Raw genomic sequence first — 56,157 nt, forward strand, 5'->3', positions numbered from 1 at the left:
TTCGGCGGTCTGTTCAACCGGGGCGGTACGACGACCCGTACGCAGCCCCGGCGCGGCCAGGACGTCGAGACCGAGGTGACGCTGAAGTTCACCGAGGCGGTGGACGGTGCCACGGTCCCGCTGAAGATGACCAGCCAGGCCCCCTGCAAGGCCTGTTCGGGCACCGGCGACAAGAACGGCACGCCGCGGGTGTGCCCGACCTGCGTCGGCACCGGCCAGGTCTCACGCGGCGGCGGTGGCGGTTTCTCGCTCACCGACCCCTGCGTGGACTGCAAGGGCCGCGGCCTGATCGCGCAGGACCCCTGCGAGGTCTGCAACGGCAGCGGCCGGGCCCGCTCGGCGCGCACCATGCAGGTGCGCATCCCGGCCGGTGTCACCGACGGGCAGCGCATCCGGCTGCGCGGCAAGGGCGGCCCCGGCGAGCGCGGCGGCCCGGGCGGCGACCTGTACGTCACCGTGCACGTCGACGCCCACCCGGTCTTCGGCCGTAAGGGCGACAACCTCACCGTCGTGGTGCCGGTCTCCTTCACGGAGGCGGCTCTCGGCGGCGAGATCAAGGTCCCGACGCTCGGCGGTCCCCCGGTCACCCTGAAGTTGCCCCCGGGCACGCCCAACGGGCGTACGCTGCGGGCGCGTGGCAAGGGCGGCGTCCGCAAGGACGGTACGCACGGCGATCTGCTGGTCACCGTCGAGGTCGCTGTTCCGGCGGCCACCGAGGGCAAGGCGCTGGACGCCCTGGAGGCGTACCGCGAGGCGACCGCGGACACCGATCCGCGGGCAGAGCTGTTCCAGGCCGCGAAGGGAGTCTGAAACCGATGAGCATGGGCGGCGGCATGCGGGGCGGACGGGGCCGCAACCCGTACGAGCTGACGGACGAGTCCCCCGTCTATGTCATCTCGGTGGCGGCTCAGCTCTCCGGCCTGCACCCTCAGACCCTCCGGCAGTACGACCGGCTCGGCCTGGTCTCGCCCGACCGCACGGCCGGCCGGGGCCGCCGCTACTCGGCCCGTGACATCGAGCTGCTGCGCGAGGTCCAGCGTCTGTCACAGGACGAGGGCATCAACCTCGCGGGCATCAAGCGCATCATCGAACTGGAGAACCAGGTCGCTGCCCTCCAGTCGCGGGTGGCCGAGCTGGCCGCCGCGGTCGAGGGCGCCGCGGCTGCCATGCAGCAGCGCGAAGCGGCCGTCCACGCCTCCTACCGGCGGGACCTGGTGCCGTACCAGGACGTTCAGCAGACGTCGGCGCTGGTGGTGTGGCGGCCCGCCAGGCGGCCCGAGTAGACCCGGCGAAGCTCTCTACGCCAGCAGGTCGGCGGGCCCCTGCGACACGTGGTGCAGATGGCGGCCCGAGGCGATCATGGCGTGCAGCAGCCGGTGGCCCTCCGCCGCGGGCACGAGCCCCTCGGCGCATGCGTCCCGCATCAGGTCGAAGGTCTCCTTCGTGGTGATGCCGCGCCGGCGCGTGAAGTTGCGGGCGGAGCGGTCGTCGGTGATCCAGACGGAGCCGCGGAACTCCCGCCGCCGCGTGATCAGTACACAGGTCTCGGCCTCCCCGAGATGCCGGGTCGGCGCGTTCGCCGGGCCGCCGAAGACCGCGCGGCGCAGCCGGTCGACCTCCCGCAGCTCGTCCCTCTCGGTGATCTCCACGGGCTCGCCCAGCCAGCCGGCCTCGGCGAGCCCGGTCAGCCGGGGGAGGAACCGCGCGGAGCGGGCGGCCTCGTGGGCGACGGCCTGGGTCCAGCGGCCGCGGCCGTCCAGCACCTTCTCCAGCAGGAGCATCCGGTCCACGGCGGCGAAGTTGCACAGGACGGTGTTGTCCGGGAACCACCAGGCGGTCATGGCTGGAAGACCAGGTCCCCTTCTTCCGCGTCCTGTTGATCGTTGCCGCCTGCGGTGCCGTTGCCGTTCCCGTCGCCTGGCGCGGGTTCGGGGGCCAGCAGATCGTGCAGCCGCTCGACGTCCGTGTCCAGCAGCGCGGCCAGCGGGCGCAGGGTCGTCTCCCCCGCCAGATAGGCCTTGTACAACTCCGAGGCCAGGCGCGGCGGGAAGCGTTCCGCCGAGGCCCGCGCCGCCTGCCGCTGGTACTCGTCGCCGGCGCCCGCCAGCAGATGGCAGGACTCGGTGGTCAGGCCGCGCAGGTGCTTGCGGCGTGGGGCGTCGATCAGGCCGAGTTGGTGCAGCCGCGCGGCGAGCGCGCTCGGCGACACCCGGAAGCGGACGACCAGCCGCTCGAAGGCCGTGTCGGTCAGCTCCCCCTCCGCGGCGGCGGCCTCGGTCAACTCCCGTGCGGGCATCAGCAGATGCGAGGCGAAGACATTGGCCCGCACCTCGGCCAGGTCCTTCTGCCGTCCGGGGGCGACGTGGGACTCCACCACCACGCTGCGGGCGTCCTTGGCGAGGATGTGGCAGAGCTCGTGGGCCAGGGTGAAGCGCTGCCGCGTCCACAGGTCGGTGGACGCGACGAGGACGAGGCGGAAGGTGTCGGTCTGCCACGCGAGTCCGTCCACAGCCTGGGGAAGCCCGGTGATGGCCACGTCCACCCCGAAGTGCTCCTCGACCGCGGCGATCAGCTCGTCCGTCTCCAGCTCTGCGGCCGGCAGCCGGTCCCGTGCCTCCTCGGCCAGCCGCTCGCCCTGCGCGGCGTACCGCTCCAGCGCGGGATCCGCCTCCGGCACGGCGGGCAGCTCCGCTGCCCGCCCGAGCAGTTCCAGCACCTCGTAGGCGGCCGCGAACCGTGCCGTGACCTCCTGCGTCCCGGCCGGGTCGGGCGCGGTGTCGCCGCGCGTCCTGGCCGCGAGGGCGGGTCGCAGCGGCTCGTTGCCGGTGAGCAGCCAGTCGACGGTCGTGCCGCCGGCCTCGGCGATGAGCGCCAGGTCGAGCGAGGTGAAGCGGCGCACGCCGCTCAGCGACTTCGACAGCTTGTCCGGGGTCAGCCCGACCGTCCGGGCGAAGGCGGCCTTGGTCATCGCGGCGGCGTCCATCACGGTGCGTACGCGTTCGATGACATACGGGTCCATGGGGACAGCGTAGGCGGGCCTTGCGATTATCGCAAGGCCCGCCTGTCTATCGCGCTGCCGCGGTGTTACGGGGTCAGGATCGCGTAGTCCCCGCCCGGCGCGGACTCCGTTCCGTCCGCGTACACGGCGGTCACCCAGTAGAAGTAGGTGGAGCCGCGGGGAGCAGTGGCGTAGTACGTGGCCGTCCACTCACCGGTCTTGCAGGTGGTGGCGGCGTGGGCGGTGCCGGCGGGCAGTGCCGGGCCCGCGGCCGCCGTGGCGAGGACGGCCGTGGCGGTCGTCCGTATGCGCGTGATCAAACATTCCTCCCTGAGGAGGAAATCCTGACACTCTCGAACACCTGCGCCCAGGAGTCACGGGCGCTTGTGATCAGGCCGTGTCCTGCGGCCCTGGTTCCACCGAACGCGGCGAAGGGCAACCCGCCGGCCGGGAAACCGACGGGATGAATGCGGTGAACGGTGAACGGTGAACACTGCCTTCAATGCCGCCGCGCTCTCCTTGCCGGACCTGCTCGTCTCCGCCGACGGCGCCCGATGGCAGGCGGAGGACGTCCGCGGGACCGACCTCCCGCTGTTCGTCGCCGGACTCAGCGCCGCGGCCCGCTCGCGACGATGTCCGCGACCGTAATGGGCGAGCACGACCCCGCCGTGGGCGGCAACGGCTTCCCGCGCGTTGTGCGGGCCCGTCGGCCGAAGGGGTGGCGGGGGCGGCCGGGGGAGGCGTGTGGGGGACGGGGCGGGGAAGACGCGGGATATGTCACGTGGAGCGCTGTGGACAGGAGTGGTGGCGGGTCTGGCCGTCGGGATGCTGGCCGCGGCGGTGCCGCACGCGCTGGTGTGGCGCTCCGAGGGGCTGGACGTGGCCATGGCGACGGTGGCCTTGTGGGCCGCGCTGCGGCTCGCCTCGGACCGCGAGGGGCCGTGGTGGATGTCCGGCGTCCTGGCGCTCGTCCTGGTGAGCCTCGGGGTGGCGGCGTACGGGCTGGAGGAGGTGCCGCGGTACGCCGGCCTGGTGCCGGTCCCGGTGGTGGTGGCGCTGCTGGCGGTGGGCGGCGTCGGCTCCGTGTGGGCCCGCCGCCGTGAGGTGACCGTGGCGGGCGCGGCGCTCGGCGCCGGGGCGCTGCTGGCCGCCGCCTGGCTGCCGCTGTGGGCGGCGGTGGCGGTGTGGGCCGCGGCTCAGGCCGGTTCGACGTCGCGGACCTCGCTGCGTACGAGGTAGTGCTCCGGCTGGAGCGGCAACCGCTCGCGCCTCGGGGCTCGTCCCGTACCGGGCGTCGGCCGCGGCGAAGCCGTCCTCGCCCGCGCAGCCGATCAGCCGGACGGACTGGCCGCGCTCCCGGTCCACCCGGGCCTTGCCGATCTCGAAGCCGTGCGCGCGGCGCAGCGGCACGACATGCCGGACCCCCCGGGGGGCGTCAGGGGGCCGCGTGGACGCGGACCTGCTGGGGGCGGACGACGCGTTCGCCGACGCGGTAGCCGTGCCGGACCACCTCGGCGACGTCGCCCGCGAGTTCGGGCCGGGGCGCGGGGACGGTGCCGACGGCCTCCTGGTGGCCGGGGTCGAAGCGGCCGGCGGCGACCGGGATGCGGGTCATGCCGTACTTCTCCAGCACGGTGAGGAGTTCGGCGCCGACGGAGTCGGCGAAGCCGCCGTCGATGCCCGGATGGCGGTCGATGCGGTCCAGGAGGAGGACGAGGTCGTACAGCAGGGGCTGCATGAGGCGGCCCTCGGCGGCCTTGCGGGTGTGGTCCAGCTCGGTGCGCAATTCGTCCAGACCGCGCCGGCCCTCGCGGTCGTTGAGCATCCTGCGGCGGAACTGGTCTCCGAGAGCGGCCATTTCCTCCCGCAGCCCGTCCACGGCATCGGCGACGATCGCGAACGGGTCTGGGGAGGGCGCCGCTTGCGGTCCAGGCACCGGAGCGGGCACGGGCTCCGGCTCGGCCGCGACGGCCTCCGGTGGCATCGGGAGCGCGGGCGGCATGGGCGGCGCGGGCGGCGTGGACGGGACCGGCGGCACGGGCGGCGGAGTGCTCATACGTTGCTCCAGGGCTGATGCTGTCGCTGCGGGTCGCGGGCGTGCCGGGGAAGGGACTTGCGCGTGTGGAACCAGCGGGGCCGGTAGCCGAGCCGGCCGAGGAACGCGGCGACGGCGGCCATCACCAGCAGGCTGTAGAGGTTGACCCTGCCCTGGCCGGCGACGAACGCCAGCACCAGGCCGCCGAAGACGATCAGGACCATGCTGCCGCGCCAGTTCCAGGTCTTGCGCAGGGCGTCGCGCGCGAGCCCGCCGTAGAACTCCAGCCGCCCCACCAGTTCCGGGTCGCCGGGACCGACGGCGAGTCCCTGGTCGACGCAGTGCAGCACGCGGTTCGCGGTCTCCTCGGCGGCGACGACCAGCCGCCGGGTCAGCGGGTGCGTGACCATCGCACCCTCCGCGCGGAGTGACCAGATGCGGGCGATGTGGTTGCGCAGACCGGCGTGCCCGGTGCTGTGGCTCAGGGCCTTCTCGTACCAGCTCAGGGCCTCGTCGAAGCGCGAGGCGGCGTACAGCCCGTCGCCGATGGCGATCTCGGTGTCCAGATCGCCGGGGGCGAGGGTGGCGGCCTTGATGTACCAGCTCAGCGCGGTGCCGTGGTCGCCGAGAGCGGTGTGGACGACGCCGACCAGGTAGTGCGTGCCGGCGTCGGCGGGCTCCAGATCCAGGGCGCGCGCGTGCTCCTGGAGGGCGTCCCGGTACTCGCCGAGATCGCCGTGGACGGCGCCGAGCAGCCGCCAGGCGAAGGCGTTGCGGTCGTCGTGGTGCACGGCCTGGCGCAGTTCGTAGGCGGCGGCCTGAAGGTCGCCCTCGGCGATGAGCCGCTGGGCGGTGCCGACCCAGTCGCGGACGGTGCCGCCGAGGGTGGGCTGCACCGGTTCCGGCCGGGGCGGCTGCCGCGGCACGCTCTTCTTGGCGCGGGCGAGCTTCTGGTCGTACAAGGTGCGGGCGGAGGGGTCGGTGAGCGCCTTGCGGGCTTCCGCGATGAGCCGCACCTTGTCCTCGGCCTCGCGGCGCTTGTCGGAGGTGGGCGCCTTGCCCGCCCGCCCCGCCCAGCTGCGGTGCTCGCGGTCGAGATGCTTGCCGATCTCCTGCGGTGTGGCGCTGGTGCTGATCCCGAACTCGGCGTAGTAGTCGGGGACATCGGTCGCGGTCATGGCGCGCCTCCGGCTCCGGTCAGAGGGCCGCGGTGCGGGCCACGCGGTCGCTGAGTTCCTCCAGTTGCCCGCTGCCGAGGTTGTCGGGCCGCTCGACCTCGAACTCCCCCAGCCACTCGCCCGAGGTCAGGTCCTTGACCTCGACGTGGATGATGCCGTCCACGTCGTAGGAGTAGTAGACCTCGAAGGGCGCGCCCTTGGGGTACGGCGGGATCTTCAGGGTGCTCTCGCCGACGACCTTCACGTAGTCCAGATCCTCGCCCTCGCCCTCGGTGACCTGCACGCGCAGCGCGGTCTGGCGCTCCCGGACCGTGTGGAAGGTGCCGCTCTCCTTGGCCGGGACGGTGGTGTTGTGCGTGACGATCACCGCGTTGTACTCGGGGGAGCCGGGCGCGTCGTCGTGCACCGCGACCATGCCCAGCGACTGCGAGGTGACGTCCTTGATGGACCTGACCCTGCCCTTGGTCAGCCGGGCCAGGCCGTCGCCGGGGGCGGACTCCACATGGGCGCCGCTGCCGATGTACTTCTTGCGTTCCGCTGCCTGTTCGGTGCGCACCTCGGCGTCCAGGGCGATCAGTGCGGCGCCCAGCGCCACCACCTCGTCCTGGTTGACGCCGCGTTCCGCGCTCTTCCCGGACAGCCGCTCGACCAGCGCCGGGACCTGCGGCATCCGCGTGGAGCCGCCGACCAGCAGCACCTTGTCGATGTCGCCCCAGGTCAGGCCGGACTCCTCCAGGACGCCCTCGGTGAGGATGCGGGTGCGGTCCAGGAGTTCGGCGGTCAGCTCCTCGAACCTCTCGCGGGTGACGCGGATCTGCTCGTGCCGGCCGCCCGCCGAGAGCACGACGACGGCCTGAGGGGCGTTGGACAGCGTGCGCTTGGCGATCTCGGCCTTGTCGCGCAGTTCGGCGAGGGTGGCGCTGTCCTCGGTGAGGTCGGGGCCGCCGGCCGCCATGAAAGCACCGTTGAGGTGCTCCATGAGGGCGCCGTCCCAGTCGAAGCCGCCGAGGTTGCGGTCGCCGTCGGTGGCGACGACGTCGTAGTCGCCGTCCTCGACCTTCATCACGGTCACGTCGAAGGTGCCGCCGCCCAGGTCGTAGACGAGGACGGTGCCGACGTGCTCGTCCTCGTCCTGGTCGACGCCGTAGGCCAGCGCGGCGGCGGTCGGCTCGTTGACGATTCGCAGCACCTCCAGGCCGGCGATCCGGCCGGCGTCCTGGGTGGCCCTGCGGCGGGCGTCGTCGAAGTACGCGGGGACGGTGATCACGGCGCGCTCGACCGGCTCGCCGAGCATCATCTCGGCGTCCTCCTTGAGCCGCTTGAGGATCAGCGCGGAGATCTCCTCGGGGCGGAAGGCCGTGCCCGACTCGGAGGTGTAGACGGGATGGGGCTCGCCCATGTAGCGCTTGACGAACTGCACGACGTGGTCCGGCGCGGTCGCGGCGGACCGCTTGGCCTGCGAGCCGACGACGACCGTGTCGCCCTGGAACATCACCACGGACGGGGTGATGTTCTCCCCCTCACGGTTGCGGACGATGGACGCGGTGCCGGTGCGGTCGGCCACCGCCACCGCGGAGTACGTCGTTCCCAGATCGATTCCCACAACCCGTGCCACCCCCGGGCACCTCCCCGTACGTCATGACGCCCGAATCTGCCGGAGCGTCAATCATGCAGCATGCAGGGGTGTTCACGGGATGGGATTGACGGGGTCGGAGTGGTTCAGGCGCGGCCCATGGCGCGGGTCAGCGTGATCTCGACGACGACCCGGTCCGGGTTGGGGGCGGGGGTGCGGCCGTAGCGCTCGGCGTAGCGGCGTACGGCGTCCGCGACGGCCTCCGGGTCGGTGCTGACCCGGGCCATGCCCTCGAGCGTCGCCCACCGCCCCTTGTCGACCTGGCAGACGGCGACCCGGGCGCCCTCGGGGCCGGCAGCCAGGACGTGGGCGACCTTGCGGCTCGCCTTGTTGGTGATCACCCGTGCCAGTCCCGCCCCGGGGTCGTACGTCACGCCCACCGGCACGACGTGCGGGGTGCCGTCGGGGCGGTGGGTGGTGAGGGTGCTCATCACATACTCCTGCCAGAAGGCGAGGTACGCGGGGTCGGGATTGCGGGGGTCGATGGCCATGGCACCGACGGTACCCGGGCCGGCGGGGCCGGTGAGCGGACCCGGTGAGCGGGCCGTACCCGTGGGTAACGGGCGGTGGCGCCGCGCTTCCGCCTTGGAAACCAACCTTGAGTGGACTAGACTCAACTTGTCTCACGCTGGAAAAGGCAGTTTTGCTGGTTCGGGCAGAAGGAGGAGTACGCGGACGTGGACGCCGAGCTGACCAACAAGAGCCGGGAGGCCGTGGGCGCCGCCAACACCAAGGCGGTGTCGGCGGGACATGCCGACCTGACCCCCGCACACCTGCTGCTCGCGCTTCTGGAGCAGCCGGAGAACGACAGCGTGCTGGACGTGCTCGCCGCGACCGGTGCCGACACCGCGGCGGTGCGGGCCGGGGCCGAGCGGCTGCTGGGCGGACTGCCCAGCGTGCAGGGCAGCACGGTGGCGCCCCCGCAGGCGAGCCGCGACCTGCTCGCCGTGATCGCGGACGCCACCACACGCGCGAAGGAACTCGGGGACGCCTATGTGTCCACCGAGCATCTGCTGATCGGCATCGCCCTCAAGGGCGGGGCCGCCGGCGAACTGCTGGCGCAGTACGGTGCCACAGGCAAGAAGCTCCAGGACGCGTTCGAGCAGATCAGGGGAGGTCAGCGCGTGACGACACCCGATCCCGAGGGCACGTACAAGGCGCTGGAGAAGTACGGCACCGATTTCACCGCCGCCGCCCGCGAGGGCAAGCTCGACCCGGTCATCGGCCGGGACAACGAGATCCGGCGCGTGGTGCAGGTGCTCTCCCGGCGCACGAAGAACAACCCGGTCCTCATCGGCGAGCCCGGCGTCGGCAAGACGGCGGTCGTCGAGGGCCTGGCCCAGCGCATCGTCAAGGGCGACGTGCCCGAGAGCCTGCGCAACAAGCGCCTGGTCGCCCTCGACCTCGGCGCCATGGTCGCCGGCGCGAAGTACCGCGGAGAGTTCGAGGAGCGGCTGAAGGCGGTCCTGGCGGAGATCAAGGCCAGCGACGGCCGGATCGTCACCTTCATCGACGAACTGCACACGGTCGTCGGCGCCGGCGCGGGCGGCGACTCCGCCATGGACGCGGGCAACATGCTCAAGCCGATGCTCGCCCGCGGCGAGCTGCGCATGGTCGGCGCGACCACGCTGGACGAGTACCGCGAGCGCATCGAGAAGGACCCCGCCCTGGAACGCCGCTTCCAGCAGGTGCTGGTCGCCGAGCCCAGCGTCGAGGACACCATCGCGATCCTGCGCGGACTCAAGGGCCGCTACGAGGCGCACCACAAGGTGCAGATCGCCGACGCCGCCCTGGTCGCCTCCGCCACCCTGTCCGACCGCTACATCACCGCGCGCTTCCTGCCCGACAAGGCCATCGACCTGGTCGACGAGGCCGCCTCGCGGCTGCGCATGGAGATCGACTCCTCCCCTGTCGAGATCGACGAACTGCAGCGCTCCGTCGACCGGCTCCGCATGGAGGAGATGGCGCTGGAGAAGGAGACCGACCCCGCCTCCAAGCAGCGGCTGGAGAAGCTGCGCAAGGACCTCGCCGACAAGGACGAGGAGCTGCGCGGCCTGACCGCCCGCTGGGAGAAGGAGAAAGAGGGCCTGAACCGGGTCGGGGAGCTCAAGGAGCGCCTGGACGACCTGACCACCCGCATCGAGCGCGCCCAGCGAGACGGCGACTTCGAGGCCGCGTCCAAGCTGATGTACGGCGAGAAGCCGAAGCTGGAGGCGGAACTCGCCGAGGCCACCGAGGCGGAAGAGGTGGCCAAGCGGGGCACCATGGTCAAGGAGGAGGTCGGCCCCGACGACGTCGCCGATGTGGTCGCCGCCTGGACCGGCATCCCCGCCGGCCGGCTGCTGGAGGGCGAGACCCAGAAACTGCTGCGCATGGAGGAGGAGCTCGGCAAGCGGCTGATCGGCCAGACCGAGGCCGTGCGCGCGGTGTCCGACGCCGTGCGCCGCTCGCGCTCGGGCATCGCCGACCCGGACCGGCCCACCGGCTCGTTCCTCTTCCTCGGCCCGACGGGCGTCGGCAAGACCGAGCTGGCCAAGGCGCTCGCGGACTTCCTCTTCGACGACGAGCGGGCCATGGTCCGCATCGACATGAGCGAGTACGGAGAGAAGCACTCCGTCGCCCGCCTGGTCGGCGCGCCTCCCGGCTACGTCGGCTACGAGGAGGGCGGCCAGCTGACCGAGGCCGTGCGGCGGCGCCCGTACACCGTGGTGCTGCTGGACGAGGTGGAGAAGGCGCACCCCGAGGTCTTCGACATCCTGCTCCAGGTGCTCGACGACGGCAGGCTCACCGACGGCCAGGGCCGCACCGTCGACTTCCGCAACACCATCCTCATCCTCACCTCCAACCTCGGCAGCCAGTATCTGGTCGACCCGGTGCTGAGCGACGAGGAGAAGAAGGAGAGCGTCCTGGAGACGGTCCGCACTTCCTTCAAGCCGGAGTTCCTGAACCGGCTGGACGACATCGTCGTCTTCACCGCCCTCGGCAAGGAGGAACTGCGCCACATCGCCGGGCTGCAGATCGAGCGCCTGGCCCTGCGGCTGCGGGACCGCCGGATCGGCCTCGACATCACCGGCGAGGCGCTGGACTGGCTGGCGGAGGAGGGCAATGACCCGGCCTACGGCGCCCGTCCGCTGCGCCGCCTGGTGCAGACCGCCATCGGCGACCAGCTCGCCCGCGAGATCCTGGCCGGCGAGGTCAGGGACGGCGACACCGTACGGGTCGACCGGGTCGGTGACCAGCTGCTGGTCGGGACGGCCACCGGCAAGACCCTCTGAGTCCGACGACGCGTCGCCGGCCCGACGGGCCGCGCTTGCACAGCGCGGCCCGCCGTGAGGGAGGATGGGGTTATCCGTACGAAGGGAACTCCAAGGTGAGCATCGACCCGTCCTCGATTCCGAATTTCGGGGGCCAGCCGGACCCCCAGCCCGGCCCTGCCGGGAACGTGGTCATTCCTGACCAGGATCTGGTCAAGCAGCTGCTGGAGCAGATGGAGCTCAAGTACGTCCTCGACGAGGAAGGCGACCTCGCCGCGCCGTGGGAGGAGTTCCGCACCTACTTCATGTTCCGCGGGGAGGAGGACCAGCAGATCTTCGCGGTCCGCACCTTCTACGACCGCCCGTACAGCATTGAGGACAAGCCTCAGCTGCACGAGGCGCTCGACGACTGGAACCGCCGCACCCTGTGGCCGAAGGTCTACACGCACACCCACGACGACGGCACCGTCCGCCTGATCGGCGAGGCTCAGATGCTGATCGGTCTCGGCGTCGGCCTGGAGCACTTCGTCTCCAGCACCGTCAGCTGGGTGCGTGCGTCCATCGAGTTCGAGAAGTGGATCCTCGAGGCTCTGGGACTGGAGAAGGACGCCGACTCCACCGACGGCGACAGCGACGGCGACGACGAGGGTGACGGCGCCGCCCAGGACTGACCGCGCCGCCAGCCCCGGGACGGTGACCAGCAGGTACGTCCCGCAGAAGAACGACAGCCCGGCCGACCGCACGACCGCCCCGGCGGCCGCGCGGGGCCGGGCTGTCTCCGTTCCGGCGGGGGCGGGCGACCCGGAACCCCAAGGCCGTCGCCGCCAGGGCCGCCGCCCTCGGGTGCCTGCGTGTCACGCACCGGGACGCACCCGACATGGTGCTGACCACGGCCGTACAGGCGGAGCGCACCGAGGAGAACCTGACCATCGCGTCCCGGCTGTCCCTTGCGCTGATGAAGCAGGACGACGGCGCCAAGTCCCTTCTGCTCGCGCTGCCCGAGGTGTTCCCCTGGGTGCGCCACTTGAACGGCGAAGAGGTCCGCGCATTCACCGTCGAGTTCTTGGAAGCGTTGTCCGACGCGGCTGAGCTGGGCGCCAGGGAGGCCGTGCACCGAGCGATCGTCTCCTGGCGGGCGACTGCCCGCATCAACGCCGACCCCGACCAACTCCGGGCAGCGCGCACACCGCTTGGCGACCTCGACCTCGGCCCCGTCCAGGTGCACGAGTGAGCCCGAAGAAGGGCGACACCCGAAGGACACTGAGTAGCCCTCCGGGTGGATCCCGGGTCAGCCGGCGAACGCCTCGCGGAGGCGGGTGGCCGCTTCGGTGAGGACGTCGTCCCGCTTGCAGAAGGCGAAGCGGACCTGGCTGCGGCCGGCGTCGGGATCGTCGTAGAAGACGGAGTTGGGGACGGCGACGACGCCGCAGCGTTCGGGGAGGGCGCGGCAGAAGGCGTAGGCGTCCTTCTCGCCGAAGGGCGTGATGTCGGTGGTGATGAAGTAGGTGCCCTGTGGCCGGTAGACCTCGAATCCCGCCGCGCGCAGGCCGTCCGCGAGCAGGTCGCGCTTGCGCCGCAGGCCGTCGCGGAAGTCCCGGAAATAGGCGTCGGGAAGGGCGAGGGCCTCGGCGACGGCGTACTGGAAGGGGCCGGAGGCCACGTACGTCAGATACTGCTTGGCCGCGCGGACCGCGCTGACCAGGGGCGGGGCGGCGGTGACCCAGCCGACCTTCCAGCCGGTGTAGGAGAAGGTCTTGCCCGCGCTGGAGATGGTGACGACGCGCTCGCGCAGGCCCGGGAAGCGGTCGGCGAGGGCGGCGAGCGGGATGTGCCCGGTGTCGTAGGTCAGATGCTCGTAGACCTCGTCCGTGACGACCAGCAGGTCGTGCTCGAGGACCAGTTCCGCGATGGCGGTCAGTTCCTCGCGGCTGAGCACCGTCCCGGTGGGGTTGTGGGGGCTGTTGAGCAGCAGCAGCCGGGTGCGGGGGGTGATCGCGTCACGCAGCGCGTCGAGGTCGGGGCGGAAGCCGGGGGCGCGCAGGGTGAGGGGGACGCGGACGGCGCCGGCCATGGCGATGCAGGCGGCGTACGAGTCGTAGAAGGGCTCGAAGGCGATCACCTCGTCGCCCGGTTCCAGCAGGCCCAGCATGGCGGCGGCGATGCCCTCGGTGGCGCCGGCGGTGACCAGCACCTCGGTGTCCGGGTCGTAGGCCAGGCCGTGGAAGCGCGCCTGGTGAGCCGCGACGGCCTGCCGTAGTTCCGGCACGCCGGGGCCGGGCGGGTACTGGTTGCCGCGGCCGTCGCGCAGCGCCCGGACGGCGGCCTCGCGGACCTCCTCGGGGCCGTCGGTGTCGGGGAATCCCTGGCCGAGGTTGATCGCGCCGGTGCGGGCGGCGAGGGCCGACATCTCGGCGAAGACGGTGGTGCCGAACTCCGCGAGTGCGCGGTTGAGCGGGGGTCGCGAGGAGGTCATGTCCGCCATCCTCCGCTGAACCTCTGGACTTCCTCAACTTTGCTTTCGGCCGCGAGGGGCGGGGGCATCACCGGGGCACAACGGAAAGCAAGGAAAGCGGGGGTGGTACCGATGGGTCCTCTTGTCATTCTGCTGATCGTCTTCATCGGGTTCGGCCTGGTGCTGACACTGGTGATCGCGAGTGCCAGGAACGGCAATCGGGGGCGCCGCAACGGCCGGCGCGGGTACGGCTCGTCGGCCGCCGACGCCGGTGGGGCGGCGGCCGGCGCCTGGTGGGCGGGGGACGGCGGCCCGTCGCAGCACGGGGGAGGCGGTGGCCACCACGGGGGTCACCACGGTGGCCACGGGAGTCACCACGGGGGAGGCGACGGAGGCCACGGAGGCCACCACTCGTGCGGTGGCGGCGGTGGACACTCCTCCTGCGGCGGGGGCAGTTCCTGCGGCGGCGGGGGCGGCTGCGGTGGCGGAAGCTGACGATACGAAATTGCGCATTGCCCGTGCCGAATCGCATATGCGCCCGGCGGGTTACCCGCCCGTCGGGCGTATTTGTGGTGAACACCTGAACCGGTAGGCGTCCTTGGGGATGTAAAGCGGGTGGAGATGGGTAAAAACGCTGAAGACGGCGCGCCTTTCATGATTGCGTATTCTCCGACCCCTGCGTGGGCGCAAGCCGACGGGCGTTTTTCCCACAGGCGCGGGTCGTCCCGTCTTCTTCCGCGTGAATTTTTCCCTTCCCGGCCTTCTTCCCCTGCCCGCCCTGGTTCCCTCCTTCTCCTTCCCTGCTTGCTCGCGATGTGCCTGCGGAGCCGACTCCATGCTCACGACCCTTCAGACCGCCTACACCGACACCTGCGCCGGGGACCTGGCCTGGTGTCTGGGAAAGGAAGAGTTGCCGGCGCTTGCCGTGCTCGACCGTGAACTCCCGGGCATCGGGACGGCGGGCGCCGCGCCCGCAGTCCAGGTCCAGATGCGGCTGCTCGGTGCGTCGCACCAGGTTGTCCTGGACTCGCCGAGCGGCCGGTGCTCGGAGACCGTGGCGTGCATGCCCGGCAGCAGCACGCCGCTGCCCTTCGGGGTGGCCAGACGGGTGGCCGGCTGGGACTACGAGTTCGCGGCGCGGATCGAGACGCTGTCGTGGGGCGGCTTCGCCGGACGGGCGCAGGAGTTGCTCGCGCTCGTGGCCGATCACCCCAATGGCCTGGCCGGGACGTTTCCCGGTGATCCGCACGCGTTCACCGCGATGCTCGTGCAGTACAGCGGCGGGAGCGTGCTGTGGCGCACCTGGCACGCGTATCCCCAGGAGGGGCGGCTGGTCGCGACCAGGTCGAGGCTGAGCGCGCAGACGTGAGCGTGGGTACGGCGGGCGACCTCCGGAGCGTCAACGCGCCGCCGGGTGCCACCCATCGCACCCCTGTGGGTGACGTGTGACGCCATAAACGTGACATAGCGTTCATACATGATCGACCAGTCGACCTCCATCGCGGCCGGGTCACAGGCCCCGGCGGGGCAGGCCGGCGGGCTCCGGCTGCCCGTCCCGGCGGGACGGGCACGGGCGCTGGTGCTGGCCGCGGTTTTCGTCTGCGCCGCGTGCGGGCTGGTGTACGAGCTCGAACTGGTCGCCCTCGCCTCCTACCTGGTGGGCGACTCCGTCACCCAGGCGTCCATCGTGCTGTCGGTGATGGTCTTCGCCATGGGCGTCGGCTCCCTGCTCGCCAAGCGGCTCAACTGCGCGCCGGCGGTCGGCTTCGCCGGGGTGGAGATCGTGCTGGCGCTGGTCGGCGGGCTGTCGGTGATGGGGCTGTACGCAGGCTTCGCCTGGTGCGGCCAGTCCCGTGCGGCCATGGTGGGCTTCGCGTTCGCGATCGGGGTGCTGATCGGGGCCGAGGTCCCGCTGCTGATGACGCTGATCCAGCGGATCCGCAGGCAGGACGCGGGAGGCGCGGTCGCCGACCTCTTCGCCGCGGACTATGTGGGCGCCCTGGTCGGCGGGCTCGCCTTCCCCTTCCTTCTGCTACCCGTCCTGGGCCAGTTGACCGGGGCGCTGCTCACGGGCGCGGTCAACGCGGTCGCGGGCGGCCTCATCGTGCTGTGGCTCTTCCGCGCCGACGTCACCGCTCGGGCGCGCGTGCGACTGCTCGCCGCCAATGTCGCCGTCCTGGCGGTGCTGGCCGGTGCGGCCTGGGCGGCCGGGCCCTTCGAACGGGCGGCGCGGGAGGCGGTGTACGGCGGTCATGTGCGGCTGGCCGAGCGGACCGCTGTGCAGGAGGTCGTGGTCACCGATTCTCCGCTGCGGCTCTACCTCGACGGGCGGCTGCGCGTGTCCGGCCGTGACGAGTACCGCTACCACGAGGCCCTGGTCCACCCCGCGATGGCCGGTCCGCACCGCCGTGTCCTCATCCTCGGCGGGGGCGACGGCCTCGCGCTGCGGGAGGTGCTGCGCTACCCCGGCGTCCGCTCGGTGACGCTCGTCGACCTTGACGCCGAACTCGTCGCCCTCGCCCGCACCGACCCGGAGCTCTCCCGGCTGAACCGGCACGCCTACCGCGACCCCCGGGTGCGTGTGCGGGCCGGGGACGCCTTCGACTGGCTGCGCCGGGCGCTGCCGGGCCCGGGTCCGGGGTCGCCGACGCGGGGGTACGACGTCGTGCTGGCCGATCTGCCCGATCCGGGGATCTCGCGCAGCGCGAAGCTGTACTCGCAGGAGTTCTACGGGCTGGCCGAGCGCGTACTGGCCCCGGACGGGCGGTTGGCCGTGCACGCGGGCGCACCCGGGGCGTCGCGCAGCGGCTTCTGGACCGTCGACGCCACCGTGCGCGCGACGGGGCTGCGTACCGCCGACTACTGGATCGGCGCCGGCGGCCGGGGCGGCGACTGGGGCTTCGTCCTCGCGGCCCGGCACCGCGTCCCGTCGCTGGGTCTGGCGGTGGACGCCCCCCGGCTGCGTTCGCTGTCCCCCGCGTCGCTCGCCGCCGCCGCGCGGCGGGCCCGCGCGTCGGCACTGCGGGGCCTGCCGCCCTCCACACTGATGCACCCGCGCACGGGCTGAGCGGATCGGTGACGCCACCCGGGGGCGCGAACCCGGGCCGATCGCCCACCGGATCGTGCTGGGGGCGATTAGGCTCGCCCGCATGGAGCCGCATGAGGTGTTCGTTCCGTTTCCGGCCGAAACCATTCGCCAGGCGCTCGCCGACCTGGAACGCGTCGCCCGTTGCGTTCCCGGGCTCCAGCGTGACGCCGGCGCCGCCGAGGGCCTCGCCGGCCGCCTGAGGCTCCGTATCGGCGGCTCCACGATCACCTACCGCGGCACCCTCCGGCTGGCCCCGCGCGGCGGCGGCCTGTCCGTGGAGGGCGAGGCGGTGGAGGCCCGCGGGACCGGCACGGTCAAGCTGGCGCTGGAGGTCGGTGTGGACGCCGTGTCGGGCGGGACGCTGCTGACCTTCACCGGCGGGGCGCAGGCCGACGGCCGGCTCGCGGAGTACGACGACACCGTGGCGGCTGCCGCGGGCGTACGGCTGCTGGACCGGTTTGCCGCCGCCCTCACCTCCGACCTGGAGCCGGCCGGGGAGGGCATCGAGGAGATCGCCGGGCTGGTGGACCTCGCCGAGGAGGACCTGCCCGCGCAGGTCGACGAGTTCACCGTGCACGACGTGCACGACGTACACGAGGCGCGCGAGACCCGCCGACCGGGGGAGCCCGAGGAATCCGGCCCGCTCGCCGGTCACCTCCCCGGCGACCTGGAGGGCGACCTGGAGGGCGACCTCGACGACGATCTCTCGGACGATCTCGACGGGGACGAGGACATCGACGGCATCGGCCCCATCGGCCGGGTCCCGGACGTCCCCGAGGACCCCGCAGGGATCGACCTGCCTGCCGAGGCCGCCTACGCCCGCCGCACCCTCATCGGCCGCAGCGCCGAGGAGGTCGACCACGCCCCGCCGCGCGGCCGGTACGCCCCCGTGCCCGCCCCGCAGAACGGTTCGGCCACGGCCTCGCTGCGCCGCTACGCCCCGGCCGCGGCCGCGCTCCTGCTGTCGGCGGTGGTCGCGGGGCGCGTACTGAGGCGCCGCAGGCGGTCGTTCCCGTAGGGTCTGGTGCGTGGCCACGGACCAGACCCATGACGGGCGAACCGACGAGCACGCAGTCCAACTCGATGCAGGGCAGGCGCGGCTGACGATCCACCCGGATCGCGGCTGCCGCGTCGCCTCGCTGACCGTCGACGGCGTGGAGCTGCTCAGGCAGGGCGAGAAATTCGGCTCCTTCCCGATGGTGCCGTGGTGCGGCCGTACCCGGGACGGGCAGTTCCGCAACGGTGGCGTGCTGCACCAGCTGCCGCGTGACGCCGGACCCCACGCCATCCACGGCACCGGCCGGCACACCGCCTGGCAGCAGGCGCCGGGCGGCACCGCCACCGAGGTCAGCTTCTACTACGACCTCGCCGAGCCCTGGCCGTACAAGGGCCGGGTCACCCAGCGCTTCGCACTCGCCGAGGACCACGCCGAGCTCACCATGAGCGTGGAGACCATCGGCGACTCCTTCCCCGCCCAGGCCGGCTGGCACCCGTGGTTCCACCGCAACCTCGGACGCGGCGGCCAGGACGCCGAGATCGCCTTCTCCCCGGGCTGGATGGAGGAGCGCGGCGAGGACCACCTGCCCGACGGACGCCGGATCGACCCCACGCCGCGCCCGTGGGACGACTGCTTCGGCATGCCGGACGGTGTGGACGTGACGCTGACCTGGCCGGGTGAACTGCTGCTGCGGGTCACCAGCCCGGCGCCGTGGGTGGTCCTGTACGACGAGCAGCCCGAGGCGATCTGCGTCGAACCGCAGTCCGGCCCGCCCAACGGCCTCAACACCGACCCGCGGCTGGTCACCCCCATCGAGCCGCTGGAGATGCGCGCGACCTGGGCCTGGGAACGGCTCGGATAGGCTCGTGACCATGAGCGACGCGCGTGAAGCCCTGCTGCGGCAGATCAAGGACAAGGCCGTGGTGCACGGCAAGGTGACCCTGTCGTCGGGCATCGAGGCCGACTACTACATCGACCTGCGCCGGATCACGCTGGACGCCGAGGCCGCCCCGCTGGTCGGCCAGGTCATGCTGGACGCCACCGCCGACCTGGACTTCGACGCCGTCGGTGGGCTGACCCTGGGCGCCGACCCGGTCGCCACCTCGATGCTGCACGCCGCCGCCGCGCGCGGCCGGAAGCTGGACGCGTTCGTCGTCCGCAAAGCACAGAAGGCGCACGGCATGCAGCGCCGCATCGAGGGCCCGGACATCGCGGGCCGCAGGGTGCTGGTCGTCGAGGACACCTCCACCACCGGCGGTTCCCCGCTGACCGCCGTGGAGGCCGCCCGTGAGGCCGGCGCCGAGGTGGTCGCCGTGGCCGTGATCGTCGAGCGCGGCGCCGCGCCGGCCGTCGCGGAGGCGGGCCTTCCGTACCTCCAGGTCTTCGGCCTCGAGGACCTGGAACTGGCCTGACTTCCGTCCTGAGCAGGGGTTTTCGTCAGGGGTCGGTGGTTTCACGTGAAACCACCGACCCCTGACGTATGTCCGCGGTGCGCATAGTGTGGAGCTGATGCGGTCGTCTGCCAAGATGGGGGCGACGATGACGTCGATCCCAGGTCAGGGTCACTCACCGAACAACCCGCACATCACAAGGAGCGGACACATGCCCATCGCAACCCCCGAGATCTACAGCGAGATGCTCGACCGGGCGAAGGCAGGCAGGTTCGCCTACCCGGCCATCAACGTGACCTCGACCCAGACCCTGCACGCCGCGCTGCGCGGCTTCGCGGAGGCGGAGAGCGACGGCATCGTCCAGATCTCGACGGGCGGCGCCGAGTTCCTCGGTGGCCAGTACAACAAGGACATGGTCACTGGTTCGGTGGCGCTTGCCGAGTTCGCGCACATCGTCGCCGAGAAGTACCCGGTCAACGTCGCGCTGCACACCGACCACTGCCCGAAGGACAAGCTCGACGGCTATGTGCGCCCGCTGCTCAAGCTGTCCCAGGAGCGCGTGGCCGCCGGCCGCAACCCGCTGTTCCAGTCGCACATGTGGGACGGCTCCGCCGAGACCCTCGACCACAACCTCGCCATCGCGCAGGAGCTGCTGGCCGAGGCCGCCAAGGCGAAGATCATCCTCGAGGTGGAGATCACCCCCACCGGCGGCGAGGAGGACGGCGTCACCCACGAGATCAACGACGAGCTGTACACCACCGTCGAGGACGCGCTGCGCACCGCCGAGGCCCTCGGCCTGGGCGAGAAGGGCCGCTACCTGCTCGCCGCCTCCTTCGGCAACGTCCACGGCGTCTACAAGCCGGGCAACGTCGTGCTCCGCCCCGATCTCCTCAAGGACCTCCAGGCGGGCGTGGGCGCCAAGTACGGCAAGCAGGAGCCGTTCTGGTTCGTCTTCCACGGCGGCTCCGGCTCCACCAAGCAGGAGATCGCCACGGCGCTGGAGAACGGTGTCGTCAAGATGAACCTCGACACCGACACCCAGTACGCCTTCACGCGCCCGGTCGTGGAGCACATGTTCCGCAACTACGACGGTGTGCTGAAGGTCGACGGCGAGGTCGGCAGCAAGAAGCACTACGACCCGCGCACCTGGGGCAAGGCGGCCGAGGGCGGCATGGCCGCCCGCGTCCTCGAGGCCTGCCACGACCTGCGTTCCGCCGGTACCAGGATGAAGTAGCCGTCGCCCGCGCGAACGGCAGCGGCACCGGGCCCGGTCCCTCCAGGTGGAGGGGCCGGGCCCCGGCCATACTGGGGCCCATGGCCATTCACGAGAACCTGCTCGGGGGACCGCCCCCGACGAACCTGCCCGACGAACCCGAGCCGCGTGAGCTGCTCGCCTCCGGAGCGGTTGCCGCGGACGTCGCCGCGAAGTACCCGACCTCTTCCCTGGCCTGGGCGGAGCTGGCGGACGACGCCTTCGCCGGCGGCCGGGTCGTCGAGTCGTACGCCTACGCGCGCACCGGATATCACCGCGGCCTGGACGCGCTGCGCCGCAGCGGCTGGAAGGGCCACGGCCCGGTGCCCTGGGAGCACGAGCCCAACCGCGGTTTCCTGCGCGCCCTGCACGCACTGGCGCGGGCCGCCCAGTCGATCGGCGAGAAGGAGGAGTACGAGCGCTGCTCGGGCTTCCTGCGCGACTCCTCCCCGACCGCGGCCGACACGCTGGGCTGACGGCCCGCGGGGCCCGGAACGGCAGACCCAGGACCATCGCGGCAGGTGGGAGGGGCTTGCCGGACCGGGCCCCGACCACGGATGATGCGCGATGGGTCCGGCCCGCGTGAGCGCGGACCCGAGGGGACCGGGGCCCGCCGTCGGACGGCGGGGGGCAGACCGCTACCCGGTAGCTCGTATTCACGGAGACACCGATGTCCCACCACCCCGATGTTTCCCAGGCGGCCCCCGAGGCCCCGCACCTGGATTTCGAGGGAACCACCCCGTACGAGGACTACGTGCAGGCGGACGTCCTCACCCATCTTCAGCACCTCCGCTCCGAAGACCCCGGCGAGATGGTCTTCCTGGTGACCACCCAGGTCATGGAGCTGTGGTTCACCGTCATCGTGCACGAGTGGGAGACCGCCTCCCGGGCGCTGGCGGCCGACGACCTGTCCACCGCGATGGCCGCGCTGGGGCGCAGCACGTACGAACTGCGGTCGCTGAACGCGTCGTGGGAGCCGCTGGCGCACCTCACGCCGGCGCAGTTCAACGCCTACCGCGCCGCGCTCGGCGAGGGTTCCGGCTTCCAGTCCGCGATGTACCGGCGGATGGAGTTCCTGCTCGGCGAGAAGTCGGCCTCCATGCTGGTGCCGCACCGGGGCTCGCCGCGCGTCCACGCCGAGCTGGAGAAGGCGCTCCACGAGCCGAGCCTGTACGACGAGGTGCTGCGCCTGCTGGCGCGCCGCGGGTACCCGATCCCGGCGCGGGACGACCTGTCCCAGCGGTACGAGGGCGATCCGGCTGTCGAGCGGGCCTGGCAGGAGATCTACTCCGGTGACCAGGAAGCCGACCTGGTGCGGCTCGGCGAGGCGCTGACCGAGGTCGCGGAACTGGTCTGGCGCTGGCGCAACGACCACCTGGTCGCCACCCGCCGCGCGATGGGTGCCAAGACCGGCACGGGCGGCTCCGCGGGAGTCGCCTGGCTGGAGAAGCGCGCCACGAAGAATGTGTTCCCCGAACTCTGGACGGCCCGCAGCCATGTCTGACACCACACACCTCCCCGAGACCCCGGCGGCGAAGGCGCTGCGCCTCGACACCGCCGACGAACTGGCCAAGGTCCGCGACCGCTTCGTGCTGGACGACTCCGAGCACACCGTCTACCTGGACGGCAACTCGCTGGGCGCGCTGCCCGCCGGGGTGCCGGACCGGATCGCGGACGTCATCGCGCGCGAGTGGGGCTCGCTGCGCATCCGCTCGTGGACCGAGAGCGGCTGGTGGACCGCGCCCGAGCGGATCGGCGACCGCGTCGGCGCGCTGATCGGCGCCGCCGCCGGCCAGGTCGTGGTCGGCGACTCCACCAGCGTCAATGTCTTCAAGGCCGTCGTGGGCGCCGTTCGGATGGCCCAGCAGGCCGACCCGGGCCGCACCGAGGTGCTGGTCGACGCCACGACCTTCCCCACCGACGGCTACCTCGCCGAGTCGGCCGCCCGGATGACCGGCTGCTCGATCCGCGCGGTCGACGCGGCCGGCCTCGCCGCCGCGGCCGGCCCGGGCACCGCCGTCGCGCTGGTCAACCACGTCGACTACCGCACCGGCCGGCTGAACGACCTGCCGGGCACCACCGCCGCGCTCCACGCGGCCGGCGCGCTGGTGGTCTGGGACCTGTGCCACACGGCGGGGGCCCTGCCGGTGGGCCTGGACGAGCACGGCGTGGACCTGGCGGTCGGCTGCACGTACAAGTACCTCAACGGGGGCCCTGGCGCGCCCGCGTACCTGTACGTCCGCCGTGACCTGCAGCCGCGCTTCGACTCGCCGCTGCCGGGCTGGAACTCCCACCGCGACCCGTTCGCGATGGAGGCCGCCTACCGTCCCGCCGACGGCAGCGTCCGCGGCCGGGTCGGCACCCCGGAGATCCTGTCGCTGCTGGCACTGGACACGGCCCTCGACGTCTGGGACGGCGTGTCCCTGGGCGCCGTGCGGGCCAAGAGCCTGGCCCTGACCGACTTCTTCCTGGAATGCGTGGCCGCGTACGTCCCGTCGGGCGAGGTCACCGCGGTGACCCCGGCCGCGCACGCCGAACGCGGCAGCCAGGTCGCGCTGCGGTGCGCTGACGCGGGCGCGGTGATGGCCGGACTCATCGGACGGGGCGTGGTGGGGGACTTCCGGGAGCCGGATATCCTCCGCTTCGGATTCACCCCGCTGTACACGAGGTTCGCTGACGCGGAGCGCGCGGCGCGGGTCCTCGCCGAGGTTCTCGAAGGAAGCCGGTAAGCATGCACGACCCCACCCCGCCCCCCGCCTCCGCCGGCCGGCCGGTGACGGCCTCCGGGCCGAGCGAGACCACCACGGCCGGCGTCGCCGGGGCGGGGCAGGGGGCCGCGCTGCGGGAGGCCGCCGAGGAGGCGTCGGCGCTGGGGCACGCCCCCGTGGCGCCGGATGCCACCGCCGCGTACGGCGAACACCCCGACCAGATCATCGACTTCCACCGCCCGGGCGTCGCCGCGCAGGGGCGGCCGGGGCCGCTCGTGGTGTTCTTCCACGGCGGCGCCTGGCGGGCCGCGTACGACCGGCGGCACGTCTCGCCGCTCGCGGCGTTCCTGGCGCGGCGCGGCTTCGCGGTGGCTTCGGTGGAGTACCGCCGGGGCAACGGCGGTCCGGTCGCGGGACGCTGGCCGGACACCTTCGACGACGTGGCCGCGGCCGTGGACGCCGTGCCGGAGCTGGCCGTCGCGGCCCTGGGCGCACAGGCTGTGGACGCCCGGCGGATCGTGCTCGCCGGGCACTCCGCCGGCGGTCATCTCGCGCTGTGGGCGGCGGCCCGGCACGTGCTGCCGCCGCAGTCGCGCTGGTACCGCCCGGCGCCCGCGCCGCTGCGCGGGGTGGTCGCGCTGTCGCCGCTGGCGGACTTCGCGACCGCGGTGGAGCTGGACGTGTGCTCCGGCGCGGTCGCGGAACTGCTCGGCGGCCCGGAGCAGCTGGCGCTGCGCGGCCCCGAGACCGATCCGGCCGCGCTGCTGCCCACCGGCATCCCCGTGACCGTCGTGCACGGCAGCGCCGACACCGTGGTGCCGGCCCGGGTGGCCGAGGCCTTCGTGACCGCGACGGCCGAGGCGGGCGAGGAGGCGCAGCTGACGCTCCTGGCGGACGTGGGCCACTTCCCGGTCATCGACCCCGACGCCGACGCGGCGGCCGTGGTCGCCGAGGAGATCGCGCAACTGGCCTGGTGACGACGGTGTCGTACTTGAGACGGATGCCCGGACGTCATCTTCTGCGGTGACGACGGCGAACGGACCGATCCCTACGGTGAGAGCGTGACCGAGACAAGCCAGACCACGCTGCGGACCGAGATCCGCATGGTCCGCGGCGCCTTGAACGGACTGCGGCAGGACCTGATCGCCGACGCCTTCGCCTTCCACCCGATGGCACCGCTCCGCGACGGGCACGCCCTGCTCGGCCTGGCGCCGCGCCGGTGGCGGAAGTACGCCCGCTGGCTGCCGCACGCGGTGCTGACCGGCTTCGCGCTCCTGCTGATGCTGACAGCGACCGAGAGCAACAGCGGGCTCGGCGGTGTCCTGGCCGCCCTTCTCGCCGGGGTGCCGCTGCTGACGACGATGTTCCGGCCGATCGGCGCCTGGTGGCTGTCCTTCGGGGCCACGGTGGTGACGGGGCTGCTGTTCACCGACGGCTGGTCGTCCACGGGGCCGTGGACGGACACCGGTTTTGTCTCGCACCTGGCGGTGATGGCGGTGGTGGCGGCCCGCACCCGGGCCCGGGTGGCCGCGGAGATGTGGCTGCTCACCGCCGTGCTGGGGCTGCTGTTCGACTCACTGGCGGGCTGGTACGGGGACGACCCGTTCATCATGATCTTCCTGTCCGGCATCCTGCTGTTCGTCGTGGCGGCCGTCCGCGGGCTGCGTGACTCCAAGAAGGAAGTCGCCGCGCAGGTCGCCGTCACCGAGGTCGAACGCACCCGCCGCACGCTGCTGGAGGAGCGCACGACCATCGCCCGCGAACTGCACGATGTCGTCGCCCACCACATGTCGGTGATCGCCATCCAGGCGGAGGCCGCCCCCTACCGCGTCGAGGACCCGCCCGAGGAGCTGACCCGGAGCTTCGCGATCATCCGGGAGAACGCCGTCATCGCCCTCACCGAGCTGCGCCGGGTGCTCGGCGTCGTACGGGCGGAGGACTACCAGGCTCCGGACGCCCCGCAGCCGACGCTCGCCGACCTCGACCGGCTGATCGCCAACGTGCGCGAGGCGGGGCTCGGCGTGGAGAGGACGGTCACCGGCGCGGTGCGCGAACTGCCGCAGGGCGTCGAGCTGTCGGCGTACCGGATCATCCAGGAGGGGCTGAGCAACACGCTGCGGCACGCGCCGGGCGCCGCCGCACGTGTCGAGATCTCCTACGTCCTCGGCGGCATCGGCCTGCGCGTCGTCAACGGTCCGCCGCGCGGCCTCGCGAAGCCCTCACCGGGCGCCGGGCACGGGATAGCCGGCATGCGGGAGCGGGTGACGATGCTCGGCGGCGAGATGACCGACGGCACCACCGACGACGGCGGTTACGAGGTCGCGGTCTTCATCCCCGTCCCCGGGGAGCGGGCATGAAGGGGAACACCATCCGGGTGCTGATCGCGGACGACCAGATGATGGTCCGCGAGGGGTTCTCCGTGCTGCTCAACGCGCAGCGGGACATCGAGGTGGTCGGCGAGGCCGTCGACGGCCGGCAGGCGGTCGAGCAGGTCGCGGCGCTGCGGCCGGACGTGGTCCTGATGGACATCCGCATGCCCGAGATGAACGGGCTGGAGGCGACCCGCGAGATCGTCGCCGCGGACGCCGACGCCAAGGTGCTGGTGCTGACCACCTTCGACCTGGACGAGTACGTCTACCAGGCGCTGCGGGCGGGCGCGTCGGGCTTCCTGCTCAAGGACGCCTCCGCACGCCAGCTCGCCGACGGGGTGCGGATCGTCGCCGCCGGGGACGCCCTGCTGGCCCCGGCGATCACCAGGCGGCTCATCACCGAGTTCAACCGGCTCGGCACGCCGAGGCCGCCGGCGCAGGAGCGGGTCGGGGACCTCACGGAGCGTGAGACCGAGGTGCTGGTGCTGGTCGCCCAGGGACTGTCCAACGCGGAGATCGCCGAGCACCTGGTGGTCGCGGAGTCGACGGTGAAGACCCACGTGAGCCGCGTGCTGGTGAAGCTCGGGCTGCGCGACCGGACGCAGGCCGCGGTCTTCGCGTACGAGGCGCGGCTGGTCACTCCTGGCGGTTGACGGGACGGAGGGTAGTCTCCGCATATGAGCAGCCCTGCGACCGCCTTCGATCCCTGGTCGGCCGAGTTCGTGGCCGATCCCTACCCGGCGTACTCCCGGCTTCGGGCGGAGGGCCGCGCGCACTGGTTCGAGCCCAGCGGCCAGTGGCTGATCCCGCACTACGCGGACGTCAGCGCGCTGCTGCGGGACCGCCGCCTCGGCCGTACCTACCTGCACCGCTTCAGCCACGAGGACTTCGGGCGCACCCCGCCGCCGCCCGAGCACGAGCCCTTCACCGTGCTCAACGGCAACGGCCTGCTGGACCTGGAGGCCCCGGACCACACCCGCATCCGGCGGCTGGTCTCCAAGGCCTTCACCCCGCGCACGGTCGAACGGCTCACTCCGACCGTCCAGCGCCTGGCCGGGGAGCTCGTCGAGCGGCTGGTCGCCGAAGGCGGCGGCGATCTGATCGCCGCCGTCGCCGAACCCCTGCCGGTCGCCGTCATCGCCGAGATGCTCGGGATACCGGCCGGCGACCGGCACCTGCTGCGGCCGTGGTCGTCGGACATCGTCGGGATGTTCGAGCTCAACCCGACCGAGGAAGCCGCCCGGCGGGCGGTCCGGGCGAGCGTGGAGTTCTCCGAGTACCTGCGCGAGCTGATCGCCGAGCGGCGCAAGGCGCCCGGAGAGGACCTGATCAGCGCGCTGATCGCGGCGCACGACGAGGGGGACCGGCTCAGCGGGCAGGAGATGATCTCCACCTGCGTGCTGCTGCTGAACGCCGGGCACGAGGCGACCGTCAACACCACCGGGAACGGCTGGTGGACGTTGTTCCGGCACCCCGAGCAGCTGGCGGCGCTGCGCGCGGCACCTGAGGAGCTGCTGCCGACCGCGATCGAGGAACTGCTGCGCTTCGACACGCCGTTGCAGATGTTCGAGCGGTGGGTGCTGGACGACATCGAGATCGGCGGCACCGTCATCCCGCGCGGCAGCGAAGTGGCCCTGCTGTTCGGATCCGCCAACCGCGACCCCGCGCGGTTCGCCGACCCGGACCACCTGGACCTCACGCGGCCCGACAACCCGCACATCACCTTCGGCGCCGGTATGCACTACTGCCTCGGCGCGCCCCTGGCCCGCATCGAACTCGCCGCGTCCTTCTCGGCTCTCCTGCGGAGCGCGCCGCGGCTGGAACTAGTGGCGGATCCGGCGTGGAACGAGGGGTACGTCATCCGCGGTCTGCGCGAACTGCGCGTGAGCTGCTGAACGCCGGCGCGCCCCCGGCCGCCCGGTCTTCCCGGGCGGCCGGGGACGCACCGCGGCCAAGACGTCATGCGGTGAGGTCCCGGCGGCGCAGGGCCGCGAGTCCGCCCGCGCCCAGGGCGAGCGCGAGCACGGTGAGGAGCACCAGAGGGCCAGGGGTGACCTCCGCGGACGGCGCTTTCGGCAGGTGCGTGAAGACCGACAGGTCCAGCACCCAGGGCGAGAGTTTCAGCGCCGGTCCGTACAGCCCGATCCCCAGGGTCAGCGAGGCCACGCCCCAACTTGCCCGCGCGGCCCCGGGCACGGCGCCGTACAGCAGGAGCGCGACCGCCGCCACGCACCACACGGCGGGCAGTTGCACCAGGGCCGCGCCGGCCAGCCGCACCATCTGATGCCCCGTTTCCCGGGTCGTCGCTCCGTAGCCGAGGCCCATGGCGAGCCCCGACACCAGCAGGAGCAGCACTGACCCGGCCGCGGCGAGAAGCGTGTGGCTCACGGCCCAGCGGACCCGGCCGACACCGGTGGCGAGGACGGGTTCGGCGCGGCCGGAGTTCTCCTCGCCCTGGAGCCGCAGGACGGCCTGGACGGCGTAGAGCGCCGCGATCATGCCCATCACGCCGCTCATCGAGGCGAGATAGGAGTCGACGAGACCCGACGCGCCGCCCATGTCCCGGATGACGTCAGCGAGTCGCTCATTGCCGCGTACGAGGTCGGTGGCCCCGTCGGCCAGGGCGCCCAGTGCGGCGCCGCCCACGGCGAAGCCGGACGCCCAGCCCCACAGGGAGCCGCGCTGCAGCCGCCAGGCCAGGCCCTGCGCGCCCCGCAGCCGTGGACCGGCCGCGGCGGGACCGGGACGGGACGGGATGAGGGAGGCGTCGATGTCCCGTCGGGCGACCAGGGCGTACGCGAGGGCGACCAGCCCTGCGACCCATGCGGCGAACAGCCCGAGCACCCACCAGCGTTCGCCGCCGTAGGGGCGTATGTTCTCGGCCCAGCCGAGCGGCGAGAGCCAGGTCAGGGTGCCGGAGCCGCCGTCCCCGGCGGCGCGCAGCAGGAAGGCGAGCCCGAGCACGGCCCCGCCGATGCCCCGGGCGGCGCGGGCACTCTCGGTGAGCTGCGCGGCGACCGCGCCGACGGCGGCGAAGGCGCAGCCCACGCCCGCGAAGGCACATCCGAAGGCAAGGGCCCCGAGCGCGCCGTGGCCGAGCAGCCCGAGCGTGACGAGGACGCCGAGTGCGGCGGAGGCCCCGAAACCGGCGGCCAAGGCGGCGGCCAGCGGTGCCCGGCGGCCGACGGCACCCGCGCCGACGAGTTCCAGCCGGCCCTCCTCCTCTTCCTCGCGGGTGTGCCGGACGACCAGGAGCACGGCCATCAGCCCGGCCGCGGCGGCGCCGAAGGCCATCGTGCGCCAGGCCGTCAGTCCGCCGATGCCGGGGTCGAAGACCGGCCCGTACAGCGCGCGGAGCGAGGCGTTGCCCGCGGTGCTCGCGGCGACCTCGGCACGTTCGGCGGCGGTGTCGTACAGCGAGCCGAAGGCCGAGGCGGTGGAGGCGACGAGCAGAGCGATCGGCACCGTCCACGCCGGGATCATGATCCGGTCGCGGCGCAGCGCGAGGCGGGTGAGCACCGCCGTCCCGGCGAGTGCGTCCTGCCGGTTCACCGCGCCGCCTCCGTCACGCCCGCGGTCTCGTTGTCCCCGGCGGCGGCGGCGACGTCGTCCGCCTCGTAGTGCCGCAGGAACAGCTCCTCCAGCGTGGGCGGCGTGCTGGTCAGGCTGCGCACTCCGGCCTCGCTCAAATGCCGCAGCACCGCGTTCAGTTCCCCCACTTCGACCTGGAGTTTCACCCGGTTCCCCCGGATGTCCAGGTCGTGCACGCCGGGCAAGGCGGCCAGGGAGCCGGCCGGCCCGGCGAGCTCGGCGGTGACCGAGGTGCGGGTGAGGTGCCGCAACTCGGCCAGGCTGCCGGTCTCGACGGTGCGTCCCTTGCGGATGATGCTCACCCGGTCGCACAGCGCCTCGACCTCGCCGAGGATGTGGCTGGACAGCAGCACCGTGCGCCCGCGGTCGCGTTCCTCCCGGACGCACTCCCGGAAGACCTCCTCCATCAGGGGGTCCAGCCCGGAGGTGGGCTCGTCGAGTATCAGCAGCTCCACATCGGAGGAGAACGCGGCGACGAGCGCGACCTTCTGCCGGTTGCCCTTCGAGTACGCGCGGCCCTTCTTCGTCGGGTCCAGCTCGAAGCGCTCCAGCAGTTGACGCCTGCGCGCCTCGTCCAGCCCGCCGCGCAGCCGCCCGAGCAGGTCGATGACCTCGCCGCCGCTGAGGTTGCGCCAGAGCGTGACGTCTCCGGGGACGTAGGCCAGGCGCCGGTGCAGTGCGACCGCGTCCCGCCACGGGTCCCCGCCGAGCAGCTGGGCGGCCCCACGGTCCGCCCGCAGCAGCCCCAGCAGAACGCGGATGGTCGTGGACTTCCCCGCCCCGTTGGGACCGAGGAAGCCGTGCACCTCGCCCGTCTCGACGGCCAGGTCCAGCCCGTCCAGTGCCTGCGTGCGGCCGAAGGACTTGTGGAGTCCGGCCACACTGATTGCCTTCGTCATGGTTCAGAACGTACAGTAATTTCATAAAGTTGTGAAGTTAAGGAACTGTATAAACTTCGGGCGGGAGGCGATAGTGGTGGCAGAGCAATCCATCGAACCGATGACGTTCGTCGAACGGTTCGCGGCGGAACTGGTCGAGGCCGGCATGCAGCGCATGGCCGCCCGCGTCTTCGCGGCACTGCTCGCCTCCGAGACCGGGATGCTCAGCGCCGCCGAGCTGGCCGAACGCCTCCAGGCCAGCCCCGCCGCGATCTCCGGCGCGGTCCGCTACCTCTCGCAGGTCGGCATGCTGACCCGCGAACGCGAGCCCGGCTCCCGGCGTGAGCGCTACCGGGTGCACAGCGACCAGTGGTACGAGACCTTCACGCGCCGCGACCGCGTCCTCGCCCGCTGGGAGGGCACCCTCCGCGACGGCATCGAGGCCGTCGGCCCCGAGACCCCCGCCGGCCGCCGCATCGCGGAGACCGCCGCCTTCTTCGACTTCCTCCAGAAGGAGATCGTCGAGCTGATGGACCGCTGGCGCGAGCACAAGTCGGAACTCCGCGAGAACGGCCTCCTCTAGCAACGTGCTTCCTGGCGAGCGTGCTGCGTCGAGGCGGGCGGTCGGATGGTGCTCCGGTGAGCGGGTCGATGCGTGCGCGGCGAGTGAGCCGAAGAGAGCGGCCGGTGTCGAAAAGGAGCGCGCGCGGAGCCTGCGAGGAACGAGCGGGCGAGCACGGTCGACTGTCGACACCGGCTGAGCGATCGAAGGCGAACCGAGCCCTAAAAAGTACGCGGCACCGTCAGCCGCCACGCCGCCGGCATCACCGTCCAGGTGCGCCGGCGGACCGGGCCCGCGCTCGCCGCGTCCGCGGTGTAGCGGAAGTCCCGCCCGGAGACGGTGACCGTACGGGCGTGCACCGGCCGGGCCGGGGCCACGCCGTCGCGGCGGACGAGGACCTCGGCGAGGCCGGGGGAGGCCATGGAGACCGACACCTCCTCGACGCAGTCGTCCAGGTCGGCCAGGACGACCCCGTCGGCCTCGACGCGCAGCCGCTGCGCGCCGCGCATGGCGAGCCCCGTGGGGTGTCCGTGCAGACTGAACGTGCGGGCCAGCGAGCGGGCGCGCCGTTCGACGGGCATCAGCCACGCCGGGGTCGCGGAGGAGATGCGCAGGGCGCCCAGCACGATGCCGCCGCTGTCGTCGAGGAGGAGGTCCAGTTCCCGTTCGGCCCCGTCGAGCACGGCCCGCGCCGCGTTCACCGCGCCGCCGGGCACGCCCAGGGCCCGGGCCAGCGCGGTGCTCCGTCCGACCGGTACCAGCCCGACGACGGCCTCGCCCAGCGTCCGCGCCGCGTGGAGCGCACGTACGGTGCGCAGCAGCGCCGCGTCGTCGCCCACCACGACCGGTCGCCGTCGCCCCCGGTGCTCAAGCGCCCGTACGGCCTCTTCCTCGGACTCCGGAAGTGCGATTTTCACAGAGGGCGATCCCCCGCACAGCACATCCTTCGCGATGCGTACGGATTCGCCGTCCATGACACGGGCGGCAGGGTCGATGACCACGAGCAGGGGCTGCCCGACCGGTCGCTGAGCCGACACCTTGGTCCTTCCTCAGGTAACATCTCGGTGCAAGAGCCCCTTGCGCTGCCTTGCGCCAGGGGCTTCGTCTATTCCGGGGCACCGGTCCGACCGCTCTCCCCGCCATGGGGAGCCACGTTGGACATGCCCCGCCCGGAAGGGGTGTACGCCTGTGCCCGCACTTGTGCTGCTCGGTGCTCAGTGGGGTGACGAGGGCAAGGGGAAGGCCACCGACCTGCTCGGTGGTTCCGTGGACTATGTGGTGCGCTACCAGGGCGGCAACAACGCCGGCCACACGGTGGTCGTCGGTGACCAGAAGTACGCGTTGCACCTTTTGCCCTCCGGAATCCTCTCGCCCGGGTGCACCCCCGTGATCGGCAACGGCGTCGTCGTCGACCCGGCGGTGCTGCTCTCCGAGCTGAGCGGGCTCAACGAGCGCGGCGTCGACACGTCCAAGCTCCTCATCAGCGGCAACGCGCACCTGATCACGCCGTACCACCAGACCCTGGACAAGGTGACGGAACGCTTCCTCGGCAAGCGCAGGATCGGCACCACCGGCCGCGGTATCGGCCCGGCGTACGCCGACAAGATCAACCGTGTGGGTATCCGGGTGCAGGACCTCTTCGACGAGTCGATCCTGCGGCAGAAGGTCGAGGCCGCGCTCCACGACAAGAACCAGGTCCTGGTCAAGATCTTCAACCGGCGGGCGATCAGCATCGACCAGGTCGTCGAGGAGTACCTGGGCTACGCCGAGCAGATCAGGGACTACGTCGCGGACACGACGTTCCTCCTCAACTCCGCCCTCGACGAGGGCAAGGTCGTCCTCCTGGAGGGCGGCCAGGGCACCCTGCTGGACGTCGACCACGGCACGTACCCCTTCGTGACGTCCTCCAACCCGACCGCGGGCGGCGCCTGCACGGGCTCGGGCATCGGTCCCACCAAGATCAGCCGGGTCATCGGCATCCTGAAGGCGTACACCACCCGCGTCGGCGCCGGTCCCTTCCCGACCGAGCTGTTCGACGAGGACGGCGCCGCCCTGCGGCGCATCGGCGGCGAGCGGGGTGTCACCACCGGTCGCGACCGCCGGTGCGGCTGGTTCGACGCGGTGATCGCCCGCTACGCGACCCGGGTCAACGGCCTCACCGACTTCTTCCTCACCAAGCTCGACGTGCTGACCGGCTGGGAGAGCATCCCGGTCTGCGTCGCGTACGAGATCGACGGCAAGCGTTTCGAGGAACTGCCGTTCAGTCAGACCGACTTCCACCACGCGAAGCCGGTCTACGAGACGCTGCCCGGCTGGAGTGAGGACATCACGAAGGCCAAGACCTTCGCCGACCTGCCGAAGAACGCGCAGGCGTACGTGAAGGCGCTGGAGGAGATGTCGGGCGCCCCGATCTCGGCCATCGGCGTCGGCCCCGGCCGGACCGAGACGATCGAGATCAACTCCTTCCTCTAGCAGCACCGCCGCACCGTGGGACCGCGGGACGGTCCCACCGGACGGAAGGGGCGGGCGCGCCGTACAACCTGTCGGCGCGCCCGCCCACCGTCATACAGGGTGCCAATGGGAGCCTGCCCGGGCGTCTGCTTAGCCTTGAGGCCATGACCCCTCCTTACGCAGACCCCGAGACCGGCGCCGCCGTGAAGGCCGCCGACCGTGCGCACGTCTTCCACTCCTGGTCGGCGCAAGGCCTGATCGACCCGCTCGCGGTCGCCGGGGCGCAGGGCGCGTACTTCTGGGACTACGACGGCAACCGCTACCTGGACTTCACCAGCGGTCTGGTGTTCACCAACATCGGGTACCAGCACCCCACGGTCGTCGCCGCGATCCAGGAGCAGGCCGCGAAGCTCGTCACCTTCGCGCCCGCCTTCGCCGTGGAGTCGCGTTCCGAGGCCGCCCGGCTGATCGCGGAGCGCACCCCCGGCGACCTGAACAAGATCTTCTTCACCAACGGCGGCGCCGAGGCCGTCGAGAACGCCGTACGGATGGCCCGGCTGCACACCGGCCGCCCCAAGGCGCTCTCCGCCTACCGCTCGTACCACGGCGGCACCTCCGCCGCGATCAACCTGACCGGTGACCCGCGCCGCTGGCCCTCCGACAGCGGCTCGGCCGGCGTCGTCCACTTCTGGGCGCCGTTCCTCTACCGCTCACCGTTCCACTCGGAGACCGAGGAGCAGGAGCGCGACCGCGCGCTCCAGCACCTGGAGGACACCATCGTCTTCGAGGGGCCGCAGACCGTCGCCGCGATCGTGCTGGAGACCGTGCCGGGCACGGCGGGCATCATGGTGCCGCCGCCCGGCTATCTCGCGGGCGTCCGCGAGATCTGCGACCGGTACGGCATCGTCCTCGTCCTGGACGAGGTCATGGCGGGCTTCGGCCGCACCGGCACGTGGTTCGCCGCGGAGCAGTTCGATGTCGTCCCCGACCTGCTGACCTTCGCCAAGGGTGTGAACTCCGGATACGTGCCGCTCGGCGGTGTCGCCATCAGCGAGGAGATCGCCGCGACCTTCGCCACCCGCCCCTACCCCGGCGGGCTGACCTACTCCGGCCACCCGCTGGCCTGCGCCGCGGCCGTCGCCACGATCCAGGTGATGGAGGACGAGGGCGTGGTGGCCCGGGCCGCTGCGCTCGGCGAGCACACCATCGGCCCCGGGCTGCGCGAACTGGCCGGGCGCCACCCTTCGGTCGGCGAGGTGCGGGGCCTGGGCGCCTTCTGGGCGCTGGAGCTCGTACGCGACCGGGAGACCCGCGAGCCGCTGGTTCCCTACAACGCGGCCGGAGAGGCCAACGCCCCGATGGCGGCGTTCGCGGCGGCCTGCAAGAAGAGCGGCCTGTGGCCGTTCGTGAACATGAACCGCACCCATGTGGTGCCCGCCTGCAACATCACCGAGGCCGAGGCCAAGGAGGGTCTCGCGCTCCTCGACGCGGCCCTGTCGGTCGCCGACGAGCACACGGTCTGAACCGGACCGGCCGCGCGTGACCTGCGCCACAGGCGCGGACCATCCGCGGCCGGGCCTCGCATAGGGTGAGGCGCATTCACGCGCACGCACATCCGAGGGAGGCACCGGGCATGCGGGATGGTGCAGATGCAGGCGGCCCCGTCAGACGGAGCAGTCTGCGCCAGCAGATCACCGACGCGCTGCGCGACGAGGTGCTCACCGGCCGCATGGTCGCCGGACGCCACTTCACCGTGAAGGAGATCGCCGAGCTGTACGGGGTCTCCGCGACCCCCGTGCGCGAGGCGCTGGTCGACCTCGCCGCGCAGGGGCTGCTCGAGGTCGAGCACCACCGCGGCTTCCAGGTGCGCCGCTTCACCGACTCCGAGTTCCGCTCCATGGTGGGGGCCCGCACCCTGGTCGTGGAGGGCATTTTCCGCCGCATCGCCGCGCGCGGTATGCGCGAGGTCGAACCCGCCGCTCTCGCCTCCGTGCGCCGCCGGGCCGAGGCCGCGGCGCCGGCCGCCCGCGCCGGTGAGCTGGACGTGCTCATCGGCCATGACATCCGCTTCTGGCGCGAGCTGTCCGCACTGGCCGGCAACGCCCATGTCGCCGACTTCCTGGACCGCATCCGCATGCAGACCTGGGCGTACGAGGTGCCCTTCCTGCGCGCCCGGGCGTCCCTGGAGGGCGTCTGCTGGGCGGACCACGTGGAACTGGTGGGTGCCGTCGAGGAGCGTGATCCGGAGACCGCCCAGCGGATCATGGAGGAATTCAACGACCACTCTCTCGGGCTGATGCGTCGGCCCTCCGGGCCCTAGCCCACTACGCTGGCCCGACGACGCACGGAAGGACTTGGAGCGCCTGTGGCCTGCGACTTGTGGCTGGTTCCCCTGGTGGACGTGCTCTGCCACAGCCCGGACAACCCGTTCGCCGAGGAAATCGCCCGCTACGACAAGGCACTGAGCGACGCCGGTCTGCCGCCGGTGCCCGTCTACAGCTACATGCCGGGCCTGTCCGGCGATGTGGCGCCGGTCGCCGGATTCGACTACGACGCACTGCACTTCCTGCGCCGTGCGTACCTGCTCCACATCCAGGGCCTGGCCGTCACCCCCGTCGACGAACTCGGCGGGGACTACGAGCAGTTGCTGGAGATGTTCGAGGCCACCGCGCAGCAGTCGCACCTGGTGTGGCACTACGACCACGCCGGCGCATACGTGCCGCTGGACTTCCCCTCCCCCCTGGTCGACGACGAACTACTGGAGGGCGGCGGCCCCCTGGGATCGGCCCACGGGCTGCTGCGCGAGCTGGGCTTCGTGGCGCCGGTCATCGGCATCGACCCGCTCAATCCGCCGCCCCCGCCCCTGCCGCCGGCCGGGCCCACCGAGCTGGAGGAGCCGGCCGCCGCGCCCGCTTCCGGCGACGGCAGCCCCTTCGCACGGGAACGACACGTGTGGCTGGGGCTGCACGCGGCGGCCACCCGATCGCTCGGCCAGGGCTCGATGATCGTCTTCAGCTGAGGCGTGTGCGAAAGTCCCTCCCCGGCGGTGGATGGGGGAGCCATGGGCCGCCTTCCGGGCGCCTCAGGGTGCCGTTCAGCCGGCGCGGGGCCCCTCCGGGGGCCGCTGGCGCGGCATGTTGGGCCGGCCGCCCGGCAGCAGCGGGAACCGCCCGCCGGTGCCGGGCGTACCGCTCTCCGGGCTCCGCGCGCCCCATCCCCAGGTCAGGGACTGCGTGCGCAGGGGGGCGCCGCCGGCCCGGAAGTCCAGCATCCAGTCGGCGGTCTCGGACCGTACGAGCTCCGAGACGTCCTCGGAGAACCGGCGCAGCACCGTCAGGCAGCGCTCGGCCGCCTCGGCCGCGGTGCCCTCGGCGGGGCCGAGCACCTCGCGCACGGACTCCGAGGCCCAGTCGTAGCGCAGCGCCTCCAGACGGCGCTGGACGGCCTGGGCGGTGGCCACGTCGCGCATCCACCCGGCGGTCAGGCCGAGGTGACGGTCGAGGCCGACGCAGACGACGGCCAGCAGCAGCGCGGCGTACGCCCAGCGGTCGCGCACCCCCGCGCCGGTCACGGCGACCACGGCCCCGGAGGTCGCGGCCAGCGCGGCCGCGACCCGCAGCCCCCTGGCCCACAGCCGCTTGCGCACGCGGTCGGCGAGGTACCACTCGACCGTGCGCAGCGCCTCCGCCTCGGCCCAGCGGTAGAGCTCCTCCAGCCGTTCCGCCGGCTCACCCCAGTCGCCCAGCGGGAACGAGGGTGCCCGCAGGTCCTCCCGCTGCCGGTGGAGCGCCCGCCGTTTCGGTTCCTCCCGAGGTACTTCCTCGGGATACATGTCCGGCTGGCTCACCTGCACGCTCCCTCGTGACGTCGATGACGGAGCCCCCTTCTTACCGCCGAACGGCTGAGCTTGCGAAGTGGACGGCGGTAATTCCGCCCTTACGGGGCGGTTGATCAGGTATGGGGTCCCGCAGGCAGCACCCGATCGAGTGACGCCGCGGGTGCCGGGCGGCAGGCCCGGTGTGCGGCCGGTAAGGGGAGGGGCACGGGGGTGCCCATCCCCAGCCGATACCCTTGGCGCCGTGAACGTCCTTGTCATCGGCGGCGGTGCCCGCGAACATGCCCTGTGCCGCGCTCTGTCCCTCGACCCCGACGTGGCGGCGCTGCACTGCGCCCCCGGGAACGCCGGCATCGCCGAGGTGGCGCAACTGCACGCGGTGGACCCCATGGACGGGGACGCGGTCGCGGAACTCGCGACCCGGCTGGCGGCCGACTTCGTGATCGTCGGCCCCGAGGCCCCGCTCGTGGCCGGGGTCGCGGACGCGGTGCGCGCCCGGGGCATCGACTGCTTCGGCCCCTCGCGGGAGGCGGCGGCCCTGGAGGGCTCCAAGGCGTTCGCCAAGGACGTGATGGCCGCGGCCGCCGTGCCCACCGCGCGCGCGTACGTGTGCACCACCCCCGCCGAGGTGGACGAGGCGCTGGACGCCTTCGGCGCCCCGTACGTCGTCAAGGACGACGGCCTGGCGGCGGGCAAGGGCGTCGTCGTGACCGACGACCTGGAGGCCGCGCGGGCGCACGCCATCGCCTGCGGGCGGGCCGTGATCGAGGAATACCTGGACGGCCCCGAGGTCTCGCTCTTCGCCGTCACGGACGGCGAGACCGTCGTCGCGCTCCAGCCCGCGCAGGACTTCAAGCGGGCCCATGACGCGGACGAGGGCCCCAACACCGGCGGCATGGGCGCGTACAGCCCGCTGCCGTGGGCCGATCCGCGGCTGGTCGAGGAGGTGGAGCGCACGGTGCTCCAGCCGACCGTCGACGAACTGCGCCGCCGCGGCACCCCCTTCTCCGGGCTGCTGTACGCGGGCCTGGCCATCACCTCGCGCGGTGTGCGGGTCATCGAGTTCAACGCGCGCTTCGGCGACCCGGAGGCGCAGGTCGTGCTGGCCCGGCTCAAGACCCCGCTGGCGGGGCTGCTGCGCGCGGCGGCGACCGGCCGGCTGGCCGCCTTCCCGGCGCTGCGCTGGAGCGAGGGCGCGGCGGTGACGGTCGTGGTGGCGTCCGAGAACTACCCCGGCACGCCGCGCACCGGTGACCCGATCACCGGCCTGGACGAGGTGGCCGCCGAGGACGAGCACGCCTACGTGCTGCACGCGGGCACCACGGCGGACGCCGACGGCCGGGTGGTGAGCGCGGGAGGCCGCGTTCTGTCGGTGACGGCGACCGGCGCGGATCTGGCCAAGGCCCGTGAGCGGGCGTACCGGGCGGTGGCCCGGATCGGGCTGAAGGGCTCGCACCATCGTTCGGATATCGCGGAAAAGGCCGCCAGGGGCTGAACCCTGGGCAAGGCCACTCCAAGGGGTGATGGCTTGACCATCCTGCTGACGTGAGCCCGGGGCCCAACTAGGGTGCGGCGCAAGCGCACTGCGAGAGCACACGACCACCGCACAATCGGCCCTACCGGCATTGCGGTGTCGGTGGGCGGTGCGACAGTGGGGGCATGCAGTCGCGTCAGCAGCTTGGGGGTGAGCACACCGTTGGCCGGGGAAGCAGGTGAAGGAGTCGCGCGGGCACGCGCGCTGGCCGTCCTGCGTATTCGCAGCACCGCGCTGGCGGTGGCATTGCTGCCCGCCGCGCTGGCGGTGGTGCTGCTGGTCGGCGGCGCGACGGGCCGGATCGTCGGCGAGACCTCGGACATCCTGCGCTGGCTGGTTGTCGCGGGCGCGCTGCTCGTGCTGCTGCTCGCGGGCGGCGTCGCGGCCGTCGTCGTCCGGGCGAGACCGGCTGTGAGCCCCACGGTCCCGGTCGCCGAGAAGTCCGCCCCCGACCTCCACCGCATGGTGCGGGACCTGGCGGTGCGCCTTCAGGTGCCGGTGCCCTCCGCGATAGAACTGACCCCGGACTGCGACAGCTGGCTGGAGGACCGCACCCACGGCACGCGGCGCAAGGCCCCGCCGCAGGCCCCGGCCCTCGTGATCGGCTCGCCCTTCATGTGGTGGATGCGGGTCGCCGAGCTCCGGGCGCTGCTCGCCCCGGTCGTGGCGGGCACGGGCCCCGCGGCCGATCCGGACATCGCCGCGGCCCGCCGCTTCGTGCGCGGGCTGGACGCGGCGGCCGGGGTGGCCACGGCCGCCTACGAGCCCTCGCTCACCGGATGGATACGCCGGCCCGCGTACGCGTTCCTCGGCTGGGTCGCCAAGCTGCTGCTGCGCGGCTGCCAGGTGCATGCCGCGGAGATGGAGCGCGCGGTGGCCGGCGCCGCCTCGGAGCGGGCCCAGGCGGTCGACTACGGACTGCGCATCGTGGCCCAGGAGCAGGTGGGCCTCGCCTACGCGGGCTGGGACCGGCTGCTGACCCGTGTGGCGCTTCCGGCCTGGCGGATGGGGCGCTGGCCGTCCCGGCTGGACGCGGGCGTGGTGGCGGCGCTGACCGAGCTGTCGCGGCGGGACAGGCTGGCCGAGGGCTTCGAGTCGCGGCTGGGCGAGCGTCCCGCGTGCGACCTGCTGGAGGAACCGGGCACCGTCGACGAGGCCGCCTCGCTGCTGGCGGCGCGGCTGTTCCACGGCGGTCCGCGGCGGCAGGGCCCCGACTGGTCGCCGGTCGCCTGGGACACCTATCCCGAAGAGGTCGTGGACCGCATCTGGCGCAGCGACGCGGCCCGTCTGATCACGGTCCTCGACGAGGCGCACGATCCGGCGGGGGCGCTCGGGCCCCGTCGTATATCCGTCCCCACGGGTGCCGCGGGCCTGCCCGGCACCCCCGACCAGCCCGGCCGCGCGACCCTGGCCCGGGTGATGGACCGGCTGTCGGCGGGCGGCAGCGAGGAGCTGGCAGCCCGGATCACCCGGCACGTGGCCCGTGAGGAGGCCGCGCGGGAGGAGACCACCCGCGAGGAGGCCGCCGCCCAGGCCGCCGTGGACGGCGCGTTCGCCCCCGTCTACCACCTGTTGCCGCCCCGCACCGGCCGGGAGCTGCTCACCGATCACGTCACGGCGATGGTCTGCTGCGCCGCCGTGGACACCGCGGGCGCGGCCCCCGGCCTGGACTGGCTGGACGGCCCGGCCCTGCTGGTCGGCGGGGTCCGCCGGGGCGACCTGTCCTGGCCGGTGCTCCGCCTCGTGGAGAACGGGGACGCGGCCCCGCTGCGCTCCTGGCTCACGGCTGTGGGCGTACGCCCCGAGAAGCCGATACGGCTCGTCTGACCGGGAGTTGACCGGATGTGTCCCGTCGCCGTGAATCCCTTCCAATAAAACGCCACGAACAGTGACCGGGGCAGCGCATTGTGTGATGTCCTGGACCTGGGCACGCGTACACCACCTCGGGGGACGGCGAGGAGGGGAAAATCGTGGTGAGGGAGCAGGTCCACCGCTGGCAGTCAGGAGCGTTGGCACACGGCGTCACCGACCCGTTCGGGCAGGGCCCGGTGCCCTGGCTGCGCGGGGCCGAGCAGTATCTGGACGACACCGGACAGGTGGTCCCCTGGTATGTCGATCTGACCGCGTCCCGCGGCGAGTCACACGGGGCGCCGCGCGTCCCGGGACCCCGTTCCGCGGACGATGTCCGCTGTCAGATCAAGGGCTTCGCCACCGGCGCCTCCGTGGCCCCGGGCGGCGCCATCGACTTCCGTGTCACCGTCGACCCGCCGCAGAACTACAACGTCGACGTGTACCGCATCGGCCACTACGGCGGCGACGGCGCAGCCCAGGTGGGCACCAGCCCACGGCTGTCCGGCATCGTGCAGCCGGCGCCGCTCACCGCCGGGCGCACGGTCTCCTGCCACCACTGGTGGCAGTCCTGGCGGCTGCAGATCCCCTCCCAGTGGAATCCGGGCGCCTATGTGGCCGTGCTGACCACGCAGGACGGCTATCGCAGCCACATCCCCTTCACCGTGCGTGACGACCGGCCGGCCGATCTGCTCCTGCTGCTGCCGGACGTGACCTGGCAGGCGTACAACCTCTACCCCGAGAACGGCCGGACGGGCGCCAGCCTCTACCACGCCTGGGACGAGCAGGGCCGGCTGCTCGGCGAGGCGGAGGCCGCGGTCACGGTCTCCTTCGACAGGCCGTACGCGGGCGCCGGGCTTCCGCTGCACGTGGGCCACGCCTACGACTTCATCCGGTGGGCGGAGCGCTACGGCTACGACCTGGCCTACGCCGACGCCCGTGACCTGCACGCCGGCAGGATCGATCCTTCCCGCTACCGGGGAATGGTCTTTCCCGGCCACGACGAGTACTGGACCGTCCCCATGCGGCGCGCCGTCGAGGCCGCCCGGGACGGCGGCACCTCGCTGGTCTTCCTCTCCGCCAACACCATGTACTGGCAGACCGAGCTGGGCCCGTCCCCGGCCGGCGACCCCGACCGGCTGCTCAGCTGCCGCAAGCGCCGGGACGCGCCGCCCGGCCGCAGCGCGCTGTGGCGGGACATGGGCGAGCCCGAGCAACTGGTGATGGGCGTGCAGTACGCGGGCCGGGTGCCCGAGCCTTCACCGCTGGTGGTGCGCAACGCCGACCACTGGCTGTGGGAGGCCGCCGGGGCCGGGGAGGGCGACGAGATCGAGGGCCTGGTCGCCGGCGAGGCGGACCGCTACTTCCCGCGCACCCAACTGCCCGGTTACACCGAGCGCATCCTGCTCGCGCACTCCCCGTACGAGGACTCCGCCGGCCGCCGGGCGCACCAGGAGACCTCCTTGTACCGGGCGCCGTCCGGGGCGTACGTCTTCGCCTCCGGGACCTTCGCCTGGTCCCCCGCGCTGGACCGCCCCGGCCATGTCGACGAGCGTGTGCAGCGCGCCACCGCCAATCTCCTGGACCGCATCTGCAAACACGGCTGACACCCCGCGTCGCGCCTGCGGGGGTGGCGTGCGGGAGAATCGGGAGCCGAACCACCGATCGGGGAGGCCCCATGTCCGGATTCGTCGAGAAGCCCGAGCCCGTGCAGGTACCCGGGCTCGTGCACCTGCACACCGGCAAGGTGCGCGATCTGTACCAGAACGACGCCGGCGAGCTGGTGATGGTCGCCAGCGACCGGCTCTCCGCGTACGACTGGGTGCTGCCTACCGAGATCCCGGACAAGGGCCGCGTCCTGACCCAGTTGTCCCTGTGGTGGTTCGACAGGATCGCCGACCTTGTGCCGCACCATGTGCTCTCCACCGAACTCCCCGCGGGCGCCCCGCCCGAGTGGGAGGGCCGCACCACGGTGTGCAAGTCGCTGAGCATGGTCCCGGTCGAGTGCGTCGCCCGCGGCTACCTGACCGGTTCGGGTCTGCTGGAGTACCAGGCCGACCGCACGGTGTGCGGGGTGGCGCTGCCCGAGGGACTGTCCGACGGTTCCGAGCTGCCCGCGGCGATCTTCACTCCCGCCACCAAGGCCGCGGTCGGCGAGCACGACGAGAACGTCAGCTACGAGGAGGTCGCCCGCCAGGTCGGTGCCGACACCGCCGCCGCGCTCCGCCAGGCGACCCTCGCGGTCTACTCGCGGGCCCGCGACATCGCCCGGGAGCGCGGCATCATCCTGGCCGACACGAAGTTCGAGTTCGGCTTCGAGGGCGAGACGCTGACCATCGCCGACGAGGTGCTGACGCCCGACTCGTCCCGTTTCTGGCCGGTCGACGAGTGGGAGCCGGGCCGGGCTCAGCCGAGCTACGACAAGCAGATCGTGCGCAACTGGCTGACCTCCGCCGAGTCCGGCTGGGACCGGCGCAGCGAGCAGCCCCCGCCGGCCCTCCCGCCGCACGTCGTGGAGCGCACCCGGACCCGGTACATCGAGGCGTACGAGCGCCTCACGGGCCTGAGCTGGTAGCCACCCGCCTCGCGGCGACGCGGGCCCCGGCCTTCACGGCCGGGGCCCGCTGCCGTTCCGGCGCCGGCCGGTCCGAGGCCGGTCCGGGTCGGCCCGTTCTTCTGTCCACAGCCTGTGGACAGAAGAACGGCCCGGACCTACGCGGCGTCACCGATGTGGCGTTCACGGGCTTTCGGCGCCCTTCAGCCGGCCGGCCCGAGCCGTAGTTCGCGGGCCAGCGACCGCTCCAGGGGACTCAGCGGCACCTCGGGACACAGGCGTTCCGGATGCCCGGGCGGCAGCCCGTCCCGGCGAGCGGCCTGCTGCCGCCGGTCGACCGCGAAGTACAGCTCGCCCAGCGCGACCAGCTCCCTGGCGACGACCCGGCCCACGGCCCGTACGGCCTCGCCGACGGCCGCCCGGAGGGACTTGCGCATAGGGGTGACCTCCTGATCGGGCACCCCGGCCGAGGTCGGTGGCCGGGGTGCGGTGCCGTCAGGATCGGCGCCGCGCCACGGCGGCCGCCCCCGACACGCTCGGGCGGGGCGCCGCGTCCCCCTCCCGGATCTTCCCGGGAACGCAAGAAGGCCCCGGTCCGAGGACCGGGGCCTTCTTTTCACGAGCGGACGACGAGGCTCGAACTCGCGACCTCAACCTTGGCAAGGTTGCGCTCTACCAACTGAGCTACGTCCGCATGCGCCGCGCGTTCCCGTGCGGTGCGTCCTCCACTATAGCCAACCCGGGGAGTGCCCGGCACGCACCACGCCCTGTCCCTTTGCCGTGGCGTGTCGCGCCGGCCGTCGCGGCGGGCCCCGCCCCCACCGCGCCGCCGTCCCGCGCGCGGATGCGGAAGGCCAATTCCCCAGCCCGGCAAGGGTCTCGGGCCGGCGCCCGGGCGTGGTCCGGCGGATTCGCGCGGCCGCTCCCGCCCGATGCCGATGGCCTGTCCCGCCGCGATGTGGGGACGGTCACAAAGGCGCGGGCCCCGGGAAAGGCGCACGCATACGAAGAAGGCCCCGGTCGAATGACCGGGGCCTTCTTTTCACGAGCGGACGACGAGATTCGAACTCGCGACCCTCACCTTGGCAAGGTGATGCTCTACCAACTGAGCCACGTCCGCAGGACGCGACCACTCTACCTGATCGTGAAGACCGGTCGAGCAGTCAGAGCGGGTGACAGGGATCGCACACTGCGCCTTCCTCCTGGAAGGAGGATGTTCTACTACTGAACTACACCCGCGTGATCCGTGAGCCCGGCCTTTCGGCCCTGCCCTCGGCGCGCTTCTGACTCTAGCGGATCAACAGGGGTGGCTGTCCAATCCGTTCGGCCAGGGGCCGGCCGCGGACATCAGTTGGCGGCGGCGTGCGCCTCGTAGACCTTCTTCGGAATGCGGCCGCGCGGCGGCACGTCGAAGCCGTTGGAACGCGCCCAGGCGCGGACGGTGGCCGGGTCGGAGGTCAGAGCGGTGTGCTTGTAGGTCTTGCCGAGCCGGCTGTGGCGGCGTCCGGCCTCGACGTACGGCGCGAGTGCGGTGCGGAGCCGGTCGGCGTTCCCGGAGGAGAGATCGATCTCGTACGACTTCCCGTCGAGGCCGAAAGTGACCGTTTCCGCTGCTTCACCGCCGTCGAGGTCGTCGGAGAGGGTGACCACTACGCGCTGCGCCATGGATGCCGGTCCTTTCATGGAGAAGGCTGGGAACCTGCCTTGGCACCGTTGTTCTACCGAAGTCGGCGGCCCGGGGTCAATGCTTTCCCTTTTTACATCCTGAAATCTTTTCCCCGGAGCGCACCCGGAGAATTTCTCCGGGTGTCCCAGGGCAATCCGGTCACCCGATATTCCCGGACCATTCCGGCCTATCTACCCGCGTAGACTTTCTGGCAGGGTACGGTTGGGGACATCACCGCAGCAGACCACCGGGAGTGACCGTGGCACGCGTCGTAGTCGACGTCATGCTCAAGCCGGAGATCCTCGACCCGCAGGGCCAGGCGGTGCAGCGTGCGCTGCCGCGCCTGGGGTTCGAGGGAATCACCGACGTCCGCCAGGGCAAGCGTTTTGAGCTCGAACTGGAGGGTCCCGTCGACGACGCCGCCCTCGCCCGTATCCGCGAGATGGCCGAGACCTTCCTCGCCAACACCGTGATCGAGGACTTCAGCGTGAAGGTGGAGTCGTGACGGCACGCATCGGCGTCGTCACCTTCCCCGGCACGCTGGACGACCGGGACACCCAGCGCGCCGTGCGCCTGGCCGGCGCCGAACCGGTCGCGCTCTGGCACCGCGACAAGGATCTGCACCAGGTCGACGCGGTCGTCCTCCCGGGCGGATTCAGTTACGGCGACTATCTGCGCGCGGGGGCGATTTCCCGCTTCTCGCCCGTCATGGACTCGATCATCGCGGGCGCCAAGGACGGCCTTCCGGTCCTGGGTATCTGCAACGGCTTCCAGGTGCTCACCGAGACGCATCTCCTGCCGGGCGCGATGTTGCGCAACAATCACCTGCACTTCATCTGCCGGGACCAGAAGCTGGTCGTCGAGAACAACACGACCTCGTGGACCGCGGATTACGAGCAGGGCCAGGAGATCAGCGTCCCGCTGAAGAACATCGACGGCCGCTACGTCGCCGACGAGCATGTCCTGGACGAGCTGGAGGCGGAAGGCCGCGTGGTGTTCCGCTACGCCGGCCTGAATCCCAACGGCTCGCTGCGCGACATCGCGGGCGTCACCAACGCCGCGGGCAATGTCGTCGGCCTGATGCCGCACCCGGAGCACGCGGTGGAGTCCCTCATCGGGACGGGGCGCACCGACGGCCTCGGATTCTTCACCTCGATCCTCAAGAAGCTGGTCACCGCATGAGCCGCACTCCTCTGGACACGGTCGAGCACGCGGCCGTGACCCCCGACGTCGAACTGCCCTGGGCCGAACTCGGACTGAAGAAGGACGAGTACGAGCGCGTCGTCGAGATCCTCGGCCGTCGTCCCACGGGCGCCGAACTCGCCATGTACTCGGTGATGTGGTCCGAGCACTGTTCGTACAAGTCCTCGAAGGTCCACCTCCGCCAGTTCGGCGAGAAGGCCCCGCAGTCGGACGCCCTCCTCGTCGGTATCGGCGAGAACGCCGGCGTCGTCGACGTCGGCCAGGGCTACGCCGTCACCTTCAAGGTCGAGTCGCACAACCACCCCTCGTACGTCGAGCCCTACCAGGGCGCGGCCACCGGCGTGGGCGGCATCGTGCGCGACATCATCGCGATGGGCGCGCGGCCGGTCGCGGTCGTCGACCCGCTGCGCTTCGGCGCCGCCGACCACCCCGACACCAAGCGCGTCCTGCCCGGCGTCGTCGCGGGCATCGGCGGCTACGGCAACTGCCTGGGGCTGCCCAACATCGGCGGCGAGGTCGTCTTCGACGCCTGCTACCAGGGCAACCCGCTGGTCAACGCCGGTGCGATCGGCGTCATGCGGCACGAGGACATCCACCTGGCGAAGGCGTCCGGCGCGGGCAACAAGGTCATCCTCTACGGGGCCCGCACGGGCGGCGACGGCATCGGCGGCGCCTCCATCCTGGCCTCCGAGACCTTCGACGACGCCAAGCCGTCGAAGCGTCCGGCCGTCCAGGTCGGCGACCCCTTCCAGGAGAAGCTGCTCATCGAGAGCACCCTGGAGGCCTTCCGGGAGAAGCTCGTCGTCGGCATCCAGGACCTCGGCGCCGCCGGACTGTCCTGTGCCACCTCCGAGCTCGCCTCCAACGGTTCCGGCGGCATGCGCGTCACCCTCGACGACGTACCGCTGCGCGACTCCACGCTCTCGCCCGAGGAGATCCTCATGAGCGAGTCGCAGGAACGCATGTGCGCGGTCGTCGAGCCGGAGAAGGTCGCCCGCTTCCTGGAGATCTGCGAGAAGTGGGACGTCATCGCGACCGTCATCGGTGAGGTCACCGACGGCGACCGGCTGGAGATCTACTGGCACGGCGGCAAGATCGTCGATGTCGACCCGCGCACCGTCGCCCACGAGGGCCCGGTCTACGAGCGCCCCTACGCCCGTCCGTCGTGGCAGGACGCGCTCCAGGCGGACGACGCGAACAAGCTGCCCCGCCCGGCGACGAGCGAGGAGCTGAGGGACCAGGTCATGCGACTGGTCGCCTCCCCGAACCAGGCCTCCAAGTCCTGGATCACCTCCCAGTACGACCACTTCGTGCAGGGCAACACCGTGCTGGCCATGCCCGAGGACTCGGGCATGATCCGCGTCGACGAGGAGACCGGGCTCGGCGTCGCCATCGCCACGGACGGAAACGGCCGCTACGCGAAGCTCGACCCGTACACGGGCGCGCAGCTCGCGCTCGCCGAGGCCTACCGCAACGTCGCGACGACCGGTGCCAAGCCGCTCGCCGTCTCCGACTGCCTGAACTTCGGCTCGCCCGAGGACCCCGCCGTCATGTGGCAGTTCGCGGAGGCCGTCCGCGGCCTCGCGGACGGCTGCCTGCAGCTGGGCACGCCGGTGACCGGCGGCAACGTCTCGCTGTACAACCAGACCGGGGACGTGGCCATCCACCCGACGCCGGTGGTCGCCGTACTCGGTGTCATCGACGACGTCGCCCGCCGCACGCCGGTGGCGTTCCGGGAGACCGGCCAGCTCCTGTACCTCCTCGGCGACACCCGTGAGGAGTTCGGCGGCTCGGCCTGGTCCCAGGTCGTCCACGACCACCTCGGCGGGCTGCCCCCGAAGGTCGACCTGGAGCGCGAGAGGCTGCTCGGCGAGATCCTGATCTCGGGCTCCCGGGACGGCATGATCGACGCCGCCCACGACCTGTCCGACGGCGGGCTGGTGCAGGCCGTGGTCGAGTCCTGCCTGCGCGGCGGGAACGGCGCGCGGCTCGTGGTGCCGGACGGCCTGGACCCGTTCGTGTTCCTGTTCTCCGAGTCCGCCGGCCGGGCGATCGTCGCGGTCCCGCGCAGCGAGGAGCTCCGCTTCACCGACATGTGCGGAGCGCGCGGTCTGCCCGCGGTGCGCATCGGTGTCGTGGACGGCGAATCGGTCGAGATCCAGGGGCAGTTCACGATCGGGCTGGACGAGCTGCGTACGGCGCACGAGGACACGATCCCGGCGCTGCTGGGCTGATCACGCGGCGCTGCCGACGCACCCCCGTGCCGCTGGGCGCGGGGGTGCGTTGACCTTTTGGTCACCGTGCGCACGACCGGCCGGGCCATACTCCAGGCGTGAGCGACCGCGGAGCCCCTGGTGAACTGCCCCTGTGGCGTACCCGCGACACCAGGCGCTGGGCGGCCTGCCGGCCCGCTGTGTGGTCCCGGCCGCGGTGGAGTGCCCTGGCGCTGGCCGTCGCTGTCGGCGTGGCCGTCTCCGTGGTGCCCGGAGGCCTCGGGGCGCCGCACTACTGGCTGGCAGCGGCCCAGTTGTACTGGCTGTTCCGGCTGCCCCAGCTCACCTTGCTGTCGGCGCCGTTGTTCGTGGCACTGCTGGCGTGGCTCGCGGAGCCCGCGGTGGCCCTGCCGGTCTCCGCGGCGCTCCTCCTGTGCTGGGCCGGCGCCCGCCACCGTCTCGCGGTCCGGCGCCGCCGGCGTCTGCTCGCTGCCAATGCGGCCGGTGACGTACGCCTGCGGCTGCCCGCGCCGCTGCCGCCGCGGCGTCGCGGGCTCGTGCGGATCGTCGTCGGGCTGCCGTTGTGCGCCGCCGCTGCCGTACCGTTTCTGCTCCCGGTCGCCCTGCTCGGGTTCACCCTCCTGGCCACCGGGCTGTCGGCCCGGCGGCGGGCCGCGGCACTGCGCCGGGACGAACTTCCGGTACTGCGCGTGCTGTCCCGCGAGGACGAGGACACCCGCGTGTGGGTCTACGCCGCCGACGACACCGCGGGCCGCGTACCGCTCTTCTCCTGCCCGGTGCGGCCCGGCTCCGCGATCCCTGACGACGACCACGCGCCCGGCGACAGCAGGCTGCGCGACACGCTGCTCTTCGGGGTGCCCTGCGAGGGCGCGGAACTGGTCCTGCTCTCCGCCGACGTGGAGGACGGACCGCTGATCGACCGGGCGGCCGGACCGGTGCGTCCGGTGGGGCGTTAACCTGCGTCCGCAAGGCAACCAACGCCACGACGAGGGGTCCTGACCGATGTTCGAGTACAAGGTCGTCAACTTCCGCGAGTCGCTCATCGGGGACGCGATCGACAGCGACAAGCTGGAGAAGACGCTCAACAAGCACGCCGAGGACGGCTGGCAGCTCAGGGCGATCACCGCCGCCGACGTCAAGGGCCGCATCGGTCCCGGCGCCGTCGAGGGTCTGCTGATCACCTTCGAGCGGCCGCGCCAGGCCTGACCGCCGCGGTCCCGGTGCGGGGCCCGGCCGGCGCGTAGGCTGCACGCCATGCCGCCCGCCGCCCGCCGCCCCCGCACCTACGACCCGGCGCGGACCGCCGCCGCGCTCACCGCGCAGACGGGGCAGGTCCTCGACGCCGTACGGACCCTCAGCGCGGAGCAGTTGTCGGCGTCCTCGGGGCTGCCGGGCTGGGACGTGCTCCACCTGCTGGTGCACATGGCGCGCCAGATGGAGGTGGTCCCCCGGGTGCTGGCCGAGCCGGCCCCGGCCAAGGCGGATCTGGACCTGACGGGCTGGGCCCGCTCCACCAACCGCATCGCCGTCAACCTGGACGCCGACACCCGCGAGGCCGCGCTCGGCACCGCTGATGCCGCCGCGCGCATGGAGGCGGCGGTGAGCGACCTGCGCGGCGCGCTGCCCGCGGCGGTCGACCCGGCCCGTGTCATCGCCATCACGCTGGGCGCGATGCGCGCGCCGGACTTCCTCGTCACCCGCCTCGTCGAACTCGTCGTGCACAGCGACGACCTGTCCACGGCGACCGGCGTGCCCGTGCCGCTGGACCGGCAGGCACTGGCCGCCGTCGTCCGGTTGCTGGCGGACACCCTCGCCGTCACCGCGCCCGGCAACTCCGTCGAGGTCCGTGTGCCGCCGTTCGCGGCCGTCCAGTGCGTTCCCGGCCCCCGGCACACCCGCGGCACCCCGCCCAATGTCGTCGAGACCGACCCCGTCACCTGGGTACGGCTGGCCACCGGCCGCACGACCTGGGACGCCGCCCTCGACGCCGGCGCCGTCTCCGCGAGCGGCGAGCGTGCCGACCTGGCCCCGTATCTGCCCCTGCTGGGCTGAGCCGGCGCGGGCTGTCCGCATCATGCGCCGGTGACCTCGACGACCGCACCGGCCGGCACACCGGCCCGCCCCTGGCTCTACGGCCTGCCGGCCGAGGGGGCGCGACCGGCGCTGACGGGCACCACGATTCCGGAGAAGTCCTCGTCGGGACGACGGGTTCGCCGGCGCGGCAGTGGCGGGCCGGGCCGCGGGGGCAGGCCGAGCACCGCCGCGAGGCCGAGACCCGGGTCGCCGAGGCGGCGGCCGCGATGAAGCCCGCGACGGGCCCGGTCCACTGGCGCGGCGGAGCTGTCGGCCGTGCCACGGGAGGGCTGCTTGTGACGGGCACAGTGGGGTTGCTGGTGGGCTATGAGTGGTTCTTCGACGGGGTGTGGTGGTACCGGCCCCTGTGCGTCCTGGACGGCTGGTTCCTGGTCGAGGGGCCGATGTCCCTGATGACCTGGCGGATCACCGCCGACGCTGCCGGTCCCGAGGTCCGCCGGTGGGCGCGTACCCGGCGCGTCCCGTGGGCGGACGTGACCCGTGTCGTCCGCACCCCGGACGGTGAGCTGATCGTGCGGCGGACCGCGGACCTGAAGGACCGCTCGCCGGGCTCCTCACCAGCCCCCGGTGGGAACGGACGCGCCGCCGCCCGTCCCCCGCGACGCGCGCCGCCGCGGAGCTGACGGCCATGATCCGCGACCCGGAGCCGCGGCCCTGACAACGGTCAGGGACCTCTCAGGACCGGTCAGGGACCGCTCAGGGACCGCTCAGGACCGGTCAGGACGAAGGTCACATGGCCAGGCGCCCCATGGGGTTACGCGCATAGAACATGGGTTTGTCGGGTTCCCCCGTTCGGACGACACCGCAACCTGCCCTAGACTCGGAGACGTGCCACGTGGTGACGGACGACTCAACCACGACCTGCTCCCCGGTGAGAAGGGCCCCCAGGACGCTTGCGGCGTCTTCGGTGTCTGGGCTCCCGGCGAAGAGGTCTCCAAGCTCACCTACTTCGGGCTGTACGCCCTGCAACACCGCGGACAGGAGTCCGCGGGCATCGCAGTGAGCAACGGCTCCCAGATCCTGGTCTTCAAGGACATGGGCCTGGTGTCCCAGGTCTTCGACGAAACCTCGCTCGGCTCCCTCAAGGGCCACATCGCGGTCGGGCATGCCCGTTACTCGACCACGGGTGCGTCGGTCTGGGAGAACGCCCAGCCCACCTTCCGTGCCACGGCCAGCGGCTCCATCGCGCTCGGCCACAACGGCAACCTGGTCAACACCGCGGAGCTGGCCGAGATGGTCGCCGCGCTGCCGCAGGGCAACGGCCGGGCCACCAGGGTCGCCGCGACCAACGACACCGACCTGGTGACGGCGCTGCTGGCCGGACAGGCCGACGCGGACGGCAAGCCGCTGTCCGTCGAGGAGGCCGCCCGCCAGGTGCTGCCCAAGGTCAAGGGCGCCTTCAGCCTGGTGTTCATGGACGAGCACACGCTCTACGCCGCCCGCGACCCGCAGGGCATCCGCCCGCTGGTGCTGGGCCGCCTGGAGCGCGGCTGGGTGGTCGCCTCGGAGTCCGCCGCCCTGGACATCGTCGGCGCGAGCTTCATCCGGGAGATCGAGCCCGGTGAGCTGATCGTCATCGACGAGAACGGGCTGCGCGCCTCCCGCTTCGCCGATGCCAGGCCTAAGGGCTGCGTCTTCGAGTACGTCTACCTGGCCCGCCCCGACACCGATATCGCCGGGCGCAACGTGTACCTCTCCCGGGTGGAGATGGGCCGCCGGCTGGCCAAGGAGGCCCCGGCCGACGCCGATCTGGTGATACCGACTCCGGAGTCCGGCACGCCGGCCGCCGTCGGCTTCGCCGAGGCCAGCGGCATCCCGTACGGCTCGGGCCTGGTGAAGAACTCCTACGTGGGCCGGACGTTCATCCAGCCCAGCCAGACCATCCGGCAGCTGGGCATCCGCCTGAAGCTGAACCCGCTCAAGGAGGTCATCCGGGGCAAGCGCCTGGTGGTCGTGGACGACTCGATCGTCCGCGGCAACACCCAGCGCGCGCTGGTCCGGATGCTCCGCGAAGCCGGCGCCGCCGAGGTCCACATCCGGATCTCCTCGCCGCCGATCAAGTGGCCGTGCTTCTTCGGCATCGACTTCGCCACCCGCGCAGAGCTGATCGCCAACGGGCTGACCGTGGACGAGATCTGCAAGTCGCTGGACGCGGACTCGCTGGCGTACATCTCGCTCGACGCCATGGTCGAGGCCACCACCATCGCCAAGCCGGATCTGTGCCGCGCCTGCTTCGACGGCGAGTACCCGATGGAGCTGCCGGACCCCGAGCTGCTCGGCAAGCACCTCCTGGAGACCGAGCTGGCCGGCGGCCCCGACGCCGCCGACGCGCTCCGTCGCCCGTAAGCACACGACGCAAGGACACCTCACAGTCATGTCCGAGAACACCGGTGCCAGCTACGCCGCGGCGGGAGTCGACATCGAGGCGGGCGACCGCGCGGTCGAGCTGATGAAGGAATGGGTCAAGAAGGCCACCCGCCCCGAGGTCGTGGGCGGGCTGGGCGGCTTCGCCGGACTCTTCGACGCGAGCGCGCTCAAGCGCTACGAGCGCCCCCTGCTGGCCTCCGCCACCGACGGCGTGGGCACGAAGGTGGACATCGCCCGCCGGATGGGCGTGTACGACACCATCGGCCACGACCTCGTCGGCATGGTCGTGGACGACCTGGTCGTGTGCGGCGCCGAGCCGCTGTTCATGACCGACTACATCTGTGTCGGGAAGGTCTTCCCCGACCGGGTCGCCGCCATCGTCAAGGGCATCGCGGAGGGCTGCGTGCTGGCCGGCTGCGCCCTGGTCGGCGGCGAGACCGCCGAGCACCCGGGCCTGCTCGGCGAGGACGAGTTCGACGTCGCGGGCGCCGGGACCGGCGTTGTCGAGGCGGACCGGCTGCTGGGCGCGGATCGCATCCGTACGGGTGACGTGGTGATCGCCATGGAGTCCTCAGGTCTTCACTCCAACGGGTACTCGCTCGTGCGTCATGTGCTCTTCGACCGGGCGGGCTGGGCGCTCGACCGCGAGGTCCCGGAGTTCGGCCGCACCCTCGGCGAGGAGCTGCTGGAGCCCACCCGGATCTACTCGCTGGACTGCCTCGCGCTGACCCGTACGGCCGAGGTGCACGCCTTCTCGCACGTCACCGGCGGCGGTCTGGCCAACAACCTGGCCCGGGTCGTCCCGGACCACCTGCACGTCACCGTGGACCGCTCGACCTGGGCGCCGGGCGCGGTGTTCGGGACCGTCGGCGAGCTCGGCGGGGTGGCGCGGCACGAGCTGGAGAAGACCCTCAACATGGGCGTCGGCATGGTCGCCGTGGTCCCCGAGGAGTCGGTGGACGTGGCGCTGACGACGCTGGCCGACCGGGGCCTGGAGGCCTGGGTGGCCGGCGAGGTCCTGGAGCGCGGCGACCGCGCCGAGGCCGTCGAGCTCACCGGTGAGTACGCGAGCTAGGGCGACCCGGGCACCCGGGACGACCCGGCGGCCCGCGCCCCGCACGGTGGGCAGCACAAAACCCGGTCCGGGCGGGCCCGGACCGGGTGTGTGGTCAAGCTGGATTGTGCTGGGTCAAGCGCGGCGACGTTGGGACGAGGACTCGGACTCTTCGTCGTCCTCGTCGTCCTCATCGTCGCCGTAGAGATCCGCGTACCGTGCGTACGGGTCGTCTTCCAGCTCGTCGTCATCGTCGTCTTCCTGTACTTCCGGCGGATTGACCGGCAGTGGTGACGATGCGCCCAGCTCTTCGGCCAGACGTGACAGGTCCGTGCCGCCGCTGTTGTACTTCAGCTGGCGGGCGACCTTTGTCTGCTTGGCCTTGGCCCGGCCGCGCCCCATTGGCTCGACCCCCTCAACGTGGGGCTCGATGGCCCCGAGTCTTGACACGCGTTCACAATGTGGAACGGGCTCTCGCACGAGAGTCCCGGTCCGTAGGGCTTCAACGGTACCTGCTTCCGAGGCCGCACGGTACGTCGCCCGCACGACGCGCGTCGGAGCAGGGGTCCGCCGAGGGCCCGTCCTGGCTGGTCAGTCGTGATTTTACCTTCTTCCGCCGTGGTCTGGCTGCCAGGGCGTGGTAACGACCGAATCTCCAGTCTGCGGCCCGTGTCCCGAGCGGCCGGCGAAGGCCGCGCGGGTGAACGACAGGCGCGGGCACACCGTACGACGACGGGACGTTCCGGTGTCCGCTTTGTGATGGAGGACACGCCCCCGCCCGACCGGGCGGGGGCGTGTCCTCCCGTGCCGTCAGCCCGCGGTCGAGGGCCGCAGCCAGCGGTCCGCCGGGGTGCGCTCGGCCATGCGCTGCTCGGCGAGCCGGTCGGCCGCCGCGGCGGGCGGGATGCCGTCGGCCGCCGCCCGCTCGAAGATGGCCAGGGTCGTGTCGAAGATCTTCGTCGCCTTGCTGCGGGCCCGCTCGAAGTCGAAGCCGTGCAGTTCGTCGGCGACCTGGATCACGCCGCCCGCGTTCACCACGTAGTCGGGCGCGTACAGGATGCCGCGGTCGGCGAGGTCCTTCTCGACGCCGGGGTGGGCGAGCTGGTTGTTGGCCGCGCCGCAGACGATCGTGGCGGTGAGGGCCGGCACGCTGTCGTCGTTGAGGGCGCCGCCGAGCGCGCAAGGTGCGTACACGTCCAGCGGGGTCCTGATCAGGACGTCAGCGTCGGTGACGGCGGTGACCTGGGGGTGACGGGAGGTGATCCGCTCGACGGCTTCGCCCCGAACGTCGGTGATCACGACCTCGGCGCCGTCCTTGAGCAGGTGCTCCACCAGGTGGTGGCCGACCTTGCCGACGCCGGCGACGCCGACCCGGCGGCCGCGCAGCGTGGGGTCGCCCCACTTGGCCTGTGCGGCGGCCCGCATGCCCTGGAAGACGCCCCAGGCGGTCAGCACCGAGGAGTCCCCGGCGCCGCCGTTCTCGGGCGAGCGGCCGGTGGTCCACTGCGGGTTGGCGCGGGCCACGACGTCCATGTCGGCGACGTACGTGCCGACGTCGCAGGCGGTCACGTAGCGACCGCCGAGCGAGGCCACGAAGCGGCCGTAGGCCAGCAGCAGTTCCTCGGACTTGACGGTGTCCGGGTCACCGATGATCACGGCCTTGCCGCCGCCGAGGTCCAGCCCGGCGAGCGCGTTCTTGTACGACATGCCGCGGGCGAGGTTCAGCGCGTCGGCGACGGCCTCCTCGTCGGAGGCGTAGGCGTGGAAGCGGGTGCCGCCGAGGGCCGGGCCCAGGGCGGTGGAGTGGATCGCGACGACGGCCTTGAGGCCGGTGGCGCGGTCCTGGCACAAGACGACCTGCTCGTGTCCTCCCTGATCCGATCGGAACAGGGTCCACAAGGGGGAGACGAGGCCGGGTGTCTGACGTACGTCGGTCACTGTGGTGACTCCCGATGTCCAGAGGTCGCCCTCCGAGCGGGTGGGGAGGGCCGGTTGCGAGAAGAGTAGAGCCACCTGGTCGTGTGCATGCTCCCAGTGTCGTGGATCACTCCCGGTGGGGGAAGCGACGTGGGACGATGCAGGGCGGATGCCGTTGTGAGGGAGCGGGTGTGGGCTTGTCATCGGTTCTGGTCCCGTACGCGACGTATCTGCGCGTGTACGAGCCGCTGGCGGCCTTTCCTGAGCCCGAACGGGGCCGTTGGTACCGCTATGCCGCGGCGGGTGCGGAACGGACCGCACAGGACGAACTGCGCCAGTCCCTGGCCAATCTCCTGCCCGTCCCCCCGGTGCCCGTTCCGGTGCACGAGAGCCCGGACGCCTTCGTGGCCGTCGTGGACGGTGTGACGCACGTCTGCCCCTGGCGCACCCGGCTGCGCGGCTGGCTGGCCCTGGAGGACCTCGCCGAGGAGTTCCCCACCGCGGTGCTGGACGCCGTGCTGCCCAAGGTCGTACGGGAGCAGGCGGCGGCCGACTACGAGGCATGGCGGGCCGAGAAGCCGGAGAACGCCGACGCGCGGCCGTGGATCCGCAGCGCGACCTGGCATGTGCCGGTGCGCTGGTTCACGCTGTTCGACGACTCCGAGCGGGAGTACGAGCCGGCCGGCGCCGGCGAGTCCAAGCAGCCGGTGATGCGCTACCGGACGCCCATGGTGCAGGCCCGCCGGCGCACGGCGCGGGGCATTCGGGTGCTGAAGGATTCACTCGAAGAGGGTGCTCTGATCGACGGCCTGGTAGATGTCGGGCGCTGGCTGGAGGAGTTCCACCCGCGTTCGCTGGTCGAACTCGACTACGGCGGGCTCGTCCACGTCATCCCCCAGGACCGTCTTGCCGAGGATCACTCCGCCACCGACGTGGCGGACGCGCTCGCGGCACTGCGCGACGGGGACGGTGACCGGGCCGGTGAGGCGTACGAGCGCCTCACGGACCGCTGGC

General features: G+C 72.3%; 55 protein-coding genes and 3 tRNA genes (2 of these 58 only partly in view). 39 read left to right on the forward strand and 19 right to left on the reverse strand.

Annotated features, from left to right (window positions below; all coding sequences use genetic code 11):
* Together dnaJ and RV983_RS19665 are read left to right on the forward strand one after the other, a co-directional pair.
* Nucleotides 1–810: the 3' portion of a molecular chaperone DnaJ gene (gene dnaJ, locus RV983_RS19660; protein WP_475987065.1), read on the forward strand. Its footprint begins 375 nt before the window's first position; the window shows 810 of its 1,185 coding nt (coding positions 376–1,185); its start codon lies beyond the left edge, outside the window; its stop codon occupies nt 808–810.
* A gap of 5 nt (nt 811–815) precedes the next feature.
* The gene (locus tag RV983_RS19665) at nt 816–1,283 is read left to right on the forward strand and encodes a heat shock protein transcriptional repressor HspR (RefSeq protein ID WP_475987066.1); all 468 of its coding nucleotides are present in this window, start codon (nt 816–818) and stop codon (nt 1,281–1,283) included.
* Nucleotides 1,284–1,298: 15 nt separating this feature from the next.
* Here RV983_RS19665 and RV983_RS19670 read toward each other — a convergent pair whose 3' ends face one another.
* The 3 genes from RV983_RS19670 to RV983_RS19680 form a co-directional block, all read right to left on the reverse strand.
* Complete coding sequence (locus RV983_RS19670; RefSeq protein WP_475987067.1) at nt 1,299–1,841, reverse strand: PIN domain-containing protein; 543 nt, start codon at nt 1,839–1,841, stop codon at nt 1,299–1,301.
* The gene (locus RV983_RS19675; RefSeq protein ID WP_475987068.1) at nt 1,838–3,019 is read right to left on the reverse strand and encodes an ImmA/IrrE family metallo-endopeptidase; all 1,182 of its coding nucleotides are present in this window, start codon (nt 3,017–3,019) and stop codon (nt 1,838–1,840) included. The genes RV983_RS19670 and RV983_RS19675 overlap by 4 nt, the downstream gene beginning before the upstream one ends.
* A gap of 65 nt (nt 3,020–3,084) precedes the next feature.
* Nucleotides 3,085–3,318 (reverse strand): hypothetical protein, encoded by a 234-nt coding sequence (locus RV983_RS19680; protein WP_475987069.1) that lies wholly within the window; start codon nt 3,316–3,318, stop codon nt 3,085–3,087.
* A gap of 166 nt (nt 3,319–3,484) precedes the next feature.
* Here RV983_RS19680 and RV983_RS19685 point away from each other — a divergent pair, with 166 nt between their 5' ends.
* Both RV983_RS19685 and RV983_RS19690 read left to right on the forward strand, forming a co-directional pair.
* A complete protein-coding gene (locus tag RV983_RS19685; RefSeq protein WP_475987070.1) occupies nt 3,485–3,646 on the forward strand; it encodes a hypothetical protein in 162 nt (53 codons plus the stop codon).
* Nucleotides 3,647–3,772: 126 nt separating this feature from the next.
* Nucleotides 3,773–4,237, forward strand: coding sequence for a hypothetical protein (locus RV983_RS19690; protein WP_475987071.1), 465 nt, complete (start codon nt 3,773–3,775; stop codon nt 4,235–4,237).
* A 196-nt stretch (nt 4,238–4,433) separates the two neighbouring features.
* On the opposite strand, the gene grpE is transcribed toward RV983_RS19690, so the two are convergent.
* The 4 genes from grpE to RV983_RS19710 form a co-directional block, all read right to left on the reverse strand.
* Nucleotides 4,434–5,054, reverse strand: a complete 621-nt coding sequence (grpE, locus tag RV983_RS19695; protein ID WP_475987072.1) for a nucleotide exchange factor GrpE — start codon at nt 5,052–5,054, stop codon at nt 4,434–4,436.
* On the reverse strand, nt 5,051–6,211 hold the full coding sequence (locus tag RV983_RS19700; RefSeq protein ID WP_475987073.1) for a tetratricopeptide repeat protein: 1,161 nt from the start codon (nt 6,209–6,211) through the stop codon (nt 5,051–5,053). Before RV983_RS19700 ends, grpE begins: the two co-directional genes overlap by 4 nt.
* Before the next feature lie 19 nt (nt 6,212–6,230).
* Nucleotides 6,231–7,826, reverse strand: a complete 1,596-nt coding sequence (locus RV983_RS19705; RefSeq protein WP_475987074.1) for an Hsp70 family protein — start codon at nt 7,824–7,826, stop codon at nt 6,231–6,233.
* A gap of 104 nt (nt 7,827–7,930) precedes the next feature.
* Nucleotides 7,931–8,335 (reverse strand): pyridoxamine 5'-phosphate oxidase family protein, encoded by a 405-nt coding sequence (locus RV983_RS19710; RefSeq protein WP_475987075.1) that lies wholly within the window; start codon nt 8,333–8,335, stop codon nt 7,931–7,933.
* A 186-nt stretch (nt 8,336–8,521) separates the two neighbouring features.
* Here RV983_RS19710 and clpB point away from each other — a divergent pair, with 186 nt between their 5' ends.
* From clpB to RV983_RS19725, 3 genes are all read left to right on the forward strand, one after another.
* Nucleotides 8,522–11,119 (forward strand): ATP-dependent chaperone ClpB, encoded by a 2,598-nt coding sequence (clpB, locus tag RV983_RS19715; protein WP_475987076.1) that lies wholly within the window; start codon nt 8,522–8,524, stop codon nt 11,117–11,119.
* A 95-nt stretch (nt 11,120–11,214) separates the two neighbouring features.
* Nucleotides 11,215–11,769 carry a YbjN domain-containing protein gene (locus RV983_RS19720; protein WP_475987077.1) on the forward strand — a complete coding sequence of 185 codons (555 nt, stop codon included), beginning with the start codon at nt 11,215–11,217 and terminating at the stop codon, nt 11,767–11,769.
* 206 nt (nt 11,770–11,975) lie between these two features.
* Nucleotides 11,976–12,329 carry a prevent-host-death family protein gene (locus tag RV983_RS19725; RefSeq protein ID WP_475987078.1) on the forward strand — a complete coding sequence of 118 codons (354 nt, stop codon included), beginning with the start codon at nt 11,976–11,978 and terminating at the stop codon, nt 12,327–12,329.
* A gap of 57 nt (nt 12,330–12,386) precedes the next feature.
* On the opposite strand, the gene RV983_RS19730 is transcribed toward RV983_RS19725, so the two are convergent.
* Nucleotides 12,387–13,580, reverse strand: a complete 1,194-nt coding sequence (locus RV983_RS19730) for a pyridoxal phosphate-dependent aminotransferase (protein ID WP_475987079.1) — start codon at nt 13,578–13,580, stop codon at nt 12,387–12,389.
* A gap of 805 nt (nt 13,581–14,385) precedes the next feature.
* On the opposite strand from RV983_RS19730, the gene RV983_RS19735 reads away from it, so the two are divergent.
* The 13 genes from RV983_RS19735 (at nt 14,386) to RV983_RS19795 (ending at nt 27,250) form a co-directional block, all read left to right on the forward strand.
* The gene (locus RV983_RS19735) at nt 14,386–14,919 is read left to right on the forward strand and encodes a DUF2617 family protein (protein WP_475987080.1); all 534 of its coding nucleotides are present in this window, start codon (nt 14,386–14,388) and stop codon (nt 14,917–14,919) included.
* Between the two features lie 108 nt (nt 14,920–15,027).
* Nucleotides 15,028–16,617 carry a polyamine aminopropyltransferase gene (locus RV983_RS19740; protein WP_475987081.1) on the forward strand — a complete coding sequence of 530 codons (1,590 nt, stop codon included), beginning with the start codon at nt 15,028–15,030 and terminating at the stop codon, nt 16,615–16,617.
* Nucleotides 16,618–16,699: 82 nt separating this feature from the next.
* A complete protein-coding gene (locus RV983_RS19745) occupies nt 16,700–17,656 on the forward strand; it encodes an SRPBCC domain-containing protein (RefSeq protein ID WP_475987082.1) in 957 nt (318 codons plus the stop codon).
* 10 nt (nt 17,657–17,666) lie between these two features.
* On the forward strand, nt 17,667–18,497 hold the full coding sequence (locus RV983_RS19750) for an aldose epimerase family protein (RefSeq protein ID WP_475987083.1): 831 nt from the start codon (nt 17,667–17,669) through the stop codon (nt 18,495–18,497).
* Between the two features lie 10 nt (nt 18,498–18,507).
* On the forward strand, nt 18,508–19,047 hold the full coding sequence (gene pyrE, locus RV983_RS19755) for an orotate phosphoribosyltransferase (protein ID WP_475987084.1): 540 nt from the start codon (nt 18,508–18,510) through the stop codon (nt 19,045–19,047).
* A gap of 190 nt (nt 19,048–19,237) precedes the next feature.
* A complete protein-coding gene (fbaA, locus tag RV983_RS19760) occupies nt 19,238–20,260 on the forward strand; it encodes a class II fructose-bisphosphate aldolase (protein WP_475987085.1) in 1,023 nt (340 codons plus the stop codon).
* Nucleotides 20,261–20,340: 80 nt separating this feature from the next.
* Nucleotides 20,341–20,754 (forward strand): DUF3151 domain-containing protein, encoded by a 414-nt coding sequence (locus RV983_RS19765; protein ID WP_475987086.1) that lies wholly within the window; start codon nt 20,341–20,343, stop codon nt 20,752–20,754.
* A 194-nt stretch (nt 20,755–20,948) separates the two neighbouring features.
* On the forward strand, nt 20,949–21,782 hold the full coding sequence (locus RV983_RS19770) for a tryptophan 2,3-dioxygenase family protein (protein WP_475987087.1): 834 nt from the start codon (nt 20,949–20,951) through the stop codon (nt 21,780–21,782).
* Nucleotides 21,775–23,007: a kynureninase gene (gene kynU / locus RV983_RS19775; RefSeq protein ID WP_475987088.1), complete on the forward strand. Its 1,233-nt coding sequence runs from the start codon at nt 21,775–21,777 to the stop codon at nt 23,005–23,007. The genes RV983_RS19770 and kynU overlap by 8 nt, the downstream gene beginning before the upstream one ends.
* A gap of 2 nt (nt 23,008–23,009) precedes the next feature.
* Nucleotides 23,010–23,963, forward strand: a complete 954-nt coding sequence (locus RV983_RS19780) for an alpha/beta hydrolase family protein (protein WP_475987089.1) — start codon at nt 23,010–23,012, stop codon at nt 23,961–23,963.
* A gap of 84 nt (nt 23,964–24,047) precedes the next feature.
* Nucleotides 24,048–25,343 (forward strand): sensor histidine kinase, encoded by a 1,296-nt coding sequence (locus tag RV983_RS19785; protein ID WP_475987090.1) that lies wholly within the window; start codon nt 24,048–24,050, stop codon nt 25,341–25,343.
* A complete protein-coding gene (locus RV983_RS19790) occupies nt 25,340–26,008 on the forward strand; it encodes a response regulator (RefSeq protein ID WP_475987091.1) in 669 nt (222 codons plus the stop codon). Before RV983_RS19785 ends, RV983_RS19790 begins: the two co-directional genes overlap by 4 nt.
* A 24-nt stretch (nt 26,009–26,032) precedes the next feature.
* On the forward strand, nt 26,033–27,250 hold the full coding sequence (locus RV983_RS19795; protein ID WP_475987092.1) for a cytochrome P450: 1,218 nt from the start codon (nt 26,033–26,035) through the stop codon (nt 27,248–27,250).
* 64 nt (nt 27,251–27,314) lie between these two features.
* Here RV983_RS19795 and RV983_RS19800 read toward each other — a convergent pair whose 3' ends face one another.
* Both RV983_RS19800 and RV983_RS19805 read right to left on the reverse strand, forming a co-directional pair.
* Nucleotides 27,315–28,907 carry an ABC transporter permease gene (locus RV983_RS19800; RefSeq protein ID WP_475987093.1) on the reverse strand — a complete coding sequence of 531 codons (1,593 nt, stop codon included), beginning with the start codon at nt 28,905–28,907 and terminating at the stop codon, nt 27,315–27,317.
* A complete protein-coding gene (locus RV983_RS19805; RefSeq protein WP_475987094.1) occupies nt 28,904–29,845 on the reverse strand; it encodes an ABC transporter ATP-binding protein in 942 nt (313 codons plus the stop codon). The genes RV983_RS19800 and RV983_RS19805 overlap by 4 nt, the downstream gene beginning before the upstream one ends.
* 100 nt (nt 29,846–29,945) lie before the next feature.
* On the opposite strand from RV983_RS19805, the gene RV983_RS19810 reads away from it, so the two are divergent.
* A complete protein-coding gene (locus tag RV983_RS19810) occupies nt 29,946–30,407 on the forward strand; it encodes a GbsR/MarR family transcriptional regulator (RefSeq protein WP_475990382.1) in 462 nt (153 codons plus the stop codon).
* 200 nt (nt 30,408–30,607) lie between these two features.
* Here RV983_RS19810 and RV983_RS19815 read toward each other — a convergent pair whose 3' ends face one another.
* Nucleotides 30,608–31,423 carry a diacylglycerol kinase family protein gene (locus RV983_RS19815; RefSeq protein WP_475987095.1) on the reverse strand — a complete coding sequence of 272 codons (816 nt, stop codon included), beginning with the start codon at nt 31,421–31,423 and terminating at the stop codon, nt 30,608–30,610.
* A 151-nt stretch (nt 31,424–31,574) separates the two neighbouring features.
* Here RV983_RS19815 and RV983_RS19820 point away from each other — a divergent pair, with 151 nt between their 5' ends.
* The 4 genes from RV983_RS19820 (at nt 31,575) to RV983_RS19835 (ending at nt 35,856) form a co-directional block, all read left to right on the forward strand.
* Complete coding sequence (locus RV983_RS19820; RefSeq protein ID WP_475987096.1) at nt 31,575–32,858, forward strand: adenylosuccinate synthase; 1,284 nt, start codon at nt 31,575–31,577, stop codon at nt 32,856–32,858.
* A gap of 143 nt (nt 32,859–33,001) precedes the next feature.
* Nucleotides 33,002–34,360, forward strand: a complete 1,359-nt coding sequence (locus tag RV983_RS19825) for an aminotransferase class III-fold pyridoxal phosphate-dependent enzyme (protein ID WP_475987097.1) — start codon at nt 33,002–33,004, stop codon at nt 34,358–34,360.
* A 110-nt stretch (nt 34,361–34,470) separates the two neighbouring features.
* Nucleotides 34,471–35,157 carry a GntR family transcriptional regulator gene (locus RV983_RS19830; RefSeq protein WP_475987098.1) on the forward strand — a complete coding sequence of 229 codons (687 nt, stop codon included), beginning with the start codon at nt 34,471–34,473 and terminating at the stop codon, nt 35,155–35,157.
* A 45-nt stretch (nt 35,158–35,202) separates the two neighbouring features.
* On the forward strand, nt 35,203–35,856 hold the full coding sequence (locus tag RV983_RS19835) for a hypothetical protein (RefSeq protein WP_475987099.1): 654 nt from the start codon (nt 35,203–35,205) through the stop codon (nt 35,854–35,856).
* A 75-nt stretch (nt 35,857–35,931) separates the two neighbouring features.
* Here the strand turns inward: RV983_RS19835 and RV983_RS19840 are convergent, their stop codons facing one another.
* Nucleotides 35,932–36,684 carry an SLATT domain-containing protein gene (locus tag RV983_RS19840; protein WP_475987100.1) on the reverse strand — a complete coding sequence of 251 codons (753 nt, stop codon included), beginning with the start codon at nt 36,682–36,684 and terminating at the stop codon, nt 35,932–35,934.
* A gap of 232 nt (nt 36,685–36,916) precedes the next feature.
* Between RV983_RS19840 and purD the strand changes: the two genes are divergently transcribed.
* From purD to RV983_RS19860, 4 genes are all read left to right on the forward strand, one after another.
* Entirely contained in the window at nt 36,917–38,167 is a 1,251-nt protein-coding gene (gene purD, locus RV983_RS19845; RefSeq protein ID WP_475987101.1) for a phosphoribosylamine--glycine ligase, read from the forward strand.
* 189 nt (nt 38,168–38,356) lie between these two features.
* On the forward strand, nt 38,357–40,033 hold the full coding sequence (locus tag RV983_RS19850; RefSeq protein ID WP_475987102.1) for a hypothetical protein: 1,677 nt from the start codon (nt 38,357–38,359) through the stop codon (nt 40,031–40,033).
* Between the two features lie 143 nt (nt 40,034–40,176).
* Nucleotides 40,177–41,661 carry a N,N-dimethylformamidase beta subunit family domain-containing protein gene (locus RV983_RS19855; protein ID WP_475987103.1) on the forward strand — a complete coding sequence of 495 codons (1,485 nt, stop codon included), beginning with the start codon at nt 40,177–40,179 and terminating at the stop codon, nt 41,659–41,661.
* A 71-nt stretch (nt 41,662–41,732) separates the two neighbouring features.
* On the forward strand, nt 41,733–42,629 hold the full coding sequence (locus tag RV983_RS19860) for a phosphoribosylaminoimidazolesuccinocarboxamide synthase (RefSeq protein WP_475987104.1): 897 nt from the start codon (nt 41,733–41,735) through the stop codon (nt 42,627–42,629).
* Between the two features lie 182 nt (nt 42,630–42,811).
* Here the strand turns inward: RV983_RS19860 and RV983_RS19865 are convergent, their stop codons facing one another.
* The 5 genes from RV983_RS19865 to RV983_RS19885 all read right to left on the reverse strand — a co-directional run bounded on the left by RV983_RS19865 (nt 42,812) and on the right by RV983_RS19885 (nt 44,273).
* Entirely contained in the window at nt 42,812–43,045 is a 234-nt protein-coding gene (locus RV983_RS19865; protein ID WP_475987105.1) for a DUF6059 family protein, read from the reverse strand.
* A gap of 184 nt (nt 43,046–43,229) precedes the next feature.
* Nucleotides 43,230–43,302 (reverse strand) — tRNA-Gly (locus RV983_RS19870).
* Nucleotides 43,303–43,655: 353 nt separating this feature from the next.
* A tRNA-Gly gene (locus tag RV983_RS19875) sits at nt 43,656–43,728 on the reverse strand.
* 47 nt (nt 43,729–43,775) lie between these two features.
* Nucleotides 43,776–43,847, reverse strand: a tRNA-Gly gene (locus RV983_RS19880).
* 108 nt (nt 43,848–43,955) lie between these two features.
* On the reverse strand, nt 43,956–44,273 hold the full coding sequence (locus RV983_RS19885; protein WP_475987106.1) for a histone-like nucleoid-structuring protein Lsr2: 318 nt from the start codon (nt 44,271–44,273) through the stop codon (nt 43,956–43,958).
* 260 nt (nt 44,274–44,533) lie between these two features.
* Between RV983_RS19885 and purS the strand changes: the two genes are divergently transcribed.
* The 9 genes from purS (at nt 44,534) to purM (ending at nt 53,247) form a co-directional block, all read left to right on the forward strand.
* Nucleotides 44,534–44,779 carry a phosphoribosylformylglycinamidine synthase subunit PurS gene (gene purS / locus RV983_RS19890; RefSeq protein ID WP_475987107.1) on the forward strand — a complete coding sequence of 82 codons (246 nt, stop codon included), beginning with the start codon at nt 44,534–44,536 and terminating at the stop codon, nt 44,777–44,779.
* Complete coding sequence (gene purQ, locus RV983_RS19895) at nt 44,776–45,456, forward strand: phosphoribosylformylglycinamidine synthase subunit PurQ (RefSeq protein ID WP_475987108.1); 681 nt, start codon at nt 44,776–44,778, stop codon at nt 45,454–45,456. The genes purS and purQ overlap by 4 nt, the downstream gene beginning before the upstream one ends.
* A complete protein-coding gene (gene purL, locus RV983_RS19900) occupies nt 45,453–47,711 on the forward strand; it encodes a phosphoribosylformylglycinamidine synthase subunit PurL (RefSeq protein WP_475987109.1) in 2,259 nt (752 codons plus the stop codon). The genes purQ and purL overlap by 4 nt, the downstream gene beginning before the upstream one ends.
* A 98-nt stretch (nt 47,712–47,809) precedes the next feature.
* A complete protein-coding gene (locus RV983_RS19905; RefSeq protein WP_475987110.1) occupies nt 47,810–48,667 on the forward strand; it encodes a hypothetical protein in 858 nt (285 codons plus the stop codon).
* Nucleotides 48,668–48,713: 46 nt separating this feature from the next.
* Nucleotides 48,714–48,917 (forward strand): DUF4177 domain-containing protein, encoded by a 204-nt coding sequence (locus RV983_RS19910; RefSeq protein ID WP_475987111.1) that lies wholly within the window; start codon nt 48,714–48,716, stop codon nt 48,915–48,917.
* Between the two features lie 48 nt (nt 48,918–48,965).
* Complete coding sequence (locus RV983_RS19915) at nt 48,966–49,763, forward strand: maleylpyruvate isomerase family mycothiol-dependent enzyme (RefSeq protein WP_475987112.1); 798 nt, start codon at nt 48,966–48,968, stop codon at nt 49,761–49,763.
* A gap of 317 nt (nt 49,764–50,080) precedes the next feature.
* Nucleotides 50,081–50,428 (forward strand): hypothetical protein, encoded by a 348-nt coding sequence (locus RV983_RS19920; RefSeq protein WP_475987113.1) that lies wholly within the window; start codon nt 50,081–50,083, stop codon nt 50,426–50,428.
* Between the two features lie 205 nt (nt 50,429–50,633).
* The gene (purF, locus tag RV983_RS19925; protein WP_475987114.1) at nt 50,634–52,151 is read left to right on the forward strand and encodes an amidophosphoribosyltransferase; all 1,518 of its coding nucleotides are present in this window, start codon (nt 50,634–50,636) and stop codon (nt 52,149–52,151) included.
* 28 nt (nt 52,152–52,179) lie between these two features.
* Nucleotides 52,180–53,247 carry a phosphoribosylformylglycinamidine cyclo-ligase gene (gene purM / locus RV983_RS19930; RefSeq protein WP_475987115.1) on the forward strand — a complete coding sequence of 356 codons (1,068 nt, stop codon included), beginning with the start codon at nt 52,180–52,182 and terminating at the stop codon, nt 53,245–53,247.
* Between the two features lie 114 nt (nt 53,248–53,361).
* Here purM and RV983_RS19935 read toward each other — a convergent pair whose 3' ends face one another.
* Both RV983_RS19935 and RV983_RS19940 read right to left on the reverse strand, forming a co-directional pair.
* The gene (locus tag RV983_RS19935; RefSeq protein WP_475987116.1) at nt 53,362–53,676 is read right to left on the reverse strand and encodes a DUF3073 domain-containing protein; all 315 of its coding nucleotides are present in this window, start codon (nt 53,674–53,676) and stop codon (nt 53,362–53,364) included.
* Nucleotides 53,677–54,036: 360 nt separating this feature from the next.
* The gene (locus RV983_RS19940; protein ID WP_475987117.1) at nt 54,037–55,164 is read right to left on the reverse strand and encodes a Leu/Phe/Val dehydrogenase; all 1,128 of its coding nucleotides are present in this window, start codon (nt 55,162–55,164) and stop codon (nt 54,037–54,039) included.
* Nucleotides 55,165–55,301: 137 nt separating this feature from the next.
* Between RV983_RS19940 and RV983_RS19945 the strand changes: the two genes are divergently transcribed.
* Nucleotides 55,302–56,157, forward strand: partial view of a DUF8083 family protein gene (locus tag RV983_RS19945; RefSeq protein WP_475987118.1) — the 5' portion only. The gene runs 32 nt beyond the window's last position; 856 of the gene's 888 nt are visible here — the first part of the coding sequence; the start codon lies at nt 55,302–55,304; its stop codon lies beyond the right edge, outside the window.

Source organism: Streptomyces sp. RLA123 (assembly GCF_056270165.1).

What these genes read in the sequence shown, in the direction of transcription:
- RV983_RS19665 (WP_475987066.1), top strand. Translation starts at nt 816, where the DNA reads ATGAGCATGGGCGGCGGCATGCGGGGCGGACGGGGCCGCAACCCGTAC.
- RV983_RS19670 (WP_475987067.1), bottom strand. Translation starts at nt 1,841, where the DNA reads ATGACCGCCTGGTGGTTCCCGGACAACACCGTCCTGTGCAACTTCGCC.
- RV983_RS19675 (WP_475987068.1), bottom strand. Translation starts at nt 3,019, where the DNA reads ATGGACCCGTATGTCATCGAACGCGTACGCACCGTGATGGACGCCGCC.
- RV983_RS19690 (WP_475987071.1), top strand. Translation starts at nt 3,773, where the DNA reads ATGTCACGTGGAGCGCTGTGGACAGGAGTGGTGGCGGGTCTGGCCGTC.
- grpE (WP_475987072.1), bottom strand. Translation starts at nt 5,054, where the DNA reads ATGAGCACTCCGCCGCCCGTGCCGCCGGTCCCGTCCACGCCGCCCGCG.
- RV983_RS19700 (WP_475987073.1), bottom strand. Translation starts at nt 6,211, where the DNA reads ATGACCGCGACCGATGTCCCCGACTACTACGCCGAGTTCGGGATCAGC.
- RV983_RS19710 (WP_475987075.1), bottom strand. Translation starts at nt 8,335, where the DNA reads ATGGCCATCGACCCCCGCAATCCCGACCCCGCGTACCTCGCCTTCTGG.
- RV983_RS19725 (WP_475987078.1), top strand. Translation starts at nt 11,976, where the DNA reads ATGGTGCTGACCACGGCCGTACAGGCGGAGCGCACCGAGGAGAACCTG.
- RV983_RS19730 (WP_475987079.1), bottom strand. Translation starts at nt 13,580, where the DNA reads ATGGCGGACATGACCTCCTCGCGACCCCCGCTCAACCGCGCACTCGCG.
- RV983_RS19735 (WP_475987080.1), top strand. Translation starts at nt 14,386, where the DNA reads ATGCTCACGACCCTTCAGACCGCCTACACCGACACCTGCGCCGGGGAC.
- RV983_RS19740 (WP_475987081.1), top strand. Translation starts at nt 15,028, where the DNA reads ATGATCGACCAGTCGACCTCCATCGCGGCCGGGTCACAGGCCCCGGCG.
- RV983_RS19745 (WP_475987082.1), top strand. Translation starts at nt 16,700, where the DNA reads ATGGAGCCGCATGAGGTGTTCGTTCCGTTTCCGGCCGAAACCATTCGC.
- pyrE (WP_475987084.1), top strand. Translation starts at nt 18,508, where the DNA reads ATGAGCGACGCGCGTGAAGCCCTGCTGCGGCAGATCAAGGACAAGGCC.
- fbaA (WP_475987085.1), top strand. Translation starts at nt 19,238, where the DNA reads ATGCCCATCGCAACCCCCGAGATCTACAGCGAGATGCTCGACCGGGCG.
- RV983_RS19765 (WP_475987086.1), top strand. Translation starts at nt 20,341, where the DNA reads ATGGCCATTCACGAGAACCTGCTCGGGGGACCGCCCCCGACGAACCTG.
- RV983_RS19770 (WP_475987087.1), top strand. Translation starts at nt 20,949, where the DNA reads ATGTCCCACCACCCCGATGTTTCCCAGGCGGCCCCCGAGGCCCCGCAC.
- kynU (WP_475987088.1), top strand. Translation starts at nt 21,775, where the DNA reads ATGTCTGACACCACACACCTCCCCGAGACCCCGGCGGCGAAGGCGCTG.
- RV983_RS19780 (WP_475987089.1), top strand. Translation starts at nt 23,010, where the DNA reads ATGCACGACCCCACCCCGCCCCCCGCCTCCGCCGGCCGGCCGGTGACG.
- RV983_RS19790 (WP_475987091.1), top strand. Translation starts at nt 25,340, where the DNA reads ATGAAGGGGAACACCATCCGGGTGCTGATCGCGGACGACCAGATGATG.
- RV983_RS19795 (WP_475987092.1), top strand. Translation starts at nt 26,033, where the DNA reads ATGAGCAGCCCTGCGACCGCCTTCGATCCCTGGTCGGCCGAGTTCGTG.
- RV983_RS19805 (WP_475987094.1), bottom strand. Translation starts at nt 29,845, where the DNA reads ATGACGAAGGCAATCAGTGTGGCCGGACTCCACAAGTCCTTCGGCCGC.
- RV983_RS19810 (WP_475990382.1), top strand. Translation starts at nt 29,946, where the DNA reads ATGACGTTCGTCGAACGGTTCGCGGCGGAACTGGTCGAGGCCGGCATG.
- RV983_RS19825 (WP_475987097.1), top strand. Translation starts at nt 33,002, where the DNA reads ATGACCCCTCCTTACGCAGACCCCGAGACCGGCGCCGCCGTGAAGGCC.
- RV983_RS19830 (WP_475987098.1), top strand. Translation starts at nt 34,471, where the DNA reads ATGCGGGATGGTGCAGATGCAGGCGGCCCCGTCAGACGGAGCAGTCTG.
- RV983_RS19860 (WP_475987104.1), top strand. Translation starts at nt 41,733, where the DNA reads ATGTCCGGATTCGTCGAGAAGCCCGAGCCCGTGCAGGTACCCGGGCTC.
- RV983_RS19865 (WP_475987105.1), bottom strand. Translation starts at nt 43,045, where the DNA reads ATGCGCAAGTCCCTCCGGGCGGCCGTCGGCGAGGCCGTACGGGCCGTG.
- RV983_RS19885 (WP_475987106.1), bottom strand. Translation starts at nt 44,273, where the DNA reads ATGGCGCAGCGCGTAGTGGTCACCCTCTCCGACGACCTCGACGGCGGT.
- purL (WP_475987109.1), top strand. Translation starts at nt 45,453, where the DNA reads ATGAGCCGCACTCCTCTGGACACGGTCGAGCACGCGGCCGTGACCCCC.
- RV983_RS19910 (WP_475987111.1), top strand. Translation starts at nt 48,714, where the DNA reads ATGTTCGAGTACAAGGTCGTCAACTTCCGCGAGTCGCTCATCGGGGAC.
- RV983_RS19915 (WP_475987112.1), top strand. Translation starts at nt 48,966, where the DNA reads ATGCCGCCCGCCGCCCGCCGCCCCCGCACCTACGACCCGGCGCGGACC.
- purM (WP_475987115.1), top strand. Translation starts at nt 52,180, where the DNA reads ATGTCCGAGAACACCGGTGCCAGCTACGCCGCGGCGGGAGTCGACATC.